This window comes from Halodurantibacterium flavum (assembly GCF_042681825.1).
GTDB classification, from domain to species: domain Bacteria; phylum Pseudomonadota; class Alphaproteobacteria; order Rhodobacterales; family Rhodobacteraceae; genus Halodurantibacterium; species Halodurantibacterium flavum.
Window position 1 is genome coordinate 112,373 of the sequence record NZ_JBHUGH010000012.1, and the last position, 55,827, is coordinate 168,199.

Annotated in this window: 54 protein-coding genes and 1 pseudogene (2 of these 55 only partly in view); 37 read left to right on the forward strand and 18 right to left on the reverse strand. The window is 64.2% G+C overall.

What is annotated here, in order from left to right; genetic code table 11:
- Nucleotides 1-352, reverse strand: partial view of an ABC transporter permease gene (locus tag ACFSGJ_RS15490; RefSeq protein WP_390263753.1) — the beginning only. It extends 617 nt beyond the left edge of the window; only the first 352 of its 969 coding nucleotides appear in the window; the start codon lies at nt 350-352; its stop codon lies beyond the left edge, outside the window.
- A 191-nt stretch (nt 353-543) separates the two neighbouring features.
- On the opposite strand from ACFSGJ_RS15490, the gene ACFSGJ_RS15495 reads away from it, so the two are divergent.
- Genes ACFSGJ_RS15495 through ACFSGJ_RS15520 form a run of 6 tightly spaced genes read left to right on the forward strand, consistent with a single transcriptional unit; the run spans nt 544 to nt 7,285 of the window.
- Nucleotides 544-1,473, forward strand: coding sequence for a LysR family transcriptional regulator (locus tag ACFSGJ_RS15495; protein WP_390263755.1), 930 nt, complete (start codon nt 544-546; stop codon nt 1,471-1,473).
- Nucleotides 1,474-1,531: 58 nt separating this feature from the next.
- Nucleotides 1,532-2,383 carry a flagellar motor protein MotB gene (locus ACFSGJ_RS15500; protein WP_390263757.1) on the forward strand — a complete coding sequence of 284 codons (852 nt, stop codon included), beginning with the start codon at nt 1,532-1,534 and terminating at the stop codon, nt 2,381-2,383.
- 50 nt (nt 2,384-2,433) lie between these two features.
- Entirely contained in the window at nt 2,434-3,735 is a 1,302-nt protein-coding gene (locus ACFSGJ_RS15505; protein ID WP_390263760.1) for a flagellar hook protein FlgE, read from the forward strand.
- A gap of 34 nt (nt 3,736-3,769) precedes the next feature.
- The gene (flgK, locus tag ACFSGJ_RS15510; RefSeq protein ID WP_390263763.1) at nt 3,770-5,200 is read left to right on the forward strand and encodes a flagellar hook-associated protein FlgK; all 1,431 of its coding nucleotides are present in this window, start codon (nt 3,770-3,772) and stop codon (nt 5,198-5,200) included.
- 1 nt (nt 5,201) lies between these two features.
- Nucleotides 5,202-6,194, forward strand: a complete 993-nt coding sequence (locus tag ACFSGJ_RS15515) for a flagellin (protein WP_390263765.1) — start codon at nt 5,202-5,204, stop codon at nt 6,192-6,194.
- On the forward strand, nt 6,191-7,285 hold the full coding sequence (locus ACFSGJ_RS15520; protein ID WP_390263768.1) for a flagellar basal body P-ring protein FlgI: 1,095 nt from the start codon (nt 6,191-6,193) through the stop codon (nt 7,283-7,285). Before ACFSGJ_RS15515 ends, ACFSGJ_RS15520 begins: the two co-directional genes overlap by 4 nt.
- A 6-nt stretch (nt 7,286-7,291) precedes the next feature.
- Here the strand turns inward: ACFSGJ_RS15520 and ACFSGJ_RS15525 are convergent, their stop codons facing one another.
- The 5 genes from ACFSGJ_RS15525 to fliF all read right to left on the reverse strand — a co-directional run bounded on the left by ACFSGJ_RS15525 (nt 7,292) and on the right by fliF (nt 11,919).
- A complete protein-coding gene (locus ACFSGJ_RS15525; protein WP_390263770.1) occupies nt 7,292-8,662 on the reverse strand; it encodes an aspartate aminotransferase family protein in 1,371 nt (456 codons plus the stop codon).
- Between the two features lie 76 nt (nt 8,663-8,738).
- Entirely contained in the window at nt 8,739-9,461 is a 723-nt protein-coding gene (gene fliP, locus ACFSGJ_RS15530; RefSeq protein WP_390263772.1) for a flagellar type III secretion system pore protein FliP, read from the reverse strand.
- Nucleotides 9,451-9,726, reverse strand: coding sequence for a FliM/FliN family flagellar motor switch protein (locus ACFSGJ_RS15535; protein ID WP_390263775.1), 276 nt, complete (start codon nt 9,724-9,726; stop codon nt 9,451-9,453). Before ACFSGJ_RS15535 ends, fliP begins: the two co-directional genes overlap by 11 nt.
- A complete protein-coding gene (locus ACFSGJ_RS15540; protein WP_390263777.1) occupies nt 9,719-10,315 on the reverse strand; it encodes a FliH/SctL family protein in 597 nt (198 codons plus the stop codon). The genes ACFSGJ_RS15535 and ACFSGJ_RS15540 overlap by 8 nt, the downstream gene beginning before the upstream one ends.
- Nucleotides 10,312-11,919, reverse strand: coding sequence for a flagellar basal-body MS-ring/collar protein FliF (fliF, locus tag ACFSGJ_RS15545; RefSeq protein WP_390263779.1), 1,608 nt, complete (start codon nt 11,917-11,919; stop codon nt 10,312-10,314). The genes ACFSGJ_RS15540 and fliF overlap by 4 nt, the downstream gene beginning before the upstream one ends.
- A 98-nt stretch (nt 11,920-12,017) precedes the next feature.
- On the opposite strand from fliF, the gene ACFSGJ_RS15550 reads away from it, so the two are divergent.
- The 8 genes and pseudogenes from ACFSGJ_RS15550 (at nt 12,018) to hslU (ending at nt 20,373) form a co-directional block, all read left to right on the forward strand.
- Entirely contained in the window at nt 12,018-12,485 is a 468-nt protein-coding gene (locus ACFSGJ_RS15550) for a flagellar basal body-associated FliL family protein (protein ID WP_390263782.1), read from the forward strand.
- Nucleotides 12,486-12,494: 9 nt separating this feature from the next.
- Nucleotides 12,495-12,854, forward strand: coding sequence for a hypothetical protein (locus ACFSGJ_RS15555; RefSeq protein WP_390263785.1), 360 nt, complete (start codon nt 12,495-12,497; stop codon nt 12,852-12,854).
- On the forward strand, nt 12,851-13,420 hold the full coding sequence (locus tag ACFSGJ_RS15560) for a MotE family protein (RefSeq protein ID WP_390263787.1): 570 nt from the start codon (nt 12,851-12,853) through the stop codon (nt 13,418-13,420). Before ACFSGJ_RS15555 ends, ACFSGJ_RS15560 begins: the two co-directional genes overlap by 4 nt.
- A gap of 72 nt (nt 13,421-13,492) precedes the next feature.
- Nucleotides 13,493-14,362: a flagellar motor stator protein MotA gene (gene motA / locus ACFSGJ_RS15565; protein ID WP_390263790.1), complete on the forward strand. Its 870-nt coding sequence runs from the start codon at nt 13,493-13,495 to the stop codon at nt 14,360-14,362.
- Nucleotides 14,359-16,569 carry a hypothetical protein gene (locus ACFSGJ_RS15570; protein ID WP_390263792.1) on the forward strand — a complete coding sequence of 737 codons (2,211 nt, stop codon included), beginning with the start codon at nt 14,359-14,361 and terminating at the stop codon, nt 16,567-16,569. Before motA ends, ACFSGJ_RS15570 begins: the two co-directional genes overlap by 4 nt.
- A gap of 140 nt (nt 16,570-16,709) precedes the next feature.
- Nucleotides 16,710-17,965, forward strand: a pseudogene (locus ACFSGJ_RS15575) (IS3 family transposase).
- A gap of 552 nt (nt 17,966-18,517) precedes the next feature.
- Nucleotides 18,518-19,075 carry an ATP-dependent protease subunit HslV gene (hslV, locus tag ACFSGJ_RS15580; RefSeq protein ID WP_390263795.1) on the forward strand — a complete coding sequence of 186 codons (558 nt, stop codon included), beginning with the start codon at nt 18,518-18,520 and terminating at the stop codon, nt 19,073-19,075.
- Nucleotides 19,072-20,373, forward strand: a complete 1,302-nt coding sequence (gene hslU, locus ACFSGJ_RS15585) for an ATP-dependent protease ATPase subunit HslU (RefSeq protein WP_390263798.1) — start codon at nt 19,072-19,074, stop codon at nt 20,371-20,373. The genes hslV and hslU overlap by 4 nt, the downstream gene beginning before the upstream one ends.
- Before the next feature lie 15 nt (nt 20,374-20,388).
- Here the strand turns inward: hslU and ACFSGJ_RS15590 are convergent, their stop codons facing one another.
- Both ACFSGJ_RS15590 and ACFSGJ_RS15595 read right to left on the reverse strand, forming a co-directional pair.
- Entirely contained in the window at nt 20,389-20,997 is a 609-nt protein-coding gene (locus ACFSGJ_RS15590) for a Smr/MutS family protein (RefSeq protein ID WP_390263799.1), read from the reverse strand.
- A gap of 20 nt (nt 20,998-21,017) precedes the next feature.
- On the reverse strand, nt 21,018-21,686 hold the full coding sequence (locus tag ACFSGJ_RS15595; protein WP_390263801.1) for a Tim44/TimA family putative adaptor protein: 669 nt from the start codon (nt 21,684-21,686) through the stop codon (nt 21,018-21,020).
- 109 nt (nt 21,687-21,795) lie between these two features.
- On the opposite strand from ACFSGJ_RS15595, the gene ACFSGJ_RS15600 reads away from it, so the two are divergent.
- Nucleotides 21,796-22,281 carry an FxsA family protein gene (locus tag ACFSGJ_RS15600; protein ID WP_390263804.1) on the forward strand — a complete coding sequence of 162 codons (486 nt, stop codon included), beginning with the start codon at nt 21,796-21,798 and terminating at the stop codon, nt 22,279-22,281.
- Nucleotides 22,282-22,326: 45 nt separating this feature from the next.
- Nucleotides 22,327-22,845 carry a protein-export chaperone SecB gene (gene secB / locus ACFSGJ_RS15605; RefSeq protein WP_390263806.1) on the forward strand — a complete coding sequence of 173 codons (519 nt, stop codon included), beginning with the start codon at nt 22,327-22,329 and terminating at the stop codon, nt 22,843-22,845.
- Here secB and dnaQ read toward each other — a convergent pair.
- From dnaQ to ACFSGJ_RS15625, 4 genes are read right to left on the reverse strand one after another with little or no spacing between them, the layout of a single operon-like run.
- Nucleotides 22,842-23,528 carry a DNA polymerase III subunit epsilon gene (gene dnaQ / locus ACFSGJ_RS15610; protein WP_390263808.1) on the reverse strand — a complete coding sequence of 229 codons (687 nt, stop codon included), beginning with the start codon at nt 23,526-23,528 and terminating at the stop codon, nt 22,842-22,844. The two genes, secB and dnaQ, sit on opposite strands and share 4 nt — an antisense overlap.
- A gap of 10 nt (nt 23,529-23,538) precedes the next feature.
- Complete coding sequence (gene coaE, locus ACFSGJ_RS15615) at nt 23,539-24,120, reverse strand: dephospho-CoA kinase (RefSeq protein WP_390263811.1); 582 nt, start codon at nt 24,118-24,120, stop codon at nt 23,539-23,541.
- 5 nt (nt 24,121-24,125) lie between these two features.
- Nucleotides 24,126-24,959: a shikimate dehydrogenase gene (locus ACFSGJ_RS15620; protein ID WP_390263813.1), complete on the reverse strand. Its 834-nt coding sequence runs from the start codon at nt 24,957-24,959 to the stop codon at nt 24,126-24,128.
- Nucleotides 24,956-25,555 carry a Maf family protein gene (locus ACFSGJ_RS15625; RefSeq protein ID WP_390263816.1) on the reverse strand — a complete coding sequence of 200 codons (600 nt, stop codon included), beginning with the start codon at nt 25,553-25,555 and terminating at the stop codon, nt 24,956-24,958. The genes ACFSGJ_RS15620 and ACFSGJ_RS15625 overlap by 4 nt, the downstream gene beginning before the upstream one ends.
- A gap of 419 nt (nt 25,556-25,974) precedes the next feature.
- On the opposite strand from ACFSGJ_RS15625, the gene hemJ reads away from it, so the two are divergent.
- The 7 genes from hemJ to ACFSGJ_RS15660 all read left to right on the forward strand — a co-directional run bounded on the left by hemJ (nt 25,975) and on the right by ACFSGJ_RS15660 (nt 33,326).
- Nucleotides 25,975-26,424: a protoporphyrinogen oxidase HemJ gene (gene hemJ / locus ACFSGJ_RS15630; RefSeq protein WP_390263819.1), complete on the forward strand. Its 450-nt coding sequence runs from the start codon at nt 25,975-25,977 to the stop codon at nt 26,422-26,424.
- A gap of 141 nt (nt 26,425-26,565) precedes the next feature.
- Nucleotides 26,566-27,837, forward strand: coding sequence for a transcription termination factor Rho (gene rho, locus ACFSGJ_RS15635; RefSeq protein ID WP_390263822.1), 1,272 nt, complete (start codon nt 26,566-26,568; stop codon nt 27,835-27,837).
- A gap of 10 nt (nt 27,838-27,847) precedes the next feature.
- Nucleotides 27,848-29,134 carry a tRNA uridine-5-carboxymethylaminomethyl(34) synthesis GTPase MnmE gene (mnmE, locus tag ACFSGJ_RS15640; RefSeq protein WP_390263825.1) on the forward strand — a complete coding sequence of 429 codons (1,287 nt, stop codon included), beginning with the start codon at nt 27,848-27,850 and terminating at the stop codon, nt 29,132-29,134.
- A 2-nt stretch (nt 29,135-29,136) separates the two neighbouring features.
- Complete coding sequence (gene mnmG / locus ACFSGJ_RS15645) at nt 29,137-31,008, forward strand: tRNA uridine-5-carboxymethylaminomethyl(34) synthesis enzyme MnmG (protein WP_390263828.1); 1,872 nt, start codon at nt 29,137-29,139, stop codon at nt 31,006-31,008.
- Entirely contained in the window at nt 31,005-31,625 is a 621-nt protein-coding gene (rsmG, locus tag ACFSGJ_RS15650; RefSeq protein ID WP_390263831.1) for a 16S rRNA (guanine(527)-N(7))-methyltransferase RsmG, read from the forward strand. Before mnmG ends, rsmG begins: the two co-directional genes overlap by 4 nt.
- Nucleotides 31,618-32,427: a ParA family protein gene (locus ACFSGJ_RS15655; RefSeq protein ID WP_390263834.1), complete on the forward strand. Its 810-nt coding sequence runs from the start codon at nt 31,618-31,620 to the stop codon at nt 32,425-32,427. The genes rsmG and ACFSGJ_RS15655 overlap by 8 nt, the downstream gene beginning before the upstream one ends.
- Nucleotides 32,424-33,326 carry a ParB/RepB/Spo0J family partition protein gene (locus ACFSGJ_RS15660; protein WP_390263837.1) on the forward strand — a complete coding sequence of 301 codons (903 nt, stop codon included), beginning with the start codon at nt 32,424-32,426 and terminating at the stop codon, nt 33,324-33,326. The genes ACFSGJ_RS15655 and ACFSGJ_RS15660 overlap by 4 nt, the downstream gene beginning before the upstream one ends.
- A gap of 7 nt (nt 33,327-33,333) precedes the next feature.
- Here the strand turns inward: ACFSGJ_RS15660 and ACFSGJ_RS15665 are convergent, their stop codons facing one another.
- From ACFSGJ_RS15665 to ACFSGJ_RS15675, 3 genes are read right to left on the reverse strand one after another with little or no spacing between them, the layout of a single operon-like run.
- Nucleotides 33,334-34,044, reverse strand: coding sequence for a sulfotransferase-like domain-containing protein (locus ACFSGJ_RS15665; protein WP_390264183.1), 711 nt, complete (start codon nt 34,042-34,044; stop codon nt 33,334-33,336).
- 17 nt (nt 34,045-34,061) lie between these two features.
- Nucleotides 34,062-34,916: a ribokinase gene (locus tag ACFSGJ_RS15670; RefSeq protein WP_390263840.1), complete on the reverse strand. Its 855-nt coding sequence runs from the start codon at nt 34,914-34,916 to the stop codon at nt 34,062-34,064.
- A gap of 3 nt (nt 34,917-34,919) precedes the next feature.
- Nucleotides 34,920-37,178: an NADP-dependent malic enzyme gene (locus ACFSGJ_RS15675; protein ID WP_390263843.1), complete on the reverse strand. Its 2,259-nt coding sequence runs from the start codon at nt 37,176-37,178 to the stop codon at nt 34,920-34,922.
- A 144-nt stretch (nt 37,179-37,322) separates the two neighbouring features.
- Between ACFSGJ_RS15675 and mutS the strand changes: the two genes are divergently transcribed.
- Nucleotides 37,323-39,938, forward strand: a complete 2,616-nt coding sequence (gene mutS, locus ACFSGJ_RS15680) for a DNA mismatch repair protein MutS (protein ID WP_390264186.1) — start codon at nt 37,323-37,325, stop codon at nt 39,936-39,938.
- A 9-nt stretch (nt 39,939-39,947) separates the two neighbouring features.
- Here mutS and ACFSGJ_RS15685 read toward each other — a convergent pair whose 3' ends face one another.
- Nucleotides 39,948-40,529 carry a nucleotide exchange factor GrpE gene (locus tag ACFSGJ_RS15685; RefSeq protein WP_390263846.1) on the reverse strand — a complete coding sequence of 194 codons (582 nt, stop codon included), beginning with the start codon at nt 40,527-40,529 and terminating at the stop codon, nt 39,948-39,950.
- Nucleotides 40,530-40,532: 3 nt separating this feature from the next.
- Nucleotides 40,533-41,600 carry a heat-inducible transcriptional repressor HrcA gene (gene hrcA, locus ACFSGJ_RS15690; protein WP_390263849.1) on the reverse strand — a complete coding sequence of 356 codons (1,068 nt, stop codon included), beginning with the start codon at nt 41,598-41,600 and terminating at the stop codon, nt 40,533-40,535.
- Between the two features lie 170 nt (nt 41,601-41,770).
- Here hrcA and rph point away from each other — a divergent pair, with 170 nt between their 5' ends.
- The 5 genes from rph to ACFSGJ_RS15715 are packed head-to-tail and all read left to right on the forward strand — an operon-like array spanning nt 41,771 to nt 44,989.
- On the forward strand, nt 41,771-42,481 hold the full coding sequence (gene rph / locus ACFSGJ_RS15695; RefSeq protein WP_390263852.1) for a ribonuclease PH: 711 nt from the start codon (nt 41,771-41,773) through the stop codon (nt 42,479-42,481).
- Nucleotides 42,481-43,089 carry an RdgB/HAM1 family non-canonical purine NTP pyrophosphatase gene (gene rdgB / locus ACFSGJ_RS15700; RefSeq protein ID WP_390263854.1) on the forward strand — a complete coding sequence of 203 codons (609 nt, stop codon included), beginning with the start codon at nt 42,481-42,483 and terminating at the stop codon, nt 43,087-43,089. The genes rph and rdgB overlap by 1 nt, the downstream gene beginning before the upstream one ends.
- A complete protein-coding gene (locus ACFSGJ_RS15705) occupies nt 43,086-43,460 on the forward strand; it encodes a RidA family protein (RefSeq protein WP_390263857.1) in 375 nt (124 codons plus the stop codon). Before rdgB ends, ACFSGJ_RS15705 begins: the two co-directional genes overlap by 4 nt.
- 15 nt (nt 43,461-43,475) lie before the next feature.
- A complete protein-coding gene (hemW, locus tag ACFSGJ_RS15710; protein WP_390264189.1) occupies nt 43,476-44,636 on the forward strand; it encodes a radical SAM family heme chaperone HemW in 1,161 nt (386 codons plus the stop codon).
- The gene (locus ACFSGJ_RS15715; RefSeq protein ID WP_390264192.1) at nt 44,636-44,989 is read left to right on the forward strand and encodes a YbaN family protein; all 354 of its coding nucleotides are present in this window, start codon (nt 44,636-44,638) and stop codon (nt 44,987-44,989) included. Before hemW ends, ACFSGJ_RS15715 begins: the two co-directional genes overlap by 1 nt.
- Nucleotides 44,990-45,009: 20 nt before the next feature.
- On the opposite strand, the gene ACFSGJ_RS15720 is transcribed toward ACFSGJ_RS15715, so the two are convergent.
- On the reverse strand, nt 45,010-45,963 hold the full coding sequence (locus ACFSGJ_RS15720) for a LysR family transcriptional regulator (RefSeq protein ID WP_390263859.1): 954 nt from the start codon (nt 45,961-45,963) through the stop codon (nt 45,010-45,012).
- A gap of 152 nt (nt 45,964-46,115) precedes the next feature.
- On the opposite strand from ACFSGJ_RS15720, the gene chvE reads away from it, so the two are divergent.
- The 8 genes in view from chvE to ytfQ are tightly spaced (at most 55 nt apart) and all read left to right on the forward strand, a layout consistent with a single transcriptional unit that may run on beyond the window.
- On the forward strand, nt 46,116-47,153 hold the full coding sequence (chvE, locus tag ACFSGJ_RS15725; protein ID WP_390264194.1) for a multiple monosaccharide ABC transporter substrate-binding protein: 1,038 nt from the start codon (nt 46,116-46,118) through the stop codon (nt 47,151-47,153).
- Nucleotides 47,154-47,205: 52 nt separating this feature from the next.
- Complete coding sequence (gene mmsA / locus ACFSGJ_RS15730; protein ID WP_390263862.1) at nt 47,206-48,735, forward strand: multiple monosaccharide ABC transporter ATP-binding protein; 1,530 nt, start codon at nt 47,206-47,208, stop codon at nt 48,733-48,735.
- Nucleotides 48,732-49,916, forward strand: coding sequence for a multiple monosaccharide ABC transporter permease (mmsB, locus tag ACFSGJ_RS15735; protein WP_390263864.1), 1,185 nt, complete (start codon nt 48,732-48,734; stop codon nt 49,914-49,916). The genes mmsA and mmsB overlap by 4 nt, the downstream gene beginning before the upstream one ends.
- A gap of 3 nt (nt 49,917-49,919) precedes the next feature.
- Nucleotides 49,920-50,909 carry an AraD1 family protein gene (araD1, locus tag ACFSGJ_RS15740; protein WP_390263867.1) on the forward strand — a complete coding sequence of 330 codons (990 nt, stop codon included), beginning with the start codon at nt 49,920-49,922 and terminating at the stop codon, nt 50,907-50,909.
- 8 nt (nt 50,910-50,917) lie between these two features.
- Nucleotides 50,918-52,660, forward strand: a complete 1,743-nt coding sequence (araD, locus tag ACFSGJ_RS15745) for an L-arabinonate dehydratase (protein WP_390263870.1) — start codon at nt 50,918-50,920, stop codon at nt 52,658-52,660.
- Complete coding sequence (locus tag ACFSGJ_RS15750) at nt 52,660-53,571, forward strand: Gfo/Idh/MocA family protein (RefSeq protein WP_390263872.1); 912 nt, start codon at nt 52,660-52,662, stop codon at nt 53,569-53,571. Before araD ends, ACFSGJ_RS15750 begins: the two co-directional genes overlap by 1 nt.
- A gap of 9 nt (nt 53,572-53,580) precedes the next feature.
- Nucleotides 53,581-55,092, forward strand: a complete 1,512-nt coding sequence (locus ACFSGJ_RS15755) for an aldehyde dehydrogenase (NADP(+)) (protein ID WP_390263875.1) — start codon at nt 53,581-53,583, stop codon at nt 55,090-55,092.
- A gap of 55 nt (nt 55,093-55,147) precedes the next feature.
- Nucleotides 55,148-55,827 carry the 5' portion of a galactofuranose ABC transporter, galactofuranose-binding protein YtfQ gene (ytfQ, locus tag ACFSGJ_RS15760; RefSeq protein WP_390263877.1) on the forward strand. 280 nt of this gene lie beyond the right edge of the window, so the window shows 680 of its 960 coding nt (coding positions 1-680); it begins with the start codon at nt 55,148-55,150; its stop codon lies beyond the right edge, outside the window.

Below are 55,827 nucleotides of genomic sequence, written 5' to 3' on the forward strand. Positions count from 1 at the left end.
GCAGGCCCAGCGGTATCCCGATCACCAGCGCCAGCAACAGCGCGCAGAACGCCAGCTCCAGCGTCGCCGGCAGCCGCTGCAGGATCACCTGCACCGCCGGCTGGTTATAGACGAACGAGGTCCCCAGATCCCCCTGCAGCGCGCGCATCAGAAAGCCGAAATACTGAACCGGCAGCGGCTGATCGAGGCCCAGCGTCCGCGTCACCTGCGCCCGTTCCGCCGGCGTGGCATCGGCCGGCAGCAGGATTTCCAGCGGGTCGCCGATCGCATAGACGCCGACAAAGACGATGACCGACGTGATCAGCAGGACCATGATGGCCTGCAAGAGGCGACGGATCACGAAGGCCGTCATGAGCTACTGCCCCGGATCGGGCCTGGCTGGGTCGACAAAGCAGCTTCCTTCCTGTTCAGGTGTTCTTTTTTGAGGAAGGCTTACAAAGCTGTCCCGTTGCCGCAACTTTATGATCTTTTCACGCCAGTCTATGCAAGTTACGCATAGACAAGAACTCCGCAGCGCATAGTCAGCATAGACCGTAGAGGCACATGAAACTCAAGGACCTTGAAGCCTATCGCGCCGTTCTCGGCACCGGATCGACGCAGGCGGCGGCAGACATGCTCGGTATCTCTCAGTCCGCCGTAAGCCGCCGGATTTCCCAGCTGGAAGAAGACCTTGGCCTGCAACTCTTTGTGCGGGACCGCGCGCGGCTTGTCCCGACCCGCGCCAGCCGCCATCTAGACCGGCACGCACAGGACCTGCTTGAACGGCTGTTCTTTCTCAACGAGGCCGCGGATGAACTGCGGCAGGGGCGCGGGCCTGCGACTGTGCTGCGAATCGCGGTGCCGGCCAGCATGTCGCGGGTCATCCTGCCAGAGATCATCGCCTCTTTCCTGCCGCTGCATCCCGAGGTCCGGTTCGAGGTGATGCACGGACCCTATGATGCCATCACCCGGATGCTGCACGCGCGTCAGGCCGAGATCGGCCTCTTGCGCCTTCCGCTGGCGGAACCGGGGCTGGAGCTTTCGCCGATCGTCACCGCGTCATCCGTCTGTGTCATGCCCGTGGGGCACCCGCTTGCCGAATTGCCGGAAGTCCGGCCCTATGATCTGCGGCAGCACGATCTTGTGTTGCTGGGCTGGCGGCGCGCGCCCCGCCGCGACCTGGATCTGGCCTTCGCGATGGCGGGCATCAAGCCGAATGTGCGGATCGAGACGCATTCGGTCAGTTCCGCCTGCGGCCTTGTCGCCAAGGGGCTCGGTGTTTCGATCGTCAATTCCCTGCTTGTGCGGGAATGCCTCGATCTGCCGATCGTCCTTCGGCCATTCCGGCCCGATATTCCGCACCGTTTCGTCCTTGCCTATTCCAACCAGCCCGAACTGCCCGAACCGGGGCGCCAGTTCGCGACATTCGCCGCGGCGGCGCTGGAACGGCTCGCTGCCTCGTCCGGGGAGGCTGACGCGCCGCCCTCGAATTAAGGCCACGTTCAGATTTTGCCCCTAAACCTTGAACCGGGTGTGAACGTGGGGTGGTGCTATGGCGCTTGCGAATGCAAAGCCGGTCATCATCAAGCGGAAGAAGGTTGTTGCGGCAGGTCACCACGGCGGGGCGTGGAAGGTGGCCTATGCGGATTTCGTGACCGCCATGATGGCCTTCTTCCTGCTGATGTGGCTGATCAACGTGACGACGGAACAACAGCGCAAGGGGCTCGCGGATTACTTCAATCCCACGGTCCCTATTTCCCGCACCGCCGCAGGCGGGACCGGCGTGATGGGCGGAACCGATCCGCGGACCGAGGACAGCGCCGCCAGCGCGGGCCGGGGTGCCAGCAGCATATCGCCCAGCGACGAACGTCAGGCCGTCGGTCAGACCGGCACCGACCCGCAGCAGATGGAAGAGCTTTCGCAGGAACAGCTCGAATCCATCGAAGAGGCGCTACTGGCCCGCACCGGCGAAAGCGCGATGCGCGAACAGCTTTTGCGCCATATCGTGACACGCATCACGGATGAAGGGCTCATCGTCGAGATCTTCGATCTGGAGGACGCGCCGCTTTTTCAGGGCGAAACCGCGGAACCACGGACGATCACAATCGCGCTGGCAGAGATCATCGCAGACACTTTCGCGCTGGTGCGGAACGGGGTCGCGATCAACGGCCACACACGGGTCTATCCGATCATGATACGGGAAAATCCGGTCTGGCATCTTTCCAGCCAGCGGGCAGAGACGATGCGGGTTCTGCTGACGGATCATGACCTTGAGGATCGCCGGATCAGGCGTGTCGCGGGCCATGCCGACCGGCAGCCCGCAATGCGCAATCCGATGTCGGCGCGCAACAACCGGCTGGAGGTCATTCTTTTGCGCCGCTCGCCGGCATTAGGACGATCTTAAACCGTGGGCTGCAAGCTGCGTGAGAATCTTCTGATCCAGAAAGGCGCAGCATGACGATTTCATCATCCCTCAACGCCGGGGTCGCGGGGCTGGCTGCGAACGCAGCACGGCTCGCCGCGATCTCGGACAACATTGCGAACTCGGCCACCTACGGCTACCGCCGCGCGACAACGGACTTCCATGCGATGGTCATCAACGGCGGCAATACCGGCAGCTATACGGCCGGCGGCGTGCGGGTCACCTCGGCACGGCTGGTGGATCAGGGCGGCGCACTCGTTTCCAGTACCAACGCGATGGATCTTGCCGTGACCGGCCGCGGCATGCTGCCGGTGACGACATATGCCTCGCTCGTCAATGGCGGCCAGGCGCCGTTCATGCTGACGCCGACATCTTCGTTCCGGCCTGACGCCCAGGGAATTCTGCGGACCGATAGCGGGCTTGTCCTTCTGGGGTGGCCGCTTGCCGCCGATGGCAGCCTGCCGAACTATCCGCGGGACAGCGTCGCCGGGCTGCAGCCCGTCCGCATCAACTTCAATGAATATACCGGGGAACCCACGACACGCGTCGAAGTCGGGGTGAACCTGCCCGCCACAAGCACCATGGCCGGGGCTGCGGGTGAAATCGAATCGGTCAGCATCGAGTATTTCGGCAATCTCGGAAATTCGGAATCGCTCAGCATCACGTACGAGCCCGTCGTCCCGGCTGCCGGCAGTTCCAACGAATGGACAATGACGATCCGAGACTCTGCCTCCGGCGGAGCGGTGATCGGTGAGTTCACGCTTGTCTTCGACGACTCGCGCGGGGGCGGCGGGCGGCTGGCCTCGGTCACGCCGATCTCCGGCGGGACCTATGACCCCGTCGCGGGTGAGGTAGAGATCACGGTCGGTGGCGGCCCGCTCAGCATGGCAATCGGCCGCCTGGGCGAGCCTGGCGGGATGTCGCAGCTCGGCGACAGCTTTACACCGATCGTCATCGACAAGAACGGCTATCCCGTCGGAAGCCTGACCAATGTCGAGGTCAATGACAGCGGTGTCGTCTATGCCATCTACAGCAACGGCGCGACGCGTCCCGTTTACCAGATCCCGGTGGTTGACGTTCCCAACATGAACGGCCTCCGCTCCATGGACAACCAAGCCTATCAGGTCACGAACGCGAGCGGCGCCTTCTATCTGTGGAATCCGGGGGACGGTCCGACAGGGGCCATCCGCGGTTATTCCCGCCAGGAATCCGCAACCGACGTGGCGGGTGAACTGACGCAGCTTATCCAGACGCAGCGGGCCTATTCCTCGAACGCCAAGGTGATCCAGACGGTGGACGAGATGTTGCAGGAAACCACGAACATCAAACGCTGACGGCTGATCTCAGCCCCCGATCCGGGAAAACGACATGAGTCTTTCAACATCCCTGTCCAGCGCCCTGTCGGGGCTGAACTCCGCCGCGCGAAGCGCCGAGGTGGTGTCCAACAACATCGCGAATGCGTTGAACGAAAGCTACGCGCGGCGCGAACTTGTCCTGTCCTCGAACGCCTATTCGGGGGTGCGGATCTCGGGCGTCAAGCGCATCCTCGACCAGGCCGTGCTCAACGACCGCCGCATGTCGATGGCAGAGGCCGGAAATGCCTCGACCTCGCTTGCCTTCCTGCGCCGCGTGGAAACCACGATAGGAACCCCCGATCAGGCCTCCTCGCTTTCCGGTCGCATCGCGGCGCTGGAGGCCACCATCCTCGACGCGGCGAGCCGGCCGGAATCCGAGGCACATCTTTCCAAGGTACTGACCGCTGCTCAATCCGTTGCGCAGACCTTCAATACCGCCTCGAACGACATCCAGGCTGCGCGGAGTGACGCGGACCGCACGATCGCGATCGAGGTCTCCACACTCAACACCGCGCTCGACCTCGTCGCGGATCTGAACCGCCAGATCATGACGGTCGGTGCGAGCGGGCGTGATATCAGCCCCCTCCTCGACCAACGCCAGCAGCTTGTGGACCAGATCGCGACCATCGTCCCGATCCGAGAGGTGCCCCGCGACAACAACCAGATTGCGATCTTCACCGCGGGGGGCGCCATTCTTCTTGATGGCGCGCCGAGCCACGTGGAATTTTCCCCCGCCGGGCTGATCACCGCCGACATGACGGTGGCCTCCGGTGCGCTTTCAACGCTGAGCATCAACGGGCAGCCGGCAGACCGGATGCTGGCCGGCGGCAGTCTTTCGGCACATTTTCAGGTGCGGGATGTGCTTGCGGTCGAGGCGCAGGCACAGCTGGACGCGCTCGCGCGGAACCTCATCGAGCGGATGGCCGATCCTTCGGCGGACCCGACGCTTGCCGCCGGCGCCCCAGGTCTTTTCACCGATCTGGGTGCAATGCCCGACCCGTTGGATGAGGCAGGCCTCGCCGGCCGTCTGCGTGTCAATACTGCGGCTGACCCGGCAAGCGGCGGCGATTTGTGGCGGCTTCGGGCCGGTCTCGGGGCAACAGCACCCGGAGAGGCGGGGGATGCACGCAGACTCAACGCGTTGGCCGAGGCGCTCTCTCAGCCGGGGACAACCGCTTCCGGTAATTTCGGCGCGACGTCCAAGTCATTCGGCGGCCTCGCAGGTGAGATGATCTCGATGCTGGGTACGCAGCGCCAAGGGCTGGAAACGCGGGCGAGCTTCGCGACGGCGCGCGTCGAAACACTCCGCCTTGCGGAATTGCAAGGTGGCGTCGACACCGATCAGGAACTGCAGCGCCTCCTCCTGATCGAGCAGGCCTATTCCGCCAACGCCCGGGTCATTCAGGCGGTGGACGACATGATCAACACGATATTGAGGTTGTAAGATGGTTTCCCTCCCCACTGGCGACCTGGCGCGGCACATCACGTTGCGCAATCAGATGATGCAGACCAAGACCGCGCTCCTGCGCCACGCGAATGAAATGGCGAGCCAACGCACGAGCGATGTCGGCAACCGGTTGCGGGGCGATTATAACGCTCTGGCAGCGATTGAGCGCGACATCGCCAAGCTGGCCTCCTATCGGACCTCCGCCACCGAGGCCGACCTCATGGCGCGGGGCGCACAGACCACCCTCGATCTGGTCCAGACGGCCTCCACGGATGTTGCGGCGCTCATGCTGTCGCTGGGCAGCCTGGGCAATCAGACCGGCGTCGCAGCAGTCATTCTTGAGGCGCATGACAGGTTCCACTCGGTCGTTTCCGCGCTGAATATGCAAGTCGGGGGGCGGACGCTTTTCGGCGGCACGGCGACTGACTCTCCCGCGATCTTGCCTGCGGCGGATATCCTTGAGGCCCTTCGGGACGAACTCGTGGGCGCGACCTCGGCGCAGGAATATGAACAGGCGGTGCGCGGATGGCTTGAAGCCGGAAATGCCTATATCGGGTCGGATGAGTCGCTTGCCCCCTTTGCCCTGTCCGAAACCGAAACTGCGACGCTTCAGGTGCGCGCGGATAATCCGGCCATCACCGAATTTCTTGTGGGAATGGCGCTCGGCGCGCTGATCGGTGAGGGGGCATTGCCCGACTCGCCAAGTCAGCAGACCGCACTCAGCCTGCGTGCCGGCGAAATCCTGATGGGGCTGCAGGGTCCCTTGTCCTCCCTCCGGTCCGAGGTGGGGCTGGTCGAGGCAAGAATCGAGGGCGCAATAACCAAGATCGGCGCCCAGACAGCCGTTTTGGGCGAGGCGCGACAGGCGTTGATCGGCGTCGATCCTTTCGATGCGGCAACCGAGCTCGACGCCGTCCAGACCCAACTGGAAACACTTTATGCCATCACGGCCCGCATGTCCGGCCTTTCCCTGGTGAACTTCCTCCGATGATCAGAATACTCCTCGTCCTGCTTCTGCTGCCGGGCCTGGCCCAGGCCAGCCCGATCCGCATCAAGGATCTTGTGGAATTCGACGGCGTCCGCGGAAATGATCTCGTCGGCTACGGGTTGGTCGTCGGTCTTAATGGCACGGGCGACAGCCTGCGCAACGCGCCCTATACCGAAGACATCATGTCGAACATTCTCGAACGGCTCGGGGTGAATGTCACGGGGGAACAGCTCCGCCCCCGGAACGTCGCGGCGGTCTTTGTCACCGCGACGCTTCCGCCCTTTGCCCGCGCCGGCGGGCAGATAGATGTCGCCGTTTCCGCCATCGGCGATGCAAAGAGCCTGCTTGGCGGCACGCTCGTGATGACACCCCTGACGGGGGCGGATGGCCAGATCTATGCGGTGGCCCAAGGGTCGCTTTTGGCCGGCGGCGTCTCGGCGCAAGGTGAGGCTGCTTCGGTTGTTCGCGGGGTTCCGACCACCGCCGTCATCCCCGCAGGTGCCCGGGTGGAACGGGAGCTCGATTTCGATTTCAGCAGCCTGCGGCAGATCCGGCTTGCGCTTCGCGAGCCGGACTTCACAACCGCGAGCAGGATAGAAGAGGCGATCAACGGAAACTTCGGCAGGTCGGTGGCCGCGATGCTGGATGCGGGAACCGTGCTGCTGGACATCCCGTCCACGCGCCAGGCCTCGCCCGCCCATGCGCTGGTGCGGGTCGAGAACATCGCCGTGGAACCACAACAGCGGGCCCGAGTGGTTGTCGATCAGCGGTCAGGGACAATCGTCATGGGTGCGGATGTACGTATTTCCCGGGTTGCCGTAGCTCAGGGTAATCTGACGCTCCGCATCGAGGAACAACCCGTTGTCGTGCAGCCGAACCCCTTCGCACGCGGGGAAACGGTTATCGTTCCGCGCACGCGCGCCGAGATCGAAGATGGTCCCGCCACTGGACTGGCCGAAATCTCTGCCGGGACGAATCTTTCCGAAGTTGTGGCGGGGCTCAATGCCTTGGGGGTCGCCCCGCGCGACATGATCGATATCCTGAAAAGCATCAGCGCGGCGGGCGCGCTGCATGCCGAGTTTGTCGTGAACTGAGTAACCTCAGGATGTGAGCGCGCGCGCTGTCTTGTTCAGCGTCGCCTCCATCCTTTGAACGATCTGATGAACGTGCTCTTCCGTAACGATCAGGGGCGGACATAGCGCAAGCGTGTCCCCGATGGCGCGGAAAATGAGCCCCTCTTCCTGGCCGGCCTCGGCCGCGAGGGCGCCGATTTTGCCGACAGGGTCGAACGGCTTTTTCGTGGCCTTGTCGGACACCAGCTCAAGCCCTGCGATAAGGCCGGCGCCCCGCACCTCGCCCACCAGTGGATGATCTGCCAGGGGGGCGAGCCCGACCTGAAGAAGATCGCCCATCTGACGCGCATTCTCGACAAGATGGCGTTCTTCGATGATCGCGAGATTCTCGAGCGCCACCGCAGTCGCGACGGGATGACCCGAGGCCGTAAAGCCATGCCCGAAGGTCCCGATCTTGTTCGTATTGTCCGCGACAGCCTGATAGATCTCGTCGGTGAAAACCACTGCCGCAAGCGGCATGTAGGACGAGCTGATCTGCTTCGAAAGCACCATGATGTCCGGGGTAAACCCATAATGAACCGCGCCGAAGGAAGAACCCAGCCGGCCGAAACCGCAGATCACCTCATCCGCGACAAGCAGGATGTCGTACTTGCGGCATAGGGCCTCGATGCCAGGCCAGTAGCCTGCCGGCGGCGGCATGACACCACCGGCAGCCATCAGGGGTTCACCGATGAAGGCTGCGATCGTCTCCGGCCCCTCCTCCAGGATCACCTGCTCGGTCTCGGCGATCAACCGCGCGCAGAATTCGGATTCACTCTCCCCGTCATGCGCAAAGCGGTAATGGTGCGGACAAGTCAGATGCCTGACAGGAATGGCGGGTAAGTCGAAGTCCCGGTGGTTGTTCGGAAGACCGGTAAGACTGGCCGAGGCCACGGTCACTCCGTGATAGCCTTTGGTCCGGGCAAGGAATTTCTTCTTTTGCGGCCGGCCCAAAGCGTTGTTCATGAACCACACCAGTTTCACGACGGTGTCGTTCGCCTCCGATCCGGAGGAAGTGAAGAAAACGCGATCAAGGCCCTCTGGCGTCATCTCGACGAGCTTCTCTGCCAGCCGGATCGAGGGCTCATGCGACTTGTGGGCGAAGGTGTGATAAAACGGCAGCTTCTGCATCTGCCGGACTGCAGCCTCGACTAGCCTCGGCTCATTAAAACCGACTGCCACGGACCAGAGCCCCGCCAACCCCTCGATATATTCCTTACCCGCCTCGTCATAGACATGGACGCCCTCGCCGCGATCAATGATCAGCGGGCCTTTCTGTTCATGGGCGCGCGCGTTGGTGTAGGGGTGCAGCACCGCAGCAACATCGGCCGCCACGAGCGAGTTCGAAAGCCTGTTCATTTACCTCTCCGTCACATGATCCGCTGTGCAGTCTGCGCCATTCGCTGCAGACCCGCCAGAGAGAAGCAGCGTCAGTTCAGGAGTAGCTTCGCACCAAAGCCGCGGAAACGAGGGTCCAGCCGTCGGCCACGACAAAAAACGCGAGCTTGAACGGCAGGGAAACAATCGCCGGGGGAACCATCATCATGCCCATCGACATGAGGATTGCGGCAACAACAAGGTCAATGATCAGGAACGGCAGGAAGATAAGAAAGCCGATCTCGAAGGCGCGGCTGATCTCTGTCAGCATGAATGAGGGCACCAGGAGGGACAACGGCGCGGAAGGGGTTAGCGCCGCATCCGAATCGGGCCGCAAGGTCTGAAGGGCCTCGAAGGTCGCCGGAGAGATACGCGCGGCCATGAAGCGGCGGAAGGGGTCGACCGCGACGGGGAAAGCCTCTTCATAGGACAGAAGACCCTCGCTGAGCGGGCCTATGCCCGCGCGCCAAGCCTCTTGAAAGACAGGCTCCATCACGAAATAGGTGAGGAACAGCGCCAGGCTGACGATCAGCATGTTGGGCGGCGATTGTTGCAACCCGATTGCCTGCCGGAGGATCGAAAGCACCGTCACGATGAAGGGAAAGCAGGTGACCATGATCGCGATGCCGGGCGCAAGGCTCAGCACCGTCAGGAGCAGGATCAGCTGAATGGTCCGTCCGCCCAGCGTCCCCTGCCCCAGATCGATCGAAATCTCTTGTGCAGCGGCCGGCGTGGCCGCGGCGAGAAGCAGGAGGAAAAGGGCGGCCGTCCTATAGCCCATCTTGGAAATCCGCGACCTCGGTCAGGCGCACGGCCAGACGACCGGCCTGATCATCCGTAAGCTCCTCCAACTCCCCCCGCGCGATCAGCTTGTCACCGATGTAGAGCTCGACCGGATCGTCGACGCGCCGGTCGAGCGGCACCACTGCGTCCCGCTTGAGTTGTAGCAGATCGCGGATCAGCGGGCGGGCGCGCCCGACAGTGATTGTCACTTCGATGGGCACCTGCGAGAACGGGTTCGGCGGCAATGCGACGGCATCATCCATAAAGCTTCCTCTCTTTCGTAAGGGTAAAGAAGTCGGTAACAGCCTGGCCCAGCGCCTCGACGACGGCCGGCATGTCTATCGCGGTTCCGCCACCATCCGGCTTGCAGATACGGAATTGCCCGGGCGCGAGATCCGCCAGCTCCTGCAGGCGAACCGGCAGGGCCGAGCCATCGAGTATCTTCTCGACGGCCGGGCGGTCGGTGGCGCAGAGTTCGAGTGTGAGCGGCCCTTTGGCAACCTCGGCGGCAAGGTCGGAAAGCGCGGCGTTCAGGGTAAGCGGCAGGACCGCGCGCGCAGCTTCCGGCAACAGGGTGCCGGTGATCTCGGCGAAAAGCGGCTCCAGCGCAGCAAGAATATGGTTGAGCGCTTCGTGATATCCGAACGAAAGCTCCTGAAGATGCGAAGAAAGCTCTTCCGTCAGCCGGTCTTGGCGCTGATGATATTCCTCCTCGGCTTCGCGGCGGCCGGCGGCATGCCCCTCGGCGTAACCTTCGGTGCGCGCCGCCTCCACCTCCTGGGCGGAAAAACTCGGCGGATCAGGGGGCGTGTCGGCGAGATCGAAATTCCTCAGTTGAGGTCGCGCATTCATGCCCTGCCCTCCCGCTCTTCCATCCAGCCGCGCAGGATTTCTGCGGTTTCCTGCTGCCGTTCCTCGATCAGGCGGCGCAGGCGGGCGACTGGATCGTCGCTTTCCTCCTCCCGATCCATCCCGATATCGCCCATGACCGGAAACATCGTCGGCAGTTCGCCCATATCCTGAATCTCGCCTGACAATGGCGGAAGGCTCGCAAAGGCCTGCTCCATCTCATCCTCGGGCTCGGGCAGTGCGGGCAGCGCCTGCGGTTTTGCAGACAGAAGGGGCCGCAGAACGAACAGCCCCAGAAGCAGCGCGAGCACCGCCAGAACCGCAAGCTGGATCAGGCCCATGAGGTCGAGCGTGCCGAACAGGCTTGCCTCCGCGAACTCCCCCGGAGGTTGGGCGGGCTCAAACGCCATCGACTTGATGGTAATGACATCCCCCCGCGCATCGTCGAAACCGACTGCCGAGGCGACGAGTTCACGAAGGGCGCTGATCTCCTCTTCTCCCCTCAGTTGCGGAAGGCCATCGGCGCCACGCGGCTCATCCAGAAGGACGGCAACCGAAAGCCGCCGTGTCGCCCCAGGGCCGCGGCTGATTTCACGCTGAAGCTGCGACACCTCATAGTTCACGCGCTCGCGGCTTTCGCTCGACTGGCTTTGCGAGGTCCCGCCGCCATTCGCGGCCTCTCCGTCCGGAAGATTGCTGGCCACCGTGACCTGCGCACGTCCCTGGTCGTTGCTGTTGGAATTCCGCTCTTCGGTTTCGGCGCTGATCGCGACGCGACTCTCGGGGTCGATGCGACGTTCCAGTATCTGTTCGGTTTCCGTGACGGTATCGACGCTCACCTCTACGATAGCGCGGCCCGGCCCGACCCGCGCTTCCAGCAGACGTTCGACGTTCCGGCGCAGTTCCAGCGCGCGCTCATGCCCCTGCTGGGCCGGGGTGCCGGTTTCGTCCGAACTCGCAATCATGCCACCGACAGTGTCGATCACCGAAACATCCTCGGCCGCAAGGCCCGCCACCGCCGAGGCGATCATGTAGCGCAGCGCGCGGGCCTGGGCGGGCGCCAGCCCGCCGTTGACCGTCGTCACGGTGACCGATGCGGTGGGCCTGATCTCTCGCCGGAAGGGTTGGGTGCCGGTATGGGCGATATGAACCCGCGCCGCCCGGATCTGGGGATTCGCGGTGATCGTCCGCGCGAGTTCACCCTCTTTCGCGCGCCAATAGGCCGCATCGAACATCTGCGACGTGGTTCCGAACCCGGAAAGACCGTCAAGAAGTTCATAGCCCGAGGCGCCGTTCGACGGCATCCCCTCGGCCGCAAGTGTCATCCGGATTTCGTCGCGGCGCCGTTCATCGACCCAGATCGAATCGCCCCGCACCTGATGCCGGACACCCCGCTGTTCCAGCGCGCGCACCACCTCACCCGCGGCACTGCTTTCCAGCCCGCCATAAAGCAGCGCCATCGTCGGCGAGAGCGCGAGTCGCGTGATCCCGAACACGGATGCCAGAATTGCGGCGGCAGCCAGAACGGCGATGAGCTTTTTCTGCCCATTCAGGCTGTTCCAGGCTGATTGAAGCTGCGTCAAGGCGATTCTCCTTTCTCGAGGCATTCTGCCCCCGGCGCCTTCAAAATTGCCGATGCGGCTTAACAATCGGTTAGTGACATTCCGCTAGATCGCTTTGAACAAACCTAGAACGGGAGAAAGCGATGGCAGAACCAGATCATCCCGCCGAGCCCGCGCCGAAACGGCGTCGGTTCTGGCCATTGTTGCTTGGCTGTGGTGCGGCGCTTTTCCTCGGCGGAGGAGCTTTCTACGCGACCTATTCGGGCATGATTTCCCTGCCCGGCGCGTCCGCGGCCACGGCGCAGCCGGCACCCTCGGCCTTCGTGCAGATCCCGCCGATCGTCGTCGCCGTCGGATCACCGGTGCGCCGGTCGCATCTGCGATTCGCGGCACAGCTGGAGGTCGATCCCGCCCGTGCGGCGATGGTGACCGAGCAGATGCCGCGCATTCTCGACGTGCTCAACAGCTACCTGCACGCTCTCGAACCCCATCAGCTGGAGGAGGCCGGGGCCCTGGCGCGCCTCCGGGGCCAGATGCTGCGCCGCCTGAAGATGGTTCTGGGCGAAGAACGGGTCAACGACCTCCTCATCACCGAATTCGTCATGAACTGAGAGGGTGACATGCAAATCATCTCTGATCTTCTTCTCGTTTCCGGCTCCATCGCGGCCGCCGGTTATTGTCTGGTCCTCTCACACCGGTTGCGTCGCTTCACGCGGCTCGAGGGGGGGATGGGCGGCGCCATCGCGGTCCTTTCCTCGCAGGTAGAAGAACTTACGCGCGTCCTTCGCCGCGCGGAGGCCGCGTCAAAGGCCTCTGCCGGCGCGCTGGATTCGCAGGTTTCAAAGGCCACTGCCGCCGCAAACCGGCTGGAGCTTCTGCTGGCCGCGATGCATGATCTGCCCGAGGTCGAGACGCGCGCGCCCCGTGCACGCTCGGTCCGCCACCGGACCGGGCGCTATTCGTTCGAGCCTGCCGAATGACACCTAAAAAAGCTGCACGAAAGCCGCTCCGCCGACGCGGTATTCTATGGGTCGTCGTCATCGTTCTTTCAGCTTCGGGCGCGCTGCGCCTCGGGTCGGCCATGACAGGCGCATTGGCGCAGGAAGCGGCGGCCCCTGCCCCACCCCAGCGTGAAGAGCCGCAACCGGCCGCGCTCCTGGCTGCCCTTCAGGAACGCGAGGCCCGGGTGGCCGCCCTGGAGGCCGCGCTCGGCGAACGGATGCAGGCGCTCTCCATCGCGGAAGGGCGCATATCGGAACGGATGGCGGCCCTTGTCGCGGCAGAGGAATCGCTCGCTGCCACGCTCGCACTCGCCGATCAGGCGGCCGAGACCGACGTGCTCCGCCTGATCGCCGTATATGAGACGATGAAGCCAAAAGAGGCGGCCGTCCTTTTCGAGGAAATGGAGCCGGAATTTGCCGCCGGCTTTCTCGCGCGCATGAGGCCCGAATCCGCCGCCGGCATCATGGCCGGGCTTCCGTCCCGCAATGCCTATGCAATCAGCGTGACGCTTGCGGGTCGCAACGCGCTCGCACCGACGGAGTAGCGCGATGGGTAAGCCTGTTAATCCTTTCGCGGAATACTGCCGTGGACATGCGGCAGGAAAGGGGTTCGGATCATGATCGGTATCATCGGCATCGCGTTGATCTTCGTGATGGTTTTCGGCGGTTACCTCGCGGCCGGGGGAACGCTGGGCATCATCCTGAAATCCCTGCCCTTCGAATTCATGATCATCGGCGGGGCCGCGGTCGGGGCGTTCCTGATTGCAAACGACCGGTCCGCGATCATGCGCACACTGCGCGACATACGGAAGGTGTTTCGCGGTCCTGTCTGGCAGCCGTCGGATTACCGCGATCTCTTGTGCCTCTTGTTCGAACTGATCCGCCTTGCGCGCCAGAACGCGGTCGTTCTTGAGGAACACATCGAATCGCCCGAAACATCCGCGATCTTCGCGCGCTATCCGCGCATCACGGCGGATCATGAGGCGGTCGAACTCATCTGCGACACGCTTCGCTCCGCCTCGATGAACTACGACGATCCGCATCAGGTCGAGGAGGTTCTTCAGAAACGCATGGAGACGAACATGTCCCATGCCATGCATTCCAGCCATGCGCTGCAGACCGTTGCCGATGCGCTTCCTGCCCTTGGAATCGTCGCCGCTGTGCTGGGTGTCATCAAGACGATGGGCTCGATCGACCAACCGCCGGAAGTCCTGGGCAAGATGATCGGCGGTGCGCTGGTCGGGACATTTCTGGGCGTATTTCTGGCCTATGGCCTGGTCGGCCCCTTTGCGAACCGGCTGCGGAGCGTGACCGAGGAAGACGCGCATTTCTACCAGCTCATCCGCGAGGTTCTTGTGGCCAACCTCCATAACCACGCCACCAATATCTGCATCGAGGTGGGCCGTCAGAACACGCCGCACCACGTCCGCCCCAGTTTCGGCGACCTCGAAGATGCCCTGAAATCCGTGAAGCAGGAGGCTGCATGATGCGAAAATCCCTTACCCTCGCAACGCTTGCGCTCGCCAGTCCCGCGGTCGCGGAAGATGTGCGCGTTCTGTCGGGTGAACATGGGCGCTTTACGCGGCTTGCGATGGTGCTTGACGAAAGGACCGACTGGCAATTCGGGCGGGTCGATGGCGGGTATGAACTCCGGCTCGGGCGATCCGGCGTCAATTTCCTGACCGACCGGATTTATGACCGGATCGCGCGCCGGCGGATCTCGGACGTGGCGCTGAACGGCGAGGCCCTGCGCCTGACGCTCGGCTGTGACGAATGCCACCCCCATGTCTTCGAGGACCGGCCGGGGCTGATCGTCATAGATGTCCGGGACGGCGCCGCCCCCGACGATTCCCCGTTCGAGCAGGCGCTGATCGAGAATGTTCCGCAGCCCGCGGAGACGCCGGCGCGCAGGCCGGCTGCGCCGCAGCCGCGGCGGCCCGATGATCTGGCGCGCGACCTGTCGCTTTTCTGGCGGAATGACGCGCCCCCGGCCCCGCAAGCCGAACCGCAGCCGGAACCTGCACTGCCCGCAGAGGCGACGGAACGCGTTCAGGAAGCGCAGGATCTGCTTGTCCGAAAGCTGGCAGAAGCAGCCTCACAAGGCTTCGTTGAACTTGCTCCGGTGCTACCTGAACCCGACCCCGTGCCCGAGACGTCGGTTGAGGAGGCTCTTGCTCCGCCACAGGTCAGAATGCGGGCGCGTACTGCCCTTGATCGTGAAGTGCCTGCTATCATCCGTAACGTTGAATCTCCTCGCGATTGTCTATCAGATCAAGACCTTGATGTTTCAGCCTGGGGGAACACGGAGACAATTACTTCGGATCTCGCGCTCGCCCGCTCGGCCCATGTGGGGGAAGGAGGCTCCGCTGCTGAGACCCTTCAGCTTGCGCGTCTTTATTTGTACCTCGGGTTCGGCGCCGAGGCACAACAGATCCTCAGTGCAGCTCCGCGCACTCCGGAAGCGACCGCTCTGGCGGGCATCGCCGCAGTAATTGATGCACCTGTCTCCCGCACGCCTCCTGAAACGGCCGGCATGACCTCTTGCGATACATCCGCCGCCCTCTGGGCAGCTCTCGGAATACCGTCCTCCAGCCAGCCGGTTTCCCTGAATGGCACAGCAATTGCGCGCGCTTTTTCTGATCTGCCGCCCCATCTGCGCCGGCACCTTGGGTCACGTCTTGTCGATGCCCTCCTGCGCGCCGGGAATCCAGACGCTGCTGGCATGGTCCGAAATGCCATGGGCCGGACATCAGAACCAAGCAGCTCTGTCACGGGCATTGTCGACGCCCGCATTGCGCTTGCCAATGGGCATGGGGAAGCTGCCACGGCGCATTTGCTGACAGAGGGCGCAGAGGCCACGCCGGAAGGGCTCGCCCTCTTCCTTGAGGCGCGGCTACGTCACGGCGAGAGCATCGAACTCGCCCATGTCGAGGCTGCGGCTGCGTTCGCGACCGAACTGGGACAATCAGGGCTCGGTCCAAAGCTCTCAAAGCTTCATGCGCTGGGGCTTGCGGCCACGGGCGCCTTCGAAGCTGCGCTTTCGGCCTATCAGAAGACTGTGCCCAGCGCCAAATATGACGCGCAGTTGCTCGACTATCTCGTAGCGTCGGCGCCGGATTCTCTTTTCTTGGGCGCAGTTTATGAGCATCCGCAATTACTTGACACTGCAGCGACCCCGACGGGGCGGCAGGCCACTGCCGAACGTCTTCTTGGCCTCGGATTTCCAGAACTTGCACTCCGCGTATTGAACAACGCCCCGCAGCCGCTTTCGGGTGACCGCCTCCTCCTCGCCCGGGCGGCGCTCTTGTTGCGCAACCCTCAGGTGGCGCTTGCGCATCTCGCCGGGTTGTCAGGCGCGGAAGCCGCGATTCTCCGCGGAGAGGCACATGAAATGCTTGGCCAGCCGGAGGCGGCATCGGCTGCCTATCTTGAAGCGGATGCCAATGCAGATCTTGTGACACGACTCTGGCGTAACGGGTCAATTGAAGCGGCCACGGCTCTTTCAGAGGGCGCGCGCGGCGAGGCAATGCGAGCGCTGGAGGCGAGTTCAGGCAATGTTCCTTCTGGTGGAACAGCAGCATTCGAGGCTTCGCTGGCTGAAAGCCGCGCGCTCCTCGCAAACAGCCAGGAAGAACGCGCGATGCTCGAAGCTCTGCTCGCGTCCTTTGCATTGCCGGAGCAACAGCCACAATGAGATCGGACCCCAAGATGGGCGAAGCCGAAGATACTGGTCCCAGGCACCCCGCCAACGAAATGAGCTACCCCCCGAAAATCGGACAGTGACGGAGGCTACGATCTGACGTTTGCTGGTCTCCAAGAACGAGGAGATCCGAAATGCGGAAACGCAGAAGCCATGACGCGGGCTTTAAGGCGCGTGTTGCGCTGGAAGCATTGAAGGGCGAGCGCACTGTGTCGGAGCTGGCCGCCAAATACGGCGTGCATCCGACGATGATCCATCAGTGGAGCGAGCCATAGTCCGCCATTGGTTCAAGGACAATGGCGAGCGCGCTGCTCGACGGTGCGGCGGATATCTTCGAGCGCGGGGGCAGAAAGCCTGTTGCGGAGGTGGATGAGGAGACGGTCCGGTCACTGCATGCCAAGATCGGAGAACTGGCTGTCGCCAACGATTTTTTGTCACGAAAGCTCAAGCCGTGGACCGGCAAGTGATGAGGCGTTGGAACGCCATTGGTCCGAGAGACAATGCCGAACGGGATGATCGAGCGGGGCCATCCAGTATTGTCGATCGGGGCGCAGTGCCGCCTGCTGTCGATCTCGCGCTCGTCCTTCTATCATGAACCGGTCGCAGAGACGGAGCAGAACCTCGACCTGATGCAGCTCATCGACAAGCAGTTCCTCGACACCCCTTCTACGGGGTGCGGCAGATGACCTGGCACCTGCAGAACGAGGGGCACGGCGTGAACCAGAAGCGCATCCGGCGCCTTATGCGGCTCATGCACTTGATGCCGATCTACCAGAAGCCCAACACCAGCAAGCCGAGGAAGGGGCACAAGACCTACCCCTATCTGCCGGGCGGGCTGCAGGTCGATCGCCCCGGCTAGGTCTGGTGTGCCGACATCACCTACCTGCCGATGCGGCGCGGCTTCCTTTACCTCGTGGCGATCATGGACTGGTTCACCCGAAAGGTGCCGGCTTGGCGCATCTCAAATACGCTGGAATGAGACGTGTTCGCCACCGGTTCAAGAACAGGGTCGAATGACTTCTGCGTCGAGGCGTTGAATGAGGCCATCCACCGCTTCGGCGCGCCGGGGATCATGAATACGGACCAAGGTTCACAGTTCACGTCCTTTGCCTGGACGGACAGGCTGAAGCGCACTGGCACCCGGATCTCCATGGACGGCAAAGGCCGCTGCATCGACAATGTCTTCATCGAGCGCCTCTGGCGGTCCCTCAAGTATGAATGCGTCTACCTGCACGCTTGGGAAACGGGGTCGCAGGCCAAGGCTGCCATCGGCCAATGGATTGCCTTCTATAATCATCGGCGACCCCACACCGCCCATGGCGGGCAGCCGCCCGCCGTGGTCTACTTCAACACCATCGAAACCGATCAGCAGGTGCAGGCAGTAGCTTAAATCAGCCGGAAAACTGTCCAAGGATCGGGAAGTAGCTCAGAACGGCGCGCGGGTATCGGCGCTACGCCACAAAGATGATGATCACAACGACCCTGCGATGACGACCGAAAGGTTTGTGTCGACAGGACGTCGCCGAGCTTGAGGGGCGGCAACGGCATGCCGGCACGCGCGTCGCAATACTTTGTGAACAGCCCGCCGTCGTTTGCAGGTTCGAAGCCCTCGGCGCTCATTCACTGAGAGCATATGCACCGCCCGTAACCCTGCCAGAGCATCTGGTGACATTCCGACCGTGTTCCTCTGCTCCGCACAGTGGAGAGCGCAAGTCTCGCATTGCCGTCATCAGGCTGAAGTCGCGAGGCAACGCCGGAGGTCATCAAGGCGATCGCGCAAACGGAGGCTATGTCCGCGCCCTCTGTTGAACGCTCTCTGTTGCCGCATCGCCTGGGCATATTAACCCGGCGCGTGCAAGGTCCGGAACCTGCATCGCCCCCGACCCAAACTTGCGTCGGGGGCGGGGGACGGCCATATAGCCCCTCAAAGCTGGAGGCAGAAATGGCAGACAAGGAATTCCCGGGCTGGCACGGCACCACCATCATCGGTGTCCGCAAGGGGGGTGAGGTCGTCATTGCCGGGGACGGGCAGGTCAGCCTCGGCCAGACGGTCATCAAGGGGACGGCGCGCAAGGTGCGGCGCCTGTCGCCCGGCGGCACGGATGTCGTGGCGGGCTTTGCCGGATCGACGGCAGACGCATTCACCTTGCTGGAACGTCTGGAAACGAAGCTGGAAGCCGCGGGTGGCAAGCTGGCCCGTGCGGCCGTGGAACTTGCCAAGGACTGGCGGACCGACAAATACCTGCAAAAGCTGGAGGCGATGCTGATCGTCAGCGACGGCAAGGAACTGCTGGTGATCACCGGGGCGGGGGATGTGCTTGAACCCGAACAGGATGTTGCCGCGATCGGGTCGGGGGGGATGTATGCGCTTGCCGCAGCCCGCGCCCTGATGGACACCGATCTTGCCGCCGAGGAAATCGCGCGCAAGGCGATGACCATCGCCGCCGAAATCTGCGTCTACACCAACGGCAACCTGACCGTCGAAAGGATCGCCGGATGAGCACCCTTACCCCCCGCGAGATCGTCTCGGAACTCGACCGCTTCATCATCGGCCAGAAGGACGCCAAGCGCGCCGTGGCGGTCGCGCTGCGCAATCGCTGGCGCCGCAAGCAGCTGGGCGATGACCTGCGCGATGAGGTCTATCCCAAGAACATCCTGATGATCGGCCCCACCGGCGTCGGCAAGACCGAAATCTCGCGCCGGCTCGCCAAGCTTGCCCGCGCTCCCTTCATCAAGGTCGAGGCGACCAAGTTCACCGAAGTGGGCTATGTCGGACGCGATGTGGAACAGATCATCCGCGACCTTATGGATGCCGCCGTCGCGATGACCCGTGACGCGATGCGTGACGATGTCCGCGCCCGCGCCCATGCCGCTGCCGAAGATCGTGTGATCGAGGCCGTTGCGGGCAAGGACGCGCGCGAACAGACCAAGGAGATGTTCCGCAACAAGCTCAAGCGCGGCGAACTTGACGACACTGAAATCGAGATCGAGGTGGCCGACAGCGCAAGCCCTTTTCCGATGATGGAAATCCCGGGCACACCCGGCGCGGGGATGATGAACCTTGGCGACATCTTCGGAAAGGCCTTCGGGGGCCGCAAGGTGCGCCGCCGCATGACGGTGGCCGCAAGCTATGACATCCTTCTGGGCGAAGAGGCGGACAAGCTGCTGGACGACGAAACCGTCAACCGCACCGCGCTGGATGCCGTGCAGCAGAACGGGATCGTCTTCATCGACGAGATCGACAAGGTCTGCGCCCGGTCCGACAGCCGCAGCGGCGACGTGAGCCGCGAAGGTGTCCAGCGCGATCTGCTGCCGTTGATCGAGGGGACCACCGTCTCCACGAAATACGGGCCGGTCCGCACCGATCACATCCTTTTCATCGCATCGGGCGCGTTCCACATCGCCAAGCCGTCCGACCTGTTGCCCGAGTTGCAGGGACGGCTTCCGATCCGGGTCGAATTGCGCGCGCTGACCGAGGACGATTTCGTCCGCATCCTCACGGAAACGGACAATGCGCTGACGCGGCAATATACAGCCCTGATGGCGACCGAGGAGGTTGCCGTGCGCTTTACCGATGACGGTATCCACGCCCTTGCCCGCATCGCGGCCGAGGTCAACCAGGCGGTCGAGAATATCGGTGCACGACGGCTTTATACGGTGATGGAGCGGGTGTTCGAGGATCTGTCCTTCTCTGCCCCCGATCGAGGCGGCGAAGAGATCGTGGTGGACGCGGAGTTTGTGGAGGCGAACCTGGGCGAGCTGTCGCGCTCGACCGACCTCAGCCGCTACGTGCTCTGACCCTTCGATCCGGTATCAGGTCGCCCGGCGCAGATAGACATAGTACGCGCCGGAGCCGCCGTGTTTCAGATGCGCCTCGGCCACTTGCTGGACGACAGCGCCCAAGGGCGGCATCGACAGCCATTGCGGCACCTGGCGTTTCAGGACGCCGGGATGCCGGGGGATCGGCCCGTCATCCTCGCCGCGCCGCCCCTTGCCGGTGATGACCAGGACGAGCCTGTATCCCTTGTCCCGAGCCGAGAGGATGAACCGCAGAAGCTCCGGATGCGCCTCGGATACTGTCATCCCGTGAAGGTCGATCCGCGCCTCGGGCTTCAGCTTGCCGCGCGACATGCGCAAAAAGGCCTTGCGGTCCATGTTGAGCGGCGCGGATGCAAGCCTTTCCCCAATGCCGGGCGAGAGGTCGTGAGCGGGTCTGGCGGGCGGTGCATGCTGCCCGATCTTGAACGCGGGCAGGCGATCTGAGGGCTGCGCGATTGCAGCGATATCAGGCTTTTCGGGTTTCGCCCTCGGCTGCGGAAGGGCCGTCACGCCGCGCGGATGGAGGGGCAGGGCAGTCTCGGCCACGCGCTGCCACAGCTCGGCCTCTTCGGGACGCAGCCCCCTTGGCCGCCGGCGTGACATGGCTCAGCCGGCCAGCAAGATCATTCACCCGTCGCGACAAGCTGCCAGTTCGGGTTGTCGGAACCCATGACGCGCGCAAAGGTCCAGACATCCTTCTGGCGCTTGATCTCGTTCGGGTTGCCCTCGACGATCTCGCCGGCCTGATTGCGCACGACCGAGGTGAGCTCCCCTACGAAGCGCACGGTGATCTCTGCCTCGCGCGACGTGCGGTCAAAGGCCGCGGCAACCAGCGTGACCTCGCGCACGCCCACAAAGGTCGCCTGCACCGTCAGGCCTTCGCGTTCGCGCAGTTCCACGACCTCGGCCAGCGTGTCATAGACATCACGCGACAGGAACGGAAGGATCGACTCCAGATCGCCGTTTTCGAAGGCCATCAGGATCATCTCATACGCTCCGCGGGCCCCATGAAGGAAATCGCCCACGTGAAAGCCCGGCTCGGCCATCTTCATCGCCGACAGGGCATCGGCTGCCGTGCTGCCCTCGGCCACATGGTCGGTGATGTCGGCGTCCGGCCCGCCCTCGATCACGTCGAAGTTACGGCGCGCGGGCGCGTTCGGTTCAGGGGAGTCGCCCATCGGAAGCGGCGGCTTTTCGTACCCCTCACGGGTGCCGAGAACGCTTTTGAGGCGTAGGATCAGAAAAATGGCAATCCCGGCCAGAACAAGAAGTTGGATCACGGCAGAACTCATCTTGTGCCTCTCGCGGACGTCGGAGGGGTTGGTTTCATCGATGCTTGGGCCTTATGTAAGGCAGGGGTCGCCCCAAGTCCACCGCTGGCCCCGGACAAGGACGTGTGACATGTGGTTACTGGCAGCGATAATTGCGATTCCGCTGATCGAGATCGCGCTTTTCATCATGATCGGCGGCTGGCTGAGCCTTTGGCCGACGCTTGCGCTGGTGGTGGGCACGGCCGTGGCCGGAATCTCCGTCGTCCGTCTTCAGGGTCGGCTGGCGCTTCTGGATCTGCGCCGGGCCGTGGACGAGATGCGCGACCCTGCCGCGCCGCTCGCCCATGGGGCGCTGTTGCTGATGGCCGGGTTCCTTTTGCTGATGCCCGGCTTTCTGACAGACGCGATCGGCATTCTGCTGCTGATCCCCGCTTTCCGCACCTTCGTCATGCGGCAGGTCGCCACACGCGTGAAGGTCACGAGGGTCGAGACGCGCGGCTATGCACGCCCGGCCCGCGATCAGATCATCGAGGGCGAATATCATGACGCGGCCGATGAACCGGATCGCGGGGAAAAGCGGCCCACGCATCGCCCCTCGGGCTGGACCCGGCACTGACCCACCTGCTAGAGAGACGCAAATCCGCCTTTGCAGGAGAAAGAAATGACCGAGACAGAAAACGGCGCCGCAGCACCGCAGCCGGCGCAGGCCCCGCAGGTGAAGATGCAGGTGCTTGCGCAGTTCATCCGCGACATGTCGTTCGAGAACGTGCTGGCGCAGAAGGGCCTTCAGAATGCCGAGGTCTCGCCCGATATCCAGGTTCAGGTGAGCCTAGATGCGCGCAAGCGGACGGTCGAGAACCAGTACGAGGTCATCACCAAGTTCAAGGTCCATTCCCGCAACAAGGCGAACGAGAACGAGACCCTGTTCCATCTGGAACTGGAATATGCCGGGATCTTTCACATCTCGGGCGTGCCGGACGAACAGATGCATCCGTTCCTGCTGATCGAATGCCCGCGGATGCTGTTCCCCTTTGTCCGCCGCATCGTGAGCGACGTCACCCGTGATGGAGGCTTCCCGTCGCTGAACCTCGACACGGTGGATTTCCTCGCGCTCTACCGTCAGGAACTCGCGCGGCGTGCGGAACAGCAAAAGGCGCAGGCTGCGCCGGTTCCGAACTAGGTCCGGTTCCAGATCGCGTTTTCGCCCAGTGCCGCGACAAAGGCGGCATGGGCGCTTTGCTCGGCCTCGGTCAGCCTGGACGGCAAGGGCCGGGGGCGCGGGCGGGGCCGCCAGTTGTCGCCGGCCTGCGTCCTGCTTTCGGCGACGCTGGTGGCAAGCGCAAAGTCGGGCTGACGCCCGCCGATCAGTTCCAGATAGACCTCGGCCAGAATCTCGCTGTCGAGCAGCGCGCCGTGTTTTTCACGCGCCGAATTGTCGACCCCGAACCGCCGGCAAAGTGCATCCAGCGACGCGGGCGAACCCGGAAAGCGCCGGCGCGCGATGGCCAGCGTATCAACGGCCTGAGCGTCAGGCAGCCGGGGCAGGCCGGCCCAGCCCAGTTCGGCATTGAGGAATTTCATGTCGAAAGCCGCGTTGTGGATCACCAGCCGCGCGTTCCCCACGAATTCCAGAAACGCGGCCCCCACCTCGCGGAACACCGGTTTGTCCCGCAGAAAATCGTCGCCCAGCCCATGCACCGCAAAAGCCTCGGCCGGCATCGGCCGCTGGGGGTTTATGTACTGGTGATAAGTGCGCCCCGTGGGGACGTGATTGAAAAGCTCGACCGCGCCGATTTCCACGATCCGGTGCCCTTCCGAGGGCTCGAAGCCGGTTGTTTCGGTGTCCAGAACGATTTCGCGCATCTGTCGCCTTTCAGTTCGTCGTCAGGGTCTCCACAAGGGCTTGCACCGCGGCGCGCGCAGGTTCAAGGGCCGTCGTCTCGATCACATAGGTTGCGCGGGCACGTTTCTCTGCATCCGGCATCTGGCGGGACAGGATGGTGCGGAAATGATCCTCTGTCATGCCGGGGCGGGCGAGCACACGGGCGCGCTGCAGATCCGCCGGGGCGCTGACGACAAGGGTCGCGTCCATCCCCCGGTCTGCGCCGGTCTCGAACAGCAGCGGCACGTCCAGAACCACCAGACGCGACGTCGCCGCATCGATGAAGTTCTGCCTGTCCTCGGCAACAAGCGGGTGCACGATGGCCTCCAGCTGCGGCAGAACGCCCGCGTCGGCCGCGATCAATTCCCTGAGTGCGCCGCGATCGACCCGGCCATCGCGCACCGCCGCCGGCCATCGCGCCGCGATCAGCGGCACGGCCTTGCCTTCGTAAAGCCGGTGAACGGCCGCATCCGCATCCCAGACCGGCACGCCAAGGGCGCGGAACATCCCGGCGGTGGTCGATTTCCCCATCCCGACCGAGCCCGTAAGGCCAAGAAGGAACGGGCGGTTCATTACGCTCATTTCAGGACTGCGGCGCGTGTCGCCTCATCGACCTCGGGGCGGACGCCGAACCAGCGCTCAAAACAGGGCGCGCCCTGATGCAACAGCATCCCGAGCCCGTCCACGGTGCGGCAGCCCCGGGCCGCCGCTTCCTCGAGGAACGCGGTGCGGAGCGGGCTGTAGACAAGATCCGTCACAACGGCATTCGGCGAAAACGCATCATAGGGCAGGCGGAGATCGGGTTTGCCCGTCATCCCCAGTGCGGTCGAATTCACGATTGTCGCCGCGCCGTTCAGCATGTCCGCGGCCTGCACCCAGTCATGGACGACGACCTTGGCGCCGAATTCGGCCCGCATCGCCTCGGCCCGGGCACGGGTGCGGTTCGCGATCCGGATCTCGGGCGCACCGCCTTCCAGAAGCGAGGAGATAACCGCCCGCGCAGCCCCCCCGGCGCCGAACAAGGCGACCGGCCCCGCCTGAGGCTGCCAGTCCGGAACATGCTGCCGCAGGTTCGCGATAAAGCCGTAGCCATCGGTGTTGTCTGCGTGGATCTTGCCATCGGGGCGAAAGATCAACGCATTGGCCGCGCCGATCAGCGCCGCGCGATCCGTTACCACGTCCGCCAGTTGCAGCACGGTTTCCTTGTGCGGAATGGTGACGTTTGCGCCGACAAAACCCATCCGCGGCAAGGTCCGCAGCGCGTCGCGCAGATCGGCCTGCGAAACCTCCAGCGGCACGTAAAATCCCTTGATCCCGTAGGTTTCCAGCCAATGGCGATGAAGGGCAGGGGACCGGCTATGCGCGATGGGGGAACCGATCACCGCGGCCAGCCGTATCGTCTCGGTCGTCATGAAGGAATGTCTCCGCGGGTACTCAGGAAATTCAGCAGCTCGATCAGCGGCAGTCCCAGAATCGTGAAATAATCGCCCTGGATCGAGGCAAAAAGCCGGACGCCCTCTTCCTCCAGCTTGTAGGCACCGACGGCGTGCCGGATGCTGTCCCAGTTTCTGGACACATAGTCCTCCAGATAGCTGTCGGAAAAGCTGCGCATCGTCAGCCGCACCTGACCGACATGCCGCCATACCGGCCCTGCTCCATCGTATAGCACGGCCGCCGACAGAAGGCGGTGGGTCTTGCCACGAAGAAGGGCCAACTGTGCCCGGGCTGCATCAGGGTCTGCGGGCTTGGTCAGGATCTGGCCGCCGACCTCCAGAATCTGGTCGCAACCCAGGACCAGTGCGCCGGGGTTCGCAGCAGAGACCTTGCGCGCCTTGAATTCGGCCAGGGCATCGGCCACGTCCCGCGCGGGGGCGTCTTCGGCGCGCATCGCGTCCCGAACCGCCGTTTCATCCACCTTTGCCGGGAGGATACGCGGCGAAAGCCCGGCCTGACGCAGCAATTCGGCCCGTATCCCGGACGCAGAGGCAAGGATCAGATCGCGGTGCATGTGGAAAACCCTGTGGCGGAATCGGCAGATGAAGCGGCGGACGATCTGAGGACAAATCCGGATCGGGCCCGAACCTCACTGAACCACGGAAAAGATGTCAAGAAAGCGGGCACGTTATCCACCGTGGATTGTGGCCGGAGGGTGGCTGTGGATGAACCCGAAGGACGGCCTGACTGATGAGGATTATCCCCAAACCGAACTTCTACCCAAGGCGCACAAGACGATGAAATTTATACGTAATTCTAAAAATATCCGAAGATATCATATTCTCCCACAGACTTATCCACAGGCTGTTCTTCTTGTGGAGATCTGGCCGCGAGAGGCGTGAATTCGGGTTATCCATGGGCCTTACTACAACATCTACTCTTCTTTCTTATTCTTTCTTTGATAAAGAAGGCTTCGCTTGCTGAGAGGTTTCCATGTTCGACCTGCTTTCGCTCGTCTATCCTTGGACGAAGGCGTTCCACATCATCGCGGTCGTGGCGTGGATGGCGGGGCTTTTCTACCTGCCGAGGCTTTTCGTCTATCACGCGGAGCAGGTGACGGCCGGGACGGAAACGGACCTGTTGTTCCAGACGATGGAGCGCAAGCTGCTGCGTCTGATCATGAATCCCGCGATGATCGCCACCTGGATCTTCGGCCTGATGCTGGTGCTGACACCCGGCATCGTCTATTGGGGCGCGGTCTGGCCCTGGTCAAAGGGCGGCGCGGTCATTGCGATGACCTTGTTTCACCATTGGCTCGGACGCCGCCGCAAGGACTTTGCCGCAGGCCGGAACCGGCTGGACGGGCGGCGCTACCGGATGATGAATGAGGTCCCGACCCTTCTTCTGGTCGTCATCGTCCTGTCCGTGGTGATCAAGTTCTGACACTGCTTCTGTCGCTGTGGGTTTGACTCTGATCGCGTGGGGGTGTATTGGGCGATCTGACTGGGTCGTCCGATCCGTGGTCTTTTCCAATACATGTTCCATGCCGGTTGCCATCCGCGACCCGAGAGGCTTGTTTTTTTCATGACACAGGAATGCCTTACGCTCGCCTCGCTGAAGGCCAAGAGCCCCGCTGATCTTCTTGCCATGGCGGAAGAGCTGGAGATCGAGAACGCGTCGTCCATGCGCAAGGGCGAAATGATGTTCTCGATCCTCAAGGAGCGTGCCGAAGAGGGGTGGGAGGTTTCCGGCGACGGCGTGCTTGAGGTGCTGCAGGACGGTTTCGGCTTTCTCCGCTCGACCGAGGCGAACTATCTGCCGGGCCCGGACGATATCTATGTCTCTCCCGACATGATCCGCCAGTTCAGCCTGCGCACCGGCGACACGGTCGAAGGCGTGATGCAGGCACCGCGTGAAAACGAACGCTACTTTGCGCTGACGCGCGTCACGCGGATCAATTTCGACGAACCCGAACGGGCCCGGCACAAGGTGCATTTCGACAACCTGACGCCGCTTTATCCCGATGAACGGCTGCGGATGGAACTGGATGACCCGACGGTCAAGGATCGTTCCGGGCGCATCATCGACATCGTGGCGCCCATGGGCAAGGGGCAACGCGCGCTGATCGTGGCGCCACCCCGGACGGGTAAAACCGTTCTGCTTCAGAATATTGCAAGCTCGATCGCCCAGAACCACCCGGAATGCTACCTGATCGTCCTTCTGATCGACGAACGGCCGGAAGAGGTGACGGACATGCAGCGCAGCGTGAAGGGCGAGGTCGTATCCTCGACCTTTGACGAACCTGCGACCCGCCACGTCGCCGTGGCGGAAATGGTCATCGAAAAGGCAAAACGGCTGGTCGAGCACAAGCGCGACGTGGTCATCCTGCTCGACTCGATCACCCGCCTTGGCCGGGCCTTCAACACCGTCGTCCCGTCTTCGGGCAAGGTTCTGACCGGGGGTGTCGACGCGAACGCCTTGCAGCGGCCCAAGCGGTTCTTTGGCGCGGCGCGCAATATCGAAGAGGGCGGGTCGCTGACGATCATCGCGACCGCCCTGATCGACACCGGCAGCCGGATGGATGAGGTCATCTTCGAAGAGTTCAAGGGCACCGGCAACTCGGAGATCGTCCTCGACCGGAAGGTTGCCGACAAGCGTGTCTTCCCGGCGATGGATATCCTGAAGTCGGGGACGCGGAAGGAAGACCTGCTGGTCGACAAGGCCGATCTGCAAAAGACCTTCGTGTTGCGTCGGATCCTGAACCCGATGGGCACGACCGAGGCGATCGAGTTCCTGATTTCCAAGCTGAAACAGACCAAGTCGAACTCGGATTTCTTCGATTCGATGAACACCTGACAGGCGCGCCATGGACACGATCTTTGCCTTGGCCAGCGCGCGCGGAAAGGCGGGGGTCGCGGTGGTCCGGATCTCCGGGCCCCGGGCGTGGGACGCGGTGGCGGCCTTCGATATTTCCCTGCCTGAACCGCGCCGGGCGGGGCTTCGTCGTTTGCGAGACAGCGGCGGCGATATTCTGGATGAGGCGCTGGTCCTTCTGTTCGAAGCGGGGCGAAGCTTTACCGGTGAGCAAAGCGCCGAGCTTCATCTGCATGGCAGCGTCGCAGTCATAGGGGCGGTGTTGCGGAGGCTGGCAGAAATGCCGGACGTTCGGGCAGCCGAACCGGGAGAGTTCACACGCCGGGCGCTCGAGAATGAACGCCTCGATCTCTCGCAGGTCGAGGGCCTGGCCGATCTTGTCGAGGCAGAGACCGAGGCGCAACGGCGCCAGGCGTTGCGTGTTCTCTCGGGTGCCCTGGGCGAGCGCGCGGACGATTGGCGCCGCCGCCTGATTCGCGCCGCAGCGCTGGTTGAGGCGACGATTGACTTTGCGGATGAGGATGTTCCGGTCGATGTCAGCCCGGAAGTACTGGACATCATCGATTCCCTGACGGCAGAGTTCGCACGGGAAATTGCCGGCGCGTCGGTGGCGGAGCGGATTCGCGAGGGTTTTGAAGTTGCGATCCTGGGACGGCCGAATTCCGGAAAATCAACACTTCTCAACGCATTAGCGGGACGAGACGCGGCGATAACCTCGGATATCGCCGGAACGACGCGGGACGTGATCGAGGTCCGGATGGACCTCGGCGGTTTGCCTGTCACGATACTAGATACCGCGGGGCTGCGCGAATCGGACGATCGAATCGAGCGAATCGGAATCGAGCGGGCAATCGAAAGGGCCGCACGGGCCGATCTGCGCGTCCTCTTGCTCGATGAGGCGGGGGATTTGCCCGTGGCGCCTGAAGCTGACGATATTCTGGTGCACGGCAAGGCGGATCTGTTCCCGGGTCTCGGTCTTCGCGTCTCGGGCAAGACGGGTGAAGGTCTTCCGGAACTGATCACACGAATAACGGATACGCTCTCGGCGCGCGCTTCGTCTAGCGGAGTCGTGATGCGCGAAAGGCAGCGGCAGGCATTGGTCGTGGCGATGGAGGCTTTAGAATCAGCGCGAGATCAGATAGTCAGGGGAACTGACAGGGCAGAGCTCGCCGCCGCCGATCTACGCCGCGCAGTTCATGGCCTTAACATGATGGTGGGTCACGTTGATGTGGAGCATGTCCTGGACGAGATATTCTCAAGCTTCTGCATCGGAAAGTAGGAGTGTTTCACGTGAAACATTTTGATGTCATTGTCGTGGGTGGTGGACACGCAGGCTGCGAGGCGGCCCACGCTGCCGCCCGCATGGGCGCGACCGTGGCCTTGGTGACGCTTCACGCCAATACCATCGGCGTTATGTCCTGCAATCCGGCGATCGGGGGCTTGGGTAAAGGCCATCTTGTCCGAGAAGTCGACGCCATGGATGGCATCATGGGACGCGCCGCAGATAGGGCAGGTATTCAGTTCCGGCTGCTGAACCGCAAGAAGGGCCCTGCTGTCCAAGGGCCGCGGACGCAGGCAGATCGAAAGCTGTATCGACTTGCCATATCAGCCGAGATTCAGGCGACTCCCGGCCTGACGGTGGTGGAAGGCGAGGCTGCGGATCTTCTGGTTGACGCCGGTAGGGTCTCAGGCGTTCAGTTGGCTGACGGAACAGAGATCCGGTCACATAGCGTCATCATGACGACCGGGACCTTTCTTCGCGGCGTTATTCATATCGGCGACCAGCGTCGGGAAGGCGGGCGGATGGGAGAACGCCCTTCTGTTCGGCTGGCCGAGCGAATTTCCGATTTCGGGCTGCCACTCGGGCGCCTCAAGACCGGGACGCCGCCACGTCTGGACGGGCGGACGATCAACTGGGATGTGCTGGAGATGCAGCCGGGTGACGACGACCCGACCATGCTCTCGTTCCTCAATCGGCGGCCAGAGGCGCGGCAAATCTCCTGCGGGATCACCCATACGAATGAGCGGACCCACGAGATTATTCGCGCGAATTTGAGCCGTTCGGCCATGTATGGCGGACATATTGAGGGGGTAGGGCCGCGCTATTGTCCCTCGATCGAGGACAAGATCGTTCGGTTCGCGGATAAGACTTCTCATCAGATTTTCCTTGAGCCAGAAGGGCTTGATGACCCCACCGTCTATCCGAACGGCATCTCGACCTCCCTGCCGGAGGATGTGCAGCTGGACTACGTGCGCTCGATCACCGGGCTGGACGATGTCACGATCCTGCAGCCAGGCTATGCAATCGAATATGACTATGTCGATCCGGTCAGCCTGCGCCCCACGCTGGAGCTGCGGGACGTTCCGGGCCTCTTTTTGGCGGGGCAGATCAACGGCACCACGGGATACGAAGAGGCTGCAGCCCAAGGGATGGTGGCTGGGCTGAACGCCGCCTTGCAGGCCAAGGATCGTGGGGAGGTCGTCTTTTCCCGCTCCGAGAGCTATATCGGCGTCATGATCGACGATCTTGTCACCCGCGGTGTCAGTGAACCCTACCGCATGTTCACGTCGCGGGCCGAATTCCGGCTGAAGCTCCGCGCGGATAATGCGGATCAGAGGCTTACCCCACTCGGCCTTGCGCTGGGATGTGTCGGCGAAAATCGGAAGCGAATCTTCGAAAACAAGGTGGAGCGGCTTGAACGCGCTCGTCATCTGCTTGAGGCGCGGACCTATAGCCCGACAGAGTTGGCCGCGCACGGTATCCGTGTCAGCCAGGATGGAGTCAGGCGCTCGGCCTTCACCGTTTTGTCCTTCCCGGATGTGAACTTCGATCAGTTGGAGGGCCTCGACACTTCGCTGAAAGACATCGACATCGAGAGCCGGGAGCAGGTTGCCCGAGACGCGCTCTATTCCAACTATCTGGACCGGCAGGCCCTTGACGTAGCGGCCATGCAGCGCGATGAGGAGCACGCTTTGCCAGATGATTTCGACTATGGCGCCCTGTCTGGGCTGTCTAATGAACTCAAGGCAAAGCTGGCGCGGGTGAAGCCGCGTACCTTGGGTCAGGCGGGGCGCGTAGATGGAATGACCCCGGCGGCGCTGACTCTGATCCTTGCCAAGCTAAGGCAGATGGAAAAAAGGCGCAGTGCATGAGGCCTGCGCAAGCGTTCCTGAATGACGTTGATGTTTCACGTGAAACAATCGAGCGGCTGGAGGCTTTTGAAGCGCTCCTCCGCCGCTGGAACGCCGCGATAAACCTCGTTTCGAAAACTACGCTTGATGACGTGTGGACCCGGCATTTTCTCGACAGTGCGCAGGTGGCTGCGCTTTCTTCATCCGCATCCCATTGGGCTGATCTCGGAAGCGGCGGCGGGTTCCCCGGGCTCGTCGTTGCGGTTATCTACAAAGAAAAGAGCCCGGAAACGCGGTTTTCCCTGGTTGAATCGGATGCTCGCAAATCTGCGTTTCTTGCGACTGTGATCCGGGATCTGGATCTGAAGGCTCAGGTCATCGCCAAGCGGATCGAAGCGACCGAGCCGTTGCGCGCGGATGTCGTGTCAGCGCGTGCGCTCGCGCCCTTGGCGACCCTTTGTGGCTACGCTGCGCGACACCTTGCCGACGGCGGCCGAGCGGTCTTTCTCAAGGGCGCAAATCACCGGGAAGAGATTGCCGAGGCGCGCAAGCTCTGGCAATTTGAGTGTCAGCTCCATCCGAGCGTTTCTGACCCGACCGGCGTCATCCTCTGCATTGAGAATATCCAGCATGTCTGATCCTCGTATCATCGCCATCACGAACCAGAAGGGCGGGGTGGGAAAGACGACAACGGCGATCAACCTCGCTGCCGCCGTGGCTGAACTGGGATTCAAGGTTCTGGTCGTCGATATCGACCCGCAGGGCAACGCGTCGACGGGCCTCGGCGTGGAACTGGGCGACCGGCGTTTTACCAGCTATGATCTGCTTTTGCAGGAAACCAAGGTCGCAGAGGTCGTTGTCCCGACAGCTTTCGAAGGAATTTTCCTGTGCCCGGCGACGGCCGATCTGGCCTCGGCGGATATTGATCTGGGGGGGACGGATCGGCGCAGCTTCCTGCTGCACAGCGCCTTGCGTCAGACCGATCTGGCGGAAATGGGTTTCGATTATATCTTCATCGACTGCCCGCCATCGCTCAGCCTGCTGACCGTCAATGCGATGGTCGCCGCGCAGTCGGTTCTGGTGCCCCTGCAGGCCGAATTCTTCGCGCTCGAGGGGCTGTCGCAGCTTCTTCTGTCGGTCCGCCAGGTGCGGGAATCGGCCAATCCCGATCTCCGGATCGAGGGCGTGGTGATGACGATGTCCGACCGGCGCAATAACCTTTCGCAGCAGGTGGAACGGGACGCCCGCGATCACCTTGGTGAACTGGTTTTCGCGACGGTGATCCCCCGCAATGTCCGCGTCAGCGAGGCGCCGTCCCATGCGATGCCGGTTCTTGCATACGATTCAGCCTCGCGCGGAAGTGCCGCTTACCGGGCGCTCGCCCGCGAGATGTTGGTGGGGCATGGGGCAAAGATACAACAACTTGAGGGGCAGATATGATGGAAAAGAAGCAGGAACGTCGCAGTGGCCTCGGTCGCGGTTTGTCGGCGCTCATGGCGGATGTTCAGCTTGACGCCCGTCCCTCTGAGGATCGCTCAAAGCGCGCCGACCTTTCCGTTCCCGTTGAAAAGGTCTTTCCCAACCCCGATCAGCCGCGCCGCCATTTTGCCCGTGAGGCGCTGGAGGAGCTTGCAGCCTCGATCCGCGAAAAGGGCATCATCCAGCCCCTGATCGTCCGGCGCCGCGAGGCAGAGCCTTCCACCTATGAGATCGTTGCAGGCGAACGCCGCTGGCGCGCGGCGCAGATCGCCCAGCTCCACGAAGTGCCGGTTCTGGTACGCGAACTATCGGATACGGAAGTTCTCGAAGTCGCGATTATCGAGAATATTCAAAGGGCTGACCTTAATCCCGTCGAAGAGGCGATGAGCTATCGCCAGTTGATGACCCGGTTCGGGCACACGCAGGAAAAGCTGGCCGAGGCGCTCAGCAAAAGCCGCAGCCATATCGCGAACCTGATGCGGCTGTTGCAGCTTCCCGAGGAAGTTCAGGCCTATCTGCGAGAGGGTAAGCTGACCGCCGGTCATGCGCGGGCGTTGATCACCAGCGAAAACCCGGCGGAACTGGCGCGACAGGTGATCGCGCGCGAACTTTCGGTGCGTGAAACCGAGGCGCTGGTGAAAAAGCCGAAGCCCGCGCCTTCGGAGCGTCGCGAACGGGCAGGGGGTGCCGAAAAGGACGCGGATACCCGCGCGCTTGAGGGCGATCTTTCCGCCAATCTCGGGATGGCCGTGGAAATCGAGCACAAGGCGGATGGCGCAGGACGGATCAGCATCCGCTATGAGACGCTCGAGGATCTGGACCGGCTTTGCCAGATCCTGACGCCCTCGCGCGTGGCCTGACAGGGGCTTATGCGATGCGCAGCGGGTGCAGCTTTTCGTAATAGGGTAGCGCCTGCGCGACCAGATCCGCATAGGCGCCCGTCAACGCAGGGAGCGGGCCTTCGGCCCCGTCGAACCCGGTCGACCGATGAACGGCGCCATACCAGTGCGGCGCCCAGACGCCATCGTCCCTGTGGCCACCGGCGGGCCAGTGCAGCATCGCGGGATCAAAGCCGATTCCGATCGCTGAACAAAGGCCGCTCAGCGCCGCCCCGGGGTTCGCGCGGATATCGGCGCTGTCGATGACGATGGGCGTCTGGCCCCAGCCTTGCACCAGGTCGAACAGTTCCGCCTGCTGGCGAAAGCCGAGATCGTCCAGGTCGGGCCCTTCTCGTTTCGCGGAATAAGAGGCGACGACACGTGCCGGGTGGCGGATGAGGAAGACGTTCACACAGTCCCTCATCCAGTCGCGCGGGATACCCGGCAGCATGTGCTGCGTCATGTGTTTCTGGTAAAAGACCGGCTTGCCGGGGTCGGAAAGCAGGCCCTTGATGACTGCCGCGGGGTCCTGCGGCTGGACCGCCAGAACCTCGGCCCGCATGGGATGGTCGAGCCCCGTTTGCGCCAGATAGGCCGCGTAGAAGGGTTCATCGACCACCGCGCAATCGGATCTTGCGCCAAAGGAATACATCAACGCCGTGGACAGATTCCGCGGCCCCGACCACATCGCGATCCTGATCATGCGTGCCTCCGGTTTCATGGATGTCGGTAAAGGAAATCCTCGATTTCCGCGGCGTCAGGCATCGCGTCGGCTGTGCCGTGCCGCGTGACCTGGATCGCGGCGGCGGCGCTGGCCCGGCGCATCGCGTCGGTCGGCGAAAAGCCGGCATCCAGCGCGGCGGCGATGTTCCCCGTGAAACAGTCGCCGGCGCCGGTCGTGTCGACGGCATCGACGGCAAAGGCCGGAACTTTCGCCATGCCCCGCCATTCGGCGCCATCCCCCCCACGGGTCACGATCAGGTCCGGCCCCTCGACCTTGCCCAGGGCGGCGAGAAGCTGCTGTTCCTCGATGGCGTTTACGCAGAGGATGTGGATATGCGGCAGAACCTCGCGCACGGCATCGACCGAAAAGGGTGCCGCGGAATAGATCACCCGCAAGCCGCGCGCCCGTGCCAGTTCCGCTGCATAGGCTTGATGCGAAGTTTCGTTCTGAATCAAGAGGATGTCGCCCGCCTGCGCCTGATCCAGCGCATCCGTCACCCAGTCACGCGGCAGCGCCCGGTTTGCGCCGGCATGGATGACGATGCTGTTTTCACCGCTCGCGTCGATGTTTATGATGGCGTGACCGGTGGTGCCGGACAGGCGGGCGATCGGAGCCGTGTCTATCCCTTCGGCCTCCAGCCGGTGGATGACGGCCTCATCGGCCTCGCCGACCGCGCCGATGTGATGCACCGTGGCGCCCGCGCGGGCGGCGGCGACCGACTGGTTCGCCCCCTTGCCGCCCAACCCCTGCCGATACTCCGTCGCGGCAAGCGTTTCCCCCGGCGCAGGCAGATGCGGCAGGCGATAGAAGTGGTCGATATTGATCGACCCGAGGTTCCACACGGCCATTGTTCAGCCCATCTTGCAGGCGGCCATCGCGGCCATGTTCAGAATGTCGTTCATCGTGGCGGTCGTGCTGCAGATCTGGATCGGCTTGGTGACGCCCGTCAGGATGGGACCGATCACCGTCGCCCCCGCCATTTCCTGCATCAGCTTGACCGAGATCGAGGCCGAATGGCGCGCCGGAACGACCAGAATATTCGCCGGGCCCGTCAGGCGTGAAAACGGGTAATGCGCCATGACCTCGGGGTTGAGTGCCACATCCACGGTCATCTCGCCTTCGTATTCGAAATCGACCTTGCGCGCATCGAGCACCACCGGCGCCTGATGCATCTTTTCGGCGCGTTCCGACACCGGATAGCCAAAGGTCGAGAATGAGACGAAGGCCACGCGCGGCTCCAGCCCCAGGTTGCGGGCGACACCGGCCGCGCGCGTCGCGATCAGCGCAAGATCCTGTTCATCCGGCCACTCATGCACCAGCGTATCGCCGATCAGCAGGATCCGCCCCTTGTGCAGCAAGGCCGTGACCCCGACCGCACCGTCCTGAGCGCCCGCATCGAAGACATGGTTGATATGTTCAAGCACATGCGCCGATTTGCGCGTGGCACCCGTCACCAGACCGTCGCCATGCCCATGCGCCAGCATCAGCGCCGAAAAGACATGCCGGTCCCGGGCCGCGAGGCGGTGGATATCCTGCCGGTCGAAGCCCTTGCGCTGCAAGCGGGCATAGAGAAAGTCCTTGTAGGTCTCCAGATGCCGGGAATTGGCCGCGTTCACGACCTCGAGCTCCCGTTGGGCATCGCCGAGGCCCGCGGCTTCCAGCTTTTCGCGAACGTCAGCCTCGCGCCCGACGACCAGCGCCTTGCCAAGGCCGGACCGCTGCCAGGCGACCGCCGCCCGCAGAACGCGCGGGTCGTCGCCTTCGGCAAAGATCATGCGGGCCTGCGCCGATTTCGCACGGGCATAGATGCCCTGCAGGATGCTTGCCGTCGGGTCCATGCGGGATTTCAGCGACATCTCATAGGCGGCCATGTCGATGATCGGGCGGCGCGCCACGCCCGTGTCCATCCCGGCCTTGGCGACGGCGGGCGGGATCACATGGATCAGGCGCGGATCGAACGGCGTCGGGATGATGTAGTCCCGGCCAAAGGCCAGCTTGCGGCCATAGGCCATGGCGACCTCATCGGGCACGTCAAGACGGGCAAGCCGCGCCAAGGCCTCGGCACAGGCGATCTTCATCTCGTCGTTGATCGCCCGGGCATGGATATCGAGCGCCCCGCGAAAGAGGTAGGGAAAGCCCAGGACGTTGTTCACCTGATTGGGATAGTCGCTGCGCCCGGTCGCCACGATCGCGTCGGGGCGTACGGCATGGGCCTCTTCGGGCGTGATTTCAGGGTCGGGGTTGGCCATCGCAAAGATCACCGGGTTTTCGGCCATGCTGGCCACCATTTCGGGGGTCACGGCGCCCTTGGCCGAGACGCCCAGAAACACGTCCGCGCCCACCATCGCCTCTTCCAGCGTCCGTGCGTCGGTGCGGGCGGCATGGGCCGATTTCCACTGGTTCATGCCCTCGGTGCGGCCCTGCCAGATCACGCCCTTGGTGTCGCACATGATGCAGTTGTCATGGCGCGCGCCCATGGATTTCAGAAGCTCCAGACAGGCGATCCCCGCCGCGCCGGCGCCGTTCAGCACGATCCTGACGTCCTCGATCTTCTTGCCGCTGATCTCCAGCGCATTGATGAGACCCGCCGCGCAGATGACCGCCGTGCCGTGCTGATCGTCGTGAAAGACGGGGATGTCCATCTCCTCTTTCAGGCGCTGCTCGATGATGAAACATTCCGGCGCCTTGATATCCTCAAGGTTGATGCCGCCAAAGGTCGGCCCCATCAGCTTGACCGCGCGGATGATTTCCTCGGCATCCTCGCTGTCCAGCTCGATGTCGATCGCATTCACGTCCGCGAACCGCTTGAAGAGCACCGCCTTGCCCTCCATCACCGGTTTTGAGGCGAGCGCGCCGAGATTGCCCAGCCCCAGGATCGCGGTACCGTTCGAGATCACCGCGACCATGTTGCCCTTGGTGGTGTAGTCATAGGCGGTCTCGGGGCGTTCGGCGATGGCCTGTACGGGCACCGCCACGCCGGGGGAATAGGCGAGCGACAGGTCGCGCTGTGTCGCCATCGGCTTGGAGGCGGAAATCTCGTATTTCCCCGGCTGCGGCTCCAGGTGATAGGCCAGCGCCTCTTCTCGGGTGGTTTTGGCGTTGCTCGACATGGCAGTTCCTTCCTCGGTCGCCCTTGTCATAGCAAAGCGTGCGTATCCGAACAGCCGGAAATCTGCTTTTCGCGGACAGGCCACTTTTGTAGGGTCGGCGCAAAGCGAGGGGCAGAGGTGAACACCGAGACAACCGTCACGCCGATGATGGCGCAATATCTGGACATCAAGGCGCAATACACCGAGGCGCTGTTGTTCTACCGGATGGGCGACTTCTACGAGATGTTCTTTGACGATGCCGTTCAGGCGGCGGCGGCGCTGGACATCGCGCTCACCAGGCGCGGCAAACATCTGGGCGAGGATATCGCCATGTGCGGCGTGCCCGTCCATTCCGCCGAGGGCTATCTGCTGACCCTGATCCGCAAGGGGTTCCGCGTGGCCATCGCCGAGCAGATGGAAGACCCGGCCGAGGCGAAGAAGCGCGGGTCGAAATCGGTCGTGAAACGCGATGTGGTGCGGCTGGTCACGCCCGGCACCCTGACCGAAGAAAGCCTGCTGGAGGCCCGGCGTCACAACTTTCTCGCCGCCTATGCCGAGGTGCGGGATGAGGCGGCGCTCGCCTGGGTCGATATCTCGACCGGGGAATTCCGGGTCATGACCTGCCCGCCGGTGCGGCTTGGCCCGGAACTCGCCCGGCTTGCGCCGAAAGAGGTCGTTCTGTCCGAGGCCGCCGAGGCCGGTCTGTCCCGCCTTGTCGAGGATACCGGCGCGTCGGTCACGCCGCTGTCGCGCGGCAGTTTCGACAGCACATCGGGCGAAAGGCGGCTCTGCGACCTTTACGGGGTGCAGACGCTGGACGCCTTTGGCAGCTTTGGCCGGGCCGAACTTTCGGCGATGGGCGCCATCGTCGATTATCTCGACCTGACGCAACGGGGAAGGCTGCCGCTGCTGCGTCCGCCTGTGCGTGAGGCGGCCGAAGGGCTGGTGCAGATCGACGCCTCGACCCGCCGCAATCTGGAGATCACGGCAAGCCTTTCGGGCGGGCGGGACGGGTCGCTCCTGCATGCCATCGACCGGACGGTGACGGCGGCGGGCGGGCGTCTATTGGAACGGCGGCTCTCGTCGCCTTCGCGCGATCTCGACCTGATCCGGGGGCGGATCGCGGCGGTGGCAAGCCTTGTCGAGGCGCGCGATCTGGCAGAGGCGCTGCGCGGCGACCTGCGCAAGACCCCCGACATGGACAGGGCCCTGTCGCGGCTTTCGCTGGACCGGGGCGGGCCGCGCGATCTTGCGGCGATCCGGGGCGGGCTGCGACAGGCGGCGCAGGTCGCGGCGCGCCTTCCGCAGGACGCGCCCCGCCTGCTGCGCGACGCGGCAAAGAGCCTTCACGGGCATGACGAGCTTTGCGCGCTGCTCGAAACCGCGCTTGTGGCTGAACCGCCGATGCTGCTGCGCGACGGCGGCTTCATCGCAGCGGGTTTTGACGGGGAACTCGATCAGGCGCGGCGGCTGCGGGATGAAGGGCGTGGCGTCATCGCGGCGATGCAGGCGCAATATGCCGCCGAGACGGGCATCGCCTCGCTCAAGATCAAGCACAACAACGTGCTGGGCTACTTCATCGAGACGACCGCGACCCATGCCGACCGGATGCTCGCCCCGCCCCTGAACGAAAGGTTCATCCATCGTCAGACCACCGCCAATCAGGTGCGGTTCACGACCGTCGAGCTGTCGGAACTGGAAACCCGCATCCTGAATGCCGGCAGCCACGCGCAAGAGATCGAAAAACGCCTGTTCGACAGCCTGCGCAGTGCCGTGCTGGATCAGGCGGCGCGGATCGCGCAGGCGGCGCGGGCGCTGGCCGAGATCGACCTGGCAGCGGCATTTGCCGATATCGCGGTGACGGATGACTGGACCCTGCCCAAGGTGGATGACAGCCGCGCCTTCCGGGTCCGCGGCGGTCGTCACCCGGTCGTGGAACGCGCGCTTCGCCGGCAGGGCGGGTCCTTCATCGCAAACGACTGCGACCTGAGCGCCGGGGAGGGCGCGGCGCTCTGGCTTGTCACCGGGCCGAACATGGCCGGCAAATCGACCTTCCTGCGGCAGAATGCGCTGATCGCGCTGCTCGCGCAGGCCGGCAGCTTTGTGCCGGCGGCCGAGGCGCATATCGGCCTTGTCTCGCAGCTTTTCAGCCGGGTCGGGGCGGCGGACGATCTGGCGCGGGGCCGGTCCACCTTCATGGTCGAGATGGTCGAGACCGCCGCCATCCTCAACCAGGCGGATGACCGGGCGCTGGTGATCCTGGATGAGATCGGGCGCGGAACGGCGACCTATGACGGGCTCTCGATCGCCTGGGCGACGCTGGAACATCTGCATGACGTGAACCGCTGTCGCGGGCTTTTCGCCACCCATTACCATGAGATGACGGCCCTTGCCGGCAAGCTGGCCGGGGTCGAGAACGCGACCGTCGCCGTCCGCGAATGGGAAGGCGAGGTCATCTTTCTGCATGAGCTGCGCAAGGGCGCCGCAGACCGGTCCTACGGGGTGCAGGTGGCACGGCTGGCCGGGCTGCCCGATGCGGTCGTCGCCCGGGCCCGCACGGTGCTGGAGGCGTTGGAGGCGGGCGAGCGTGAGGGCGGTCGCCGGCCCAAGGCCCTGATCGACGATCTGCCGCTTTTCGCCGCCGCCCCTGCGGCACCGCCCCTGCGCCCGGCGCAACCGTCGGCCGTCGAGGAGCGGCTTGCCGCGGTCCTGCCGGACGAACTCACCCCGAAAGAGGCGCTGGCCCTGATCTACGATCTCAGGGCCATGCTGCGGGATTGACCGGCGCGGTTACTTTGCCGCGGGGCTGGACGATACGCCGACCTGGGCCGGGCGCAGCAGGCGTTCATGCAGGATGAACCCCTCGGCCATCACCTGGATGATGCCGCCGCCGGGCACGTTCGGCACCGGCGCCTCGAACATCGCCTGATGCAGTTGCGGGTCGAACGTCTCGCCGACCTCGGGCGCGATGCGCTGGATGCCGTGCTTTGAAAAGATGTTCAGAAGCTCGCGCATCGTAAGTTCCACGCCTTCGAATGCGGCGGTGGCCCGCTGTTCCTCGGTCGCGGCGTCCAGCGCACGCTTGAGGTTGTCATAGACCGGCAGCATGTCGCGGGCGAATTTGGCGCCGCCATATTGCTCGGCTTCCTTGCGGTCGCGTTCGCCGCGCTTGCGGGCGTTCTCGGCATCTGCCAGCGCGCGCATGAAGCGGTCGCGCATGTCGTCCCGTTCGGCCGTCAGCCGCTCGATTTCGGCGCTTGCATCGGGTTCGGCGTCATATTCCGCCTGGCCCTCGGCAAAGCCCTCGGCAATTTTCTCGGCGCGGGTTTCGTCCTGCGTTTCGATGTCCTGGTCTTTCTGAACGTCTGCCATCTTTCATCCCTTGCCCCGGTCGGACAGAATCCGCCCGACCAGTTGCGCTGTATAGTCCACGATCGGCACGATCCGGCCATAGTTGAGCCGCGTTGGCCCGATGACCCCCACCGCGCCGATAATCTTACGGTCAGCGTTCATATAAGGAGAGACCACCAGAGAGGAACCCGAAAGTGAAAAAAGCTTGTTTTCCGACCCGATGAAAATGCGCACACCCTCGCCGGTTTCGGTGAGTTCGAGGAATTCCGCGATGTCGCGCTTGCGTTCCAGATCGTCGAACAGGCTGCGCACCCGTTCAAGGTCCGCCTCGGTCGCCTGATCCAGCAGATTGGCGCGTCCCCGCACGATGAGCCGTTCATAGGGCTCGCCCTCGTTCTGCCAGACGGCCAGACCGCTTTCGACCAGATCATGCGCCAGGCTGTCCAGTTCCTGACGCCGGCGGCTGATTTCCTGCGTCATGCGCTGCCGCAGGTCGGAAAGCGTCACGCCCTCGGCCATGGCATTCAGGAAATTCGCGGCCTCGCGCATGGACGACGGCGTCTGCCCCGGTGGCGGGTTGAAGATGCGGTTTTCCACATGCCCGTCCGCAAAGACCAGGACCACAAGCGCCCGGTCGGGGCCAAGGCTCACGAATTCGATATGCTTGATCGGGGCCTCATGCTTTGGCGTCAGCACAAGGCTCGCCCCCTGTGTCAGGCCCGACAGCGCCGAGCCGACGCGGTCAAGCAACGTCCCCACATCCCGTTCGTTCGAGCCGAGCGTCGCATCCAGCTTCTCCCGGTCCTCGCCCCGCACTGGCGCGACCTCGAGCAGGCCGTCGACGAACATCCGCAGGCCCAGCTGCGTGGGCACCCGCCCGGCCGAGATATGCGGGCTGTCCAGAAGGCCCAGATATTCCAGATCCTGCATCACGTTGCGGATCGTCGCGGCAGACACCTTCTCGCTCATCGTGCGGGTCAGGCTGCGCGATCCGACCGGGTCGCCGGATTCCAGATACCCCTCGACCACCCGGCGAAATACCTCGCGCGAGCGGTCGTTCATCTCTGCCAGGATCTTCGAACCCTCATGCATCGTGCCGCTTCCGAAACCATCCGGTCCAACGGGACCATTAAAGACGCTGCCGCAGGCCCGTCAATCGTCGATCGGGCATCCGGTGCCGCCCACTGCCCGGGCTTTGGCAACAGGGTTGCATCGCGCCCCGCCGGGTGACTATGTGGCGGCGGAAAAGGAAAGGACATGCCATGCGCCCCTCTGGCCGGAAGTTAAGCGAACTGCGCCCGATTTCAATCGAGACGGGGGTGATGAAACATGCCGAGGGGTCCTGCCTCATCAAGGTCGGCGAAACCCATGTGCTGTGCAGCGCCAGCCTCGAGGACCGGCCGCCGCCATTTCTCAAGAACACGGGGCTGGGCTGGGTCACCGCCGAATACGGGATGCTGCCGCGCGCCACCAACACCCGCAACCGGCGCGAGGCCGCGTCGGGCAAGCAGCAGGGCCGCACCATCGAGATCCAGCGCCTGATCGGGCGCGCGTTGCGGGCGGGCGTCGACCGGGTGGCGCTGGGGGAACGGCAGATCACCATCGACTGCGACGTGATCCAGGCCGATGGCGGCACCCGCTGTGCGGCGATCACCGGCGGCTGGGTCGCGCTGCGCCTTGCGGTGAACAAGCTGATGAAGGCGGGCGTCGTGACGACGGACCCGCTGCTCGATCATGTGGCGGCGGTGTCCTGCGGCATCTATGCGGGCCAGCCGGTCGTCGATCTCGACTATGCCGAGGACAGCGAGGCCGGCACGGACGGCAATTTCATCATGACCGGCGCCGGGCGCCTGATCGAGGTTCAGATGTCGGCCGAGGGCGCGACCTTTTCCCGCGACCAGATGACCGAACTGCTGGATCTGGCCGAGGCGGGCGTGGCCGAGCTTGTCGCGGCGCAGAAGGCGGCGCTCTGATGCGCCGCTTTTCGGGGGACCGGCTGGTCGTCGCGACCCATAACAAGGGCAAGCTGCAAGAGATGACCGAGCTTTTGGCCCCCTTCGGCATCCGGCTCAGCTCTGCCGCCGACCATGGCCTGCCGGAGCCCGAAGAGACCGAGACCACATTCATCGGGAATGCCCGGATCAAGGCCCATGCCGCGGCATCCGCGACCGGGCTTCCGGCGCTGGCCGATGACAGCGGCATCGTCGTGGACGGGCTGGACGGCGCGCCGGGCGTCCATACCGCCGACTGGGCAGAAACGCCCGCGGGCCGCGATTTCGTCATGGCGATGACCCGCACCTGGGCCGAGCTGGAGGCGCGCAACGCCCCCCATCCCCGGACCGCGCGGTTCTGCTGCACGCTGGTTCTCGCCTGGCCCGACGGCCATGACGAGGTGTTCGAGGGCCGGATGGAGGGCGCGGTGATCTGGCCGATGCGCGGCAGCCACGGCCATGGCTTTGATCCGATCTTCCTTCCCGCCGGGTCGGACCTGACCTTTGCCGAGATGGAGCCCGCGCGGAAGAACGAGATCAGCCATCGCGCCGATGCCTTCCGCAAGCTGGTCGAGGGGTGTTTCGCGTGAAACGGATCTCGACCGGATCGCCGTTCGAGGCCAGGATGGGCTATTCCCGCGCGGTGGTCAAAGGCGGCTGGTGCTTTGTCTCGGGCGTGACGGGCTATGACTATGCCACGATGCAGATGCCGCCGGACGCGGCAGGGCAGGCGCGGAACTGCTTTGCCACCATCGCGGATGTGCTGGCGCAGGCGGGCTTTGCCATGGCGGATATCGTGCGGGTGCAATATACCGTCACCGCGCCCGACATCGTGGACGAGGTCACGCCCGTGCTGGGCGAGGTTCTGGGCGAGATCCGGCCGGCCGCGACGATGGTGGTCGCGGGGCTGATCCGCCCCGAGATGCTGATCGAGATCGAAGCGACGGCCTTCAAGGGGTAACGGTTGAGCGGGGCGATGGACGACTGGCGGAACGGCGGCTTTGGTCTTTACCTGCACTGGCCGTTCTGTCAGGCGAAATGCCCCTATTGCGACTTCAACTCCCACGTCTCGGCGCAGATCGACCAGCGGCGGTGGCAGGCGGCCTATCTGTCCGAGATCGACCGCATCGGCGCGGAAACGCAGGGCCGCACGCTGCATACCGTGTTTTTCGGCGGCGGTACCCCCAGCCTGATGGAACCCGAACTGGTGGCGGCGATCCTCGACCGGGTGCGCGCGACCTGGCCGCAGGCCAACGACCCCGAGGTGACGCTGGAGGCGAACCCCACTTCGGTCGAGGCCGGGCGGTTCCGGGGGTATCGGGATGCGGGGGTCACGCGGATCTCGATGGGGATACAGTCGCTTAACGACGATGACCTGCGGCGGCTGGGACGACTTCATTCCGCGGCCGAGGCGCGGCAGGCCTTCGATGTCGCCCGCGCGACCTTTGACCGGGTGAGTTTTGACCTGATCTATGCGCGGCAGCATCAGACGCCGGAGGCCTGGCAGGCGGAACTGGCCGAGGCGCTGCAGATGGCCATCGACCATCTGTCGCTTTACCAGCTGACGATCGAGGACGGGACGGCCTTTGGCGCGCGCCACGCGGCGGGGGGCTTGCGCGGCCTGCCCGAGGATGATCTGGCCGCCGACATGTATGCCCTGACGCAGGAGATCTGCGACCGGGCGGGGATGCCGGGCTACGAGATTTCGAACCACGCCCGCGACGGGGCGGAATCGCGTCACAACCTGATCTACTGGCGCTATGGCGACTATGCGGGGATCGGGCCTGGCGCTCATGGCCGGCTGACGCTGGACGGGCGACGGCTGGCGACGGAAACCGACCGGATGCCCCTGCGCTGGTTGCAGCAGGTCGAGACGACCGGGAATGGCGATGCGGATCGCGCGCCACTCGATCCCGCCGATCAGGCGGCGGAGTATCTGATGATGAGCTTGCGTCTGCGCGAAGGTACCGACACCGCCCGCTATGCCGCGCTGGCGGGCTCTGCGCTGGATGAGGCGACCGTCGGACGGCTGACGGCTGACGGGTTTCTGGACCAGGCGGGCGGACGGATCGCGGCGACGGATCGCGGGCGCATGGTGCTGAACGCGGTGATCCGCGAACTGATGATCGCGCCATGATGCGCTGGGTCTGGGCCGCGGCGGGGCTGGTTTCTGTCGCGCTGGGCCTTGTGGGGGCGGTGCTGCCGCTGATGCCCACGGTACCCTTCATGCTGCTTGCGGCCTTCTGCTTTGCCCGGTCGTCGGAACGGTTGCATCACTGGCTGATCACCCATCCCCGGTTCGGCTCGGCGATCGTCGACTGGCAGGAACGCCGCGCGATTTCACGGCGGGCCAAGCAGATGGCGACGCTGTCGATGGCCGCGGGTATCGCGATTTCCTGGGCGCTGTCAGTGCCGGCCGCGATCCTCGCGACCCAGGTCGCGGTTCTGGTCTGCGTCGCGGCCTTTCTCTGGTCCCGCCCCGAAGCCTAGCGGAGCTCTGACGCGAGGGCTCAGCTGAGCAGTCCCTGTGCCGCCTGCTGCGACCGCAGGATCAGACGTTCGCGCAGCCGCAGCGCCAGGGGGTTCAGCGGATGCCGTTTGCGGCTGAGCAGATAGTAGGGCGACACCCGGATTTCATGCGGCATGTTCAGAATGGTGAACCCGCCGCTGACGGGCGGGGCGATCAGCAGGCTCGCCACCTCTTCCGACACGGGCGCCACGGCATCCGTCTGCGCAAGATAGGCGATGCTGAGCAGCATGGACGGGCTGTTCACCACGTTTCGCGGCTCGGGCAGGCCGAACCGGGCAAAGGCCATGACGGTCGCTTCGCGGATCGGGGCGCCGCGCTGCTGCAATATCCATTCCGAATCCGAAAGCTCGGTCAGCGTGACCGAAGGCGCCCGCGCCAGCGGATGGGCGTTGCGGACAATGAACAGCACCCGTTCGTCCCGCATCGGGATGATGTCGAAATCGCCGCTGTCATAATCGGGCAGGATGCGCGCGAGGACAAAGTCCATCTCACCGGACATGAGGCGGGGCAGCAGATCGCGCGAGGGCATGACATCGACGGTGATATCTGCATCGGGGGCGGTCTCTTTCACCTCCCGGATCGCGGGGATGAGGTCGCTGACGGCGGGCCCCGTCACGGCGCCGACGCTGACCGATCCGGCATAGCCGCTGCGCAGCGCCTCTACATCGGTGGCCATGTTGCGCAATTCCCGCAGGATGACCTGCGCCCGGCGCAGCACCGACAGCCCGATTTCGGTCGGGATCATGCCCTTGGGCTGCCGCACGAACAGGGGCGCGCCGAACAGGCGTTCGATCTCGGCCAGCGTGCGCGAGGCCGCCGGCTGCGTCATGCCCACCGCCTCGGCGGCAAGCTGCAACTGCCCATGCAGCGCGATTTCCTGGACAAGGCGCAGCTGCACGGGGCGCAGCATCAGCCGGCTGGTGGGAATGGACATACCAAATTCGCTATGCAGATGGTCGAATATAGAATTTTACGCGCATGGAGGGAAATTGCTAGTCTCCGCGCAGCCCTTTTGAAAAAGCGGCACGGAAGGATCGCGTCCCATCGCGATCCGTCAGGGAGGAAAACATGAAATTCAGAACAGCAATGGCTGCGCTGGCCGTTGGCGTGTCTTTCACCGCCTTTGGCGCTGCGGCGCAGACCGTCGGCATCTCGATGCCGACGCAATCGTCGTCGCGCTGGATCTCGGACGGCAACTCGATGGTCGAGCAGTTCGAGGCCGCGGGCTACGAGACCAATCTGCAATATGCGGAAGACGACATCCCGAACCAGCTTGCCCAGATCGAGAACATGATCACAAGGGGCGTGGACGTTCTGGTCATCGCGGCCATCGACGGCACCACGCTGTCCAACGCGCTGGAAAACGCGGCTGCCGCGGGCATCAGCATCATCGCCTATGACCGGCTGATCCGTGACAGCGGCGATGTGAGCTATTACGCGACCTTCGACAACTTTCAGGTCGGTGTCCAGCAGGCGACCAGCCTTGTCGAGGGGCTGAACGAACGCTTCCCGGATGTGAGCCCCTGGCATGTCGAGGTGTTCGGCGGTTCGCCCGACGACAACAACGCCTACTTCTTCTACGACGGCGCCATGAGCGTGCTGCAACCGCTGATCGACGCGGGCGATATCGTGATCCTTTCGGGTCAGACGGGCATGGACCGGGTCGGCACGCTGCGCTGGGACGGCTCGCTCGCGCAGGCGCGGATGGATAACCTTCTGTCGGCCAACTACACGAACGAGACCGTGCATGGCGTGCTCTCGCCCTATGACGGGTTGTCGATCGGAATCCTGTCCTCGCTCAAGGGCGTGGGCTATGGCTCGGGCGATCTGCCGATGCCGATCGTGACGGGGCAGGACGCGGAAATCCCGTCGATCAAGTCGATCCTGGCCGGGGAACAGTATTCCACCGTCTTCAAGGACACCCGTGAACTGGCGCGCGTGACGGTGGGCATGGTCGACGCGATGCTCAAGGGCGGCGAGCCCGAGATCAACGACACCGAGACCTACGACAACGGCGTGAAGGTCGTGCCGTCCTATCTGCTGGAACCCGTCAGCGTCGATGCCTCCAACTGGGAAGCCGTGCTGATCGAGTCGGGCTATTACACCCGCGAACAGATCGAGTGAGGGCGGGGGGCCGCCCGCAACCGGCGGCCCCCTCAGCCGATCGGAGAACATGATGACCGCGCTTCTGGAAATGCGCGCCATCACCAAGACCTTTCCGGGCGTCAAGGCGCTGGACCGGGTCAATCTGGTGGTGCGCAGCGGCGAGATACACGCCATCTGCGGCGAAAACGGCGCCGGCAAATCCACCCTGATGAAGGTTCTATCCGGCGTCTACCCGGCCGGGAGCTATGAGGGCGAAATCGTCTATGACGGCGCCACGGCCGAATTCGGCTCGATCCGCGACAGCGAGGGGCGCGGCATCATCATCATCCATCAGGAACTGGCGCTGGTGCCGCTTTTGTCCATCGCCGAGAACATCTTTCTGGGCAATGAACGGGCGACCCGGGGCGTCATCGACTGGCAGGACACCTTTCGCCAGACCGAGGCACTGTTGCGCAAGGTGGGCCTGCGCGAGGCGCCGGGCACCATCGTCGGCACGCTGGGGGTGGGAAAGCAGCAGCTGGTCGAGATCGCCAAGGCGCTGTCCAAGGACGTGCGGCTTCTGATCCTGGACGAACCGACCGCCGCCCTTTCGGAAGGCGACAGCGAGGCGCTGCTGGACCTGCTGCTTGAACTCAAGGGGCAGGGCGTCACCTCGATCATCATCAGCCACAAGCTGAACGAGGTGCGGCGCATCGCCGATACGGTGACGGTGATCCGCGACGGCGCCAGCATTTCCACCATCGACGCGCGGGCGGGCGACCTGACCGAGGACCGGATCGTGCGCGACATGGTCGGTCGGGACATGGCGCATCGCTATCCCGCGCGGGATCGCAGGGCCGGCGAGACGGTGATCGAGGTGCGCGACTGGAACGTCTGGCACCCCGAGCAGCGCGACCGCCAGGTCATCCGCGACCTGCACCTGTCGGTACGTGCCGGAGAGGTCGTGGGCATTGCCGGCCTGATGGGATCGGGGCGGACCGAATTCGCCATGAGCCTCTTTGGCCGGTCCTACGGTCGCGCCATCTCGGGCGAGGTGCGGCTGCATGGCCAGCCCGCCGACACCTCGACCGTGCCGAAGGCGATTGCCGCCGGCCTCGCCTACGTGACCGAGGATCGCAAGACGCTGGGCCTGATCCTTGAGGAAACGATCCGCCGCAACATGACGCTGGCCAATCTGGATGCGATTTCCCGCAACTGGGTCGTCAGCGAGGGACACGAAACCCGCGTGGCCGAGGAATATCGCCGCGCGCTGCAGATCCGCACCCCGTCCGTCATGCAGAAGGTCGTGAACCTCTCGGGCGGGAACCAGCAGAAGGTCGTTCTGGCGAAATGGCTCTTTTCCGAACCGGACGTGCTGATCCTGGATGAGCCGACCCGCGGGATCGACGTCGGCGCGAAATATGAAATCTACAGCATCATCAACGACCTGAGCCAGGCCGGCAAGGCGGTCATCATGATCTCTTCGGAAATGCCCGAACTCCTGGGCATGTGCGACCGGATCTACGTGATGAACGAGGGCCGGCTGGTCGGCGAGCTTGCCGCCGCCGAAGCGGATCAGGAACGCATCATGTCGCTGATCGTGAGGGACAGGAAACAATGAGCACGACGACCACGAATAGCCCCGGGATCGGCGCCTACATCACCCGCCACATGCGCGACTACGGGCTTTTGTTCGCGCTGATCGCGATCATGGTGTTCTTTCAGGTGGTGACAGACGGCACGCTGCTGCGCCCGGTGAACATCACCAACCTGTTCCTGCAGAACAGCTACATCATCATCATGGCGCTGGGGATGCTCCTGGTGATCGTATCCGGGCATATCGATCTTTCCGTCGGTTCGGTCATGGGGTTCATCGGCGCACTTGCGGCCGCGATGATCGTGACCTGGGGGATGCCCGTCTGGATCACGGCGGTTGCCTGCATCGCCTGCGGCATGGCGATCGGGGCGGCACAGGGCTACTTCGTCGCCTATTGGCAGATCCCGTCCTTCATCGTGACGCTGGCGGGGATGCTGATCTTTCGCGGCATGTCGCTGTGGCTTCTGGCGGGGCAGTCGGTGGGGCCGTTCCCGCGCCATTTCCAGCAGATATCGACGGGCTTCATCCCGGATCTCTTCGGGCTGGACCGGCCGAACGCGACGGCGCTTGCGGCGGGGATCATCGCGGTCATGCTGATCCTGTGGCTGGGGCTGCGCGCGCGCCATCGCAACGCCCGTTTCGGCTTTGACGACGAACCGATGGGGCTCTTTCTTCTGCGCAACGCGGCGGTGGCGGCGGCGATCCTCTTCGTGACGTGGAAGCTCGCCTCGTTCCGGGGGCTGCCCAATGTGCTCATCTCGATGGTGGTCCTGACGGTGATCTATGTGTTCCTGACCGAACGCACGACCCTGGGGCGGCGCATCTATGCGGTGGGGGGCAACGCCAAGGCGGCCAAGCTCTCGGGTATCCGGACCGAACGGCTGACCTTCCTTGCCTTCGTCAACATGGGGTTTCTGGCGGCGCTCGCGGGCCTTGTCTTTGCCGCGCGGCTGAACACCGCGACGCCCCGGGCCGGGTTCGGGGTCGAACTCGACGTGATCGCCGCAGTCTTCATCGGCGGCGCGTCGATGGCCGGCGGGTCGGGCAAGGTGGTGGGGGCGGTCATCGGCGCCTTCATCATGGGGGTGATGAACAACGGCATGTCGATCATCGGGATCGGCATCGACTATCAGCAGGTGATCAAGGGCCTCGTCCTGCTCGCCGCCGTTTTCTTCGACGTCTACAACAAGAACAAGGAGGCCTGAGGCATGTTTCTGTCACAGATCGCACTGCCGGACGGAACGCGCGCCGTGGTGGCCCGCAATGGCGATGCGGCGCATATCGTGCCCGGGGCAGGGTCAACGCGGGACCTGGCGCTGGCGGCCATCGCCGCAGGGCGTCCGCTTTTGGCCGAGGCGACGGCGCGCGGGCAGGGTGAGGCCGTCGATCTGGCGGCGATGCTTGCGGACGGCCGTGTTCTGTTGCCGGTCGATCACGACGACCCGGCGCATCTGCATCTGACCGGCACGGGCCTGACCCATCTGGGCAGCGCCGCGACCCGGAACGCCATGCACGCCAAGGTCGACCCCGAGGCGCTGACCGACAGCATGAAGATGTTCCGCATGGGGGTCGAGGGCGGCAAGCCCCCGGCGGGTGAGGTGGGCGTGCAGCCCGAATGGTTCTACAAGGGCAATGGCCATGCGGCGGTGGCGCCCGGCGCGGCACTCGTGTCGCCCTCTTTCGCGCTCGATGCAGGCGAAGAACCCGAGATCGCCGGCATCTATGTGATCGGCCCGGATGGCACCCCCTGGCGGATGGGCTTTGCGCTGGGCAACGAATTTTCCGACCATGTGACCGAGCGGGGCAATTACCTCTGGCTCGCGCATTCCAAGCTGCGTCCGGCAAGCTTTGGTCCGGAAATGCTGGTGGGCGATCTGCCCGCGCATGTGGAAGGCATCAGCCGCATCCTGCGCGGCGACCGGGTGATCTGGGAAAAGCCTTTTGTCTCGGGCGAGGCGAACATGTCCCACACGCTTGGCAACCTCGAACACCACCACTTCAAATACGGGGTCTTCCGGCAGCCCGGCGATGTACATGTGCATTTCTTCGGCACCGCGACCCTGTCCTTTTCCGACGGGATCAAGGCGACGAGCGGCGACGTGTTCGAGATCGCGTCCCCCGCCTTCGGCCTGCCGCTTCGCAATCCGCTGGAACAGCGGGCGCAAGACCCTGCGCCCGTGGCCGTTTCCGCACTCTGAGGTCCGACATGGCTTTCAAACCCGCCCCCTGGCCCCGGCCGCTGCGTTCCACCCATTGGTACAGCGGCACGTCGCGCGACACGATCTATCATCGCGGCTGGATGAAGAACCAGGGCTGGCCGCATGACCTTTTCGACGGGCGCCCGATCATCGGCATCCTGAACACATGGTCCGACATGACGCCCTGCAACGGGCATCTGCGCGAACTGGCCGAAAAGGTGAAGGCCGGCGTGTGGGAGGCGGGCGGCTTCCCGCTGGAGGTGCCGGTCTTTTCCGCCTCGGAAAACACGTTCCGGCCCACGGCGATGATGTATCGCAACCTTGCCGCGCTGGCGATCGAGGAAACGATGCGGGGTCAGCCGATGGATGGTGCCGTCCTGCTGGTCGGCTGCGACAAGACCACGCCAAGCCTTCTGATGGCCGCGGCCTCGACCGATATCCCGTCCATCGTCGTAACCGGCGGGCCGATGCTGAACGGCTATTTCCGGGGCGAGCGTGTGGGGTCGGGCACGCATCTGTGGAAATTCTCGGAGGCGGTGAAGGCCGGAGAGATGTCGCAGGAGGATTTCCTTGAGGCCGAGGCCTCGATGAGCCGGTCCTCGGGCACCTGCAACACGATGGGCACCGCATCCACCATGGCCTCGATGGCCGAGGCGCTGGGCATGGCGCTGTCGGGCAACGCGGCGATCCCGGCCGTGGACAGCCGTCGTCGGGTGATGGCGCAGCTTTCAGGCCGGCGGATCGTGCAGATGGTCAAGGACGATCTCAAACCCTCGGACATCCTGACCCGCGCGGCGTTCGAGAACGCGATCCGCACCAATGGCGCGATCGGCGGGTCCACCAATGCGGTGATCCACCTTCTGGCCATCGCGGGGCGGGTGGGCATCGACATCACGCTCGATGACTGGGACCGGCTGGGCCGGGACGTGGCGACCATCGTGAACCTGATGCCCTCGGGCAAATATCTGATGGAGGAGTTCTTTTACGCCGGGGGCTTGCCGGTCGTGCTGAAACGGCTGGGCGAGGGCGAGCAGTTGCACAAGGACGCGCTGACTGTTTCGGGCCAGACGATCTGGGAAGAGGTCCGCGATGTCGTCAACCACAATGAGGATGTGATCCTGCCGCTGGACCGGGCGCTGACCCGTCAGGGCGGCATCTCGGTTCTCAAGGGCAATCTGGCGCCCCGGGGGGCGGTGCTCAAACCCTCGGCCGCGAGCCCGCATCTTTTGGTGCATCGGGGCCGCGCGGTCGTGTTCGAGGATATCGACGACTACAAGGCGCGCATCAACGACGAGGCGCTGGATATCGACGAAACCTGCGTCATGGTGCTCAAGAACTGCGGGCCCAAGGGCTATCCCGGCATGGCCGAGGTGGGCAACATGGGCCTGCCGCCCAAGGTGCTGCGCAAGGGCGTGACGGATATGGTCCGGATTTCCGACGCGCGCATGTCGGGCACTGCCTATGGAACGGTTGTACTGCATACCTCGCCCGAGGCGGCGGCGGGCGGGCCGCTGGCGGTGGTGCGGGATGGCGACATGATCGAGCTTGATGTGCCGAACCGTCGCCTGCATCTGGATATTCCGGATGCCGAACTGGAAGCGCGGCTCGCGGCATGGCGCCCGAGCCACGACATCCCGCCCAGCGGCTATGCCTGGCTTCATCAGCAGCATGTGGAGGGCGCGGATACCGGCGCCGATCTCGACTTCCTCAAGGGGTGCCGCGGCAGTCCGGTCGGAAAGGACAGTCACTGATGAAGGTTGCGCTTGTCGGTATCGGAAAGATCGCGCTGGACCAGCACGTCCCGGCTATCGCCGCCTCGGATGACTGGGACCTTGCCGCGACCGTTTCGCGCAACGGTCAGGTCGAGGGGGTCGAGGCGTTTGCCGATATCGCCACGATGCTGTCCGCGCGCCCCGATATCGAGGTCGTGTCGCTCTGCCTGCCGCCGGCGCCGCGCTTTGCCGTGGCCGAGGCGGTGCTGCATGCGGGCCGCCACCTGATGCTGGAAAAGCCCCCCGGCGCCACCCTGGCCGAGGTTCATGCGCTGCAGGCGCTGGCCGCGGCGCGAGGTGTCACGCTTTACGCCACATGGCATTCCCGGATGGCCCATGCGGTTGCGGCGGCACGGCGGCATCTGGCGGGGCGGCGGATCACCGGCGGCCGGATCACCTGGCGCGAGGATGTGCGCAAATGGCATCCGGGGCAGGACTGGATCTTTGAACCCGGCGGCATGGGCGTCTTTGACCCCGGCATCAACGCGCTGTCGATCCTGACCGAAATCCTGCCCATGCCCGTTCGGCTGATCGCGGCCGACCTCGACGTGCCGTCAAACCGTCAGGGCCCGATCGCGGCGCGGCTCACGCTCAGCCACGGGATCGAGGCCGATTTCGATTTCCGTCAGGAAGGCCCGCAGACCTGGGACATGGAGTTCGTCACGGACCGGGGGCATATTGCCCTGCGCATGGGCGGCAACCTTCTGGAGATCGACGGCGCCCCGGCCGGGGGCGAAGATACGATCATGGACGAATACCCCGCCCTTTACGCCCGCATGGCCGATCTGGTGCGGAACATGGCCTCGGATGTGGATCTTGCGCCGATGGTGCTGGTCGCCGATGCCTTCACCCTTGGCCGCCGCGAGACCGTGGCGCCCTTTGAATTCTGAGGAACCGGCATGACCTTTACCCCCCACGGCAAGCATCTGATCGCAGGCGACTGGATCGCCGGCGAGACGCAGTTTTCCTCCGTCCCCGCCCATGGGCCCGCGCATCGCTATGCCTCGGGCACGCCCGATCTGGTGGACCGGGCCTGCCGCGCCGCCGAACGCGCCTTTGCGACCTTCGGCTGGACCAGCCGCGAGGATCGCGCGGCGCTGCTCGACGCCATCGCCGAGGAAATCGAGGCGCGGGCGGAACCGCTGACCGAAATCGCGATGCAGGAAACCGGCCTGCCCGAGGCGCGCCTGCAGGGGGAACGGGGCCGCACGACGGGACAGTTGCGCCTCTTTGCCGCGCATATCCGCAAGGGCGATTATCTCGACCGCCGCCATGATGTGGCCCTGCCAGACCGTCAGCCCCTGCCGCGCCCCGACCTGCGCGTGATCCAGCGGCCCATCGGCCCGGTGGCGGTCTTTGGCGCCTCGAACTTCCCGCTGGCGTTCTCTGTGGCGGGCGGGGATACGGCATCGGCGCTGGCTGCGGGCTGCCCGGTCGTGGTCAAGGGCCATCCCGCCCATCCCGGCACAAGCGAGGTGGTGGCCGAGGCGATCCATGCCGCGATCACCCGCTGCGACATGCCCGGCGGGATATTTTCCATGATCCATGGCGACGGGCATGAAACCGGCGCGGCGCTGGTGCAGCATCCTCTGATCCGGGCGGTGGGCTTTACCGGCAGCCTGCGCGGGGGGCGCGCGCTATTCGATCTTTGCGCGGCGCGTCCCGAACCGATCCCGTTCTTCGGCGAGCTGGGCAGCGTCAACCCGAACTTCATCCTGCCCGTGGCGCTGGACGCACGCGCGGATGCGTTGGCGCAGGGATGGGCGGGCAGCCTCACGATGGGCGCGGGGCAGTTCTGTACCAACCCCGGCGTCGTCATCCTGCCCGCGGGCGAGGGGGCCGAACGTTTCACGGCTGCCGCGACCGACGCGCTGAAAGGGGCCGCGGAACAGGTGATGCTGACCGACGGCATCGCGAGCGCCTATCGCCAGGGCGCGGCGCGGCTCGCCGAAAGCGCCGTCCCGGTTCTGGAGGAGCCCGGCATGGGCCGCAGCGCCCGACCGACGCTTTATCGCAGCACCGCCGAGGATTTCCTGCGCGATCACACCCTGGGCGAAGAGGTGTTCGGCCCCCTCGGCCTGATCGTGACCGCGCGCGACGACGACCAGATGCAGGAGCTTGCCGAGGCGCTGGAGGGCCAGCTGACCGTCACGCTTCACATGGACGAGGGCGATACCGAAGCGGCGCGCCGCCTGATGCCGGTGCTGGAACGCAAGGCGGGCCGCGTCCTTGCCAATGGCTGGCCGACCGGGGTCGAGGTGGCGGATGCGATGGTCCATGGCGGGCCCTATCCCGCATCGACCAATTTCGGCGCGACCAGCGTCGGCACCCTTTCGATCCGGCGCTTTCTGCGCCCGGTCTGTTACCAGAATATCCCCGAGGCGCTGTTGCCCGAGGATTTGCGCGGCTGAGGAGGCCGCGCCGAGTGCCCGCCGGTTCGCCGGCATGAACCCCAGGGAGGGAACGATGACCAGAAAGATATTGCTTGCGAGTGCTGCCGCCTTGGCGCTGGGCTCGGGGGCCGCTATGGCGCAGGACCGGGTGATCGGCTTTTCGCAGATCGGCTCGGAATCCGGCTGGCGCGCCGCTGAAACCACGCTGACGCGGATGCAGGCCGAAGAGCGTGGCTATGACCTGCGCTTTTCCGACGCGCAGCAGCGGCAGGAAAACCAGATCGCGGCGATCCGGTCCTTCGTGGCGCAGGGCGTCGATGCGATCCTGCTGGCGCCGGTCGTGGCCACGGGCTGGGATTCCGTCCTGCAAGAGGCGCATGAGGCCGAGATCCCCGTCGTCCTGCTGGACCGGATGGTGGACAGCGATCCGTCGCTTTACCTGACGGCTGTCGGTTCGGACCTGGTGCACGAAGGCGAGGTCGCAGGCCAGTGGCTGGTCGATGAGGTCGCGGGCGAGGAATGCCGCGTGGTCGAACTGCAGGGCACCACCGGGTCGAGCCCGGCCATTGACCGCAAGACCGGGTTCGAGCAGGCCATCGCCGGCCATGACAACATCCAGATCGTGCGCAGCCAGACCGGCGACTTTACCCGGGCGCTCGGCAAGGAAGTGATGGAGAGCTTCATCCAGGCGGAAAACGGCGGCCGCGACATCTGCGCCCTCTATGCCCATAACGATGACATGGCGGTCGGCGC

Coding starts and splice junctions, on each gene's coding strand:
- ACFSGJ_RS15495 (WP_390263755.1), top strand. CDS start 544: ATGAAACTCAAGGACCTTGAAGCCTATCGCGCCGTTCTCGGCACCGGA.
- ACFSGJ_RS15500 (WP_390263757.1), top strand. CDS start 1,532: ATGGCGCTTGCGAATGCAAAGCCGGTCATCATCAAGCGGAAGAAGGTT.
- ACFSGJ_RS15505 (WP_390263760.1), top strand. CDS start 2,434: ATGACGATTTCATCATCCCTCAACGCCGGGGTCGCGGGGCTGGCTGCG.
- flgK (WP_390263763.1), top strand. CDS start 3,770: ATGAGTCTTTCAACATCCCTGTCCAGCGCCCTGTCGGGGCTGAACTCC.
- ACFSGJ_RS15515 (WP_390263765.1), top strand. CDS start 5,202: ATGGTTTCCCTCCCCACTGGCGACCTGGCGCGGCACATCACGTTGCGC.
- ACFSGJ_RS15520 (WP_390263768.1), top strand. CDS start 6,191: ATGATCAGAATACTCCTCGTCCTGCTTCTGCTGCCGGGCCTGGCCCAG.
- ACFSGJ_RS15525 (WP_390263770.1), bottom strand. CDS start 8,662: ATGAACAGGCTTTCGAACTCGCTCGTGGCGGCCGATGTTGCTGCGGTG.
- fliP (WP_390263772.1), bottom strand. CDS start 9,461: ATGGGCTATAGGACGGCCGCCCTTTTCCTCCTGCTTCTCGCCGCGGCC.
- ACFSGJ_RS15535 (WP_390263775.1), bottom strand. CDS start 9,726: ATGGATGATGCCGTCGCATTGCCGCCGAACCCGTTCTCGCAGGTGCCC.
- ACFSGJ_RS15540 (WP_390263777.1), bottom strand. CDS start 10,315: ATGAATGCGCGACCTCAACTGAGGAATTTCGATCTCGCCGACACGCCC.
- fliF (WP_390263779.1), bottom strand. CDS start 11,919: ATGCCTCGAGAAAGGAGAATCGCCTTGACGCAGCTTCAATCAGCCTGG.
- ACFSGJ_RS15550 (WP_390263782.1), top strand. CDS start 12,018: ATGGCAGAACCAGATCATCCCGCCGAGCCCGCGCCGAAACGGCGTCGG.
- ACFSGJ_RS15555 (WP_390263785.1), top strand. CDS start 12,495: ATGCAAATCATCTCTGATCTTCTTCTCGTTTCCGGCTCCATCGCGGCC.
- ACFSGJ_RS15560 (WP_390263787.1), top strand. CDS start 12,851: ATGACACCTAAAAAAGCTGCACGAAAGCCGCTCCGCCGACGCGGTATT.
- motA (WP_390263790.1), top strand. CDS start 13,493: ATGATCGGTATCATCGGCATCGCGTTGATCTTCGTGATGGTTTTCGGC.
- ACFSGJ_RS15570 (WP_390263792.1), top strand. CDS start 14,359: ATGATGCGAAAATCCCTTACCCTCGCAACGCTTGCGCTCGCCAGTCCC.
- hslV (WP_390263795.1), top strand. CDS start 18,518: ATGGCAGACAAGGAATTCCCGGGCTGGCACGGCACCACCATCATCGGT.
- hslU (WP_390263798.1), top strand. CDS start 19,072: ATGAGCACCCTTACCCCCCGCGAGATCGTCTCGGAACTCGACCGCTTC.
- ACFSGJ_RS15590 (WP_390263799.1), bottom strand. CDS start 20,997: ATGTCACGCCGGCGGCCAAGGGGGCTGCGTCCCGAAGAGGCCGAGCTG.
- ACFSGJ_RS15595 (WP_390263801.1), bottom strand. CDS start 21,686: ATGAGTTCTGCCGTGATCCAACTTCTTGTTCTGGCCGGGATTGCCATT.
- ACFSGJ_RS15600 (WP_390263804.1), top strand. CDS start 21,796: ATGTGGTTACTGGCAGCGATAATTGCGATTCCGCTGATCGAGATCGCG.
- secB (WP_390263806.1), top strand. CDS start 22,327: ATGACCGAGACAGAAAACGGCGCCGCAGCACCGCAGCCGGCGCAGGCC.
- dnaQ (WP_390263808.1), bottom strand. CDS start 23,528: ATGCGCGAAATCGTTCTGGACACCGAAACAACCGGCTTCGAGCCCTCG.
- coaE (WP_390263811.1), bottom strand. CDS start 24,120: ATGAACCGCCCGTTCCTTCTTGGCCTTACGGGCTCGGTCGGGATGGGG.
- ACFSGJ_RS15620 (WP_390263813.1), bottom strand. CDS start 24,959: ATGACGACCGAGACGATACGGCTGGCCGCGGTGATCGGTTCCCCCATC.
- ACFSGJ_RS15625 (WP_390263816.1), bottom strand. CDS start 25,555: ATGCACCGCGATCTGATCCTTGCCTCTGCGTCCGGGATACGGGCCGAA.
- hemJ (WP_390263819.1), top strand. CDS start 25,975: ATGTTCGACCTGCTTTCGCTCGTCTATCCTTGGACGAAGGCGTTCCAC.
- rho (WP_390263822.1), top strand. CDS start 26,566: ATGACACAGGAATGCCTTACGCTCGCCTCGCTGAAGGCCAAGAGCCCC.
- mnmE (WP_390263825.1), top strand. CDS start 27,848: ATGGACACGATCTTTGCCTTGGCCAGCGCGCGCGGAAAGGCGGGGGTC.
- rsmG (WP_390263831.1), top strand. CDS start 31,005: ATGAGGCCTGCGCAAGCGTTCCTGAATGACGTTGATGTTTCACGTGAA.
- ACFSGJ_RS15655 (WP_390263834.1), top strand. CDS start 31,618: ATGTCTGATCCTCGTATCATCGCCATCACGAACCAGAAGGGCGGGGTG.
- ACFSGJ_RS15660 (WP_390263837.1), top strand. CDS start 32,424: ATGATGGAAAAGAAGCAGGAACGTCGCAGTGGCCTCGGTCGCGGTTTG.
- ACFSGJ_RS15670 (WP_390263840.1), bottom strand. CDS start 34,916: ATGGCCGTGTGGAACCTCGGGTCGATCAATATCGACCACTTCTATCGC.
- ACFSGJ_RS15675 (WP_390263843.1), bottom strand. CDS start 37,178: ATGTCGAGCAACGCCAAAACCACCCGAGAAGAGGCGCTGGCCTATCAC.
- mutS (WP_390264186.1), top strand. CDS start 37,323: ATGATGGCGCAATATCTGGACATCAAGGCGCAATACACCGAGGCGCTG.
- ACFSGJ_RS15685 (WP_390263846.1), bottom strand. CDS start 40,529: ATGGCAGACGTTCAGAAAGACCAGGACATCGAAACGCAGGACGAAACC.
- hrcA (WP_390263849.1), bottom strand. CDS start 41,600: ATGCATGAGGGTTCGAAGATCCTGGCAGAGATGAACGACCGCTCGCGC.
- rph (WP_390263852.1), top strand. CDS start 41,771: ATGCGCCCCTCTGGCCGGAAGTTAAGCGAACTGCGCCCGATTTCAATC.
- rdgB (WP_390263854.1), top strand. CDS start 42,481: ATGCGCCGCTTTTCGGGGGACCGGCTGGTCGTCGCGACCCATAACAAG.
- hemW (WP_390264189.1), top strand. CDS start 43,476: ATGGACGACTGGCGGAACGGCGGCTTTGGTCTTTACCTGCACTGGCCG.
- ACFSGJ_RS15715 (WP_390264192.1), top strand. CDS start 44,636: ATGCGCTGGGTCTGGGCCGCGGCGGGGCTGGTTTCTGTCGCGCTGGGC.
- ACFSGJ_RS15720 (WP_390263859.1), bottom strand. CDS start 45,963: ATGTCCATTCCCACCAGCCGGCTGATGCTGCGCCCCGTGCAGCTGCGC.
- chvE (WP_390264194.1), top strand. CDS start 46,116: ATGGCTGCGCTGGCCGTTGGCGTGTCTTTCACCGCCTTTGGCGCTGCG.
- mmsA (WP_390263862.1), top strand. CDS start 47,206: ATGACCGCGCTTCTGGAAATGCGCGCCATCACCAAGACCTTTCCGGGC.
- mmsB (WP_390263864.1), top strand. CDS start 48,732: ATGAGCACGACGACCACGAATAGCCCCGGGATCGGCGCCTACATCACC.
- araD1 (WP_390263867.1), top strand. CDS start 49,920: ATGTTTCTGTCACAGATCGCACTGCCGGACGGAACGCGCGCCGTGGTG.
- araD (WP_390263870.1), top strand. CDS start 50,918: ATGGCTTTCAAACCCGCCCCCTGGCCCCGGCCGCTGCGTTCCACCCAT.
- ACFSGJ_RS15750 (WP_390263872.1), top strand. CDS start 52,660: ATGAAGGTTGCGCTTGTCGGTATCGGAAAGATCGCGCTGGACCAGCAC.
- ACFSGJ_RS15755 (WP_390263875.1), top strand. CDS start 53,581: ATGACCTTTACCCCCCACGGCAAGCATCTGATCGCAGGCGACTGGATC.